At 50.9% G+C, this 42,801-nt stretch carries 46 protein-coding genes, 1 tRNA gene, 1 pseudogene and 1 other annotated feature; of the genes and pseudogenes, 37 read left to right on the top strand and 11 right to left on the bottom strand.

Annotation, left to right across the window (positions count from 1 at the left end; genetic code table 11):
* Positions 1–234, top strand: a 234-nt coding sequence (locus M891_RS0116010) for a group II intron maturase-specific domain-containing protein (protein ID WP_028539529.1), incomplete at its 5' end; no start/stop codon positions are given.
* Positions 235–362: 128 nt separating this feature from the next.
* Here M891_RS0116010 and M891_RS0116005 read toward each other — a convergent pair.
* Positions 363–716, bottom strand: coding sequence for a helix-turn-helix domain-containing protein (locus tag M891_RS0116005; protein ID WP_009226752.1), 354 nt, complete (start codon positions 714–716; stop codon positions 363–365).
* Between the two features lie 164 nt (positions 717–880).
* Here M891_RS0116005 and M891_RS0116000 point away from each other — a divergent pair, with 164 nt between their 5' ends.
* The 12 genes from M891_RS0116000 (at position 881) to M891_RS0115945 (ending at position 15,198) form a co-directional block, all read left to right on the top strand.
* Complete coding sequence (locus M891_RS0116000; protein ID WP_028539528.1) at positions 881–1,771, top strand: glycosyltransferase family 2 protein; 891 nt, start codon at positions 881–883, stop codon at positions 1,769–1,771.
* A gap of 99 nt (positions 1,772–1,870) precedes the next feature.
* Positions 1,871–2,740, top strand: coding sequence for an SDR family oxidoreductase (locus M891_RS0115995; RefSeq protein ID WP_016312835.1), 870 nt, complete (start codon positions 1,871–1,873; stop codon positions 2,738–2,740).
* Positions 2,741–3,043: 303 nt separating this feature from the next.
* Positions 3,044–4,597: a fumarate hydratase gene (locus M891_RS0115990; protein ID WP_028539527.1), complete on the top strand. Its 1,554-nt coding sequence runs from the start codon at positions 3,044–3,046 to the stop codon at positions 4,595–4,597.
* A gap of 2 nt (positions 4,598–4,599) precedes the next feature.
* Entirely contained in the window at positions 4,600–6,396 is a 1,797-nt protein-coding gene (gene pnpS / locus M891_RS0115985) for a two-component system histidine kinase PnpS (RefSeq protein ID WP_016312833.1), read from the top strand.
* Positions 6,397–6,542: 146 nt separating this feature from the next.
* Positions 6,543–7,268: a response regulator transcription factor gene (locus M891_RS0115980; RefSeq protein ID WP_016312832.1), complete on the top strand. Its 726-nt coding sequence runs from the start codon at positions 6,543–6,545 to the stop codon at positions 7,266–7,268.
* Between the two features lie 118 nt (positions 7,269–7,386).
* Positions 7,387–8,613, top strand: coding sequence for a methyl-accepting chemotaxis protein (locus M891_RS0115975; protein ID WP_028539526.1), 1,227 nt, complete (start codon positions 7,387–7,389; stop codon positions 8,611–8,613).
* 241 nt (positions 8,614–8,854) lie between these two features.
* Positions 8,855–9,610, top strand: a complete 756-nt coding sequence (pstB, locus tag M891_RS0115970; RefSeq protein WP_028539525.1) for a phosphate ABC transporter ATP-binding protein PstB — start codon at positions 8,855–8,857, stop codon at positions 9,608–9,610.
* A gap of 18 nt (positions 9,611–9,628) precedes the next feature.
* Positions 9,629–10,288, top strand: a complete 660-nt coding sequence (gene phoU, locus M891_RS0115965; RefSeq protein ID WP_028539524.1) for a phosphate signaling complex protein PhoU — start codon at positions 9,629–9,631, stop codon at positions 10,286–10,288.
* 156 nt (positions 10,289–10,444) lie between these two features.
* Positions 10,445–13,105: a DNA polymerase I gene (gene polA, locus M891_RS0115960; protein ID WP_028539523.1), complete on the top strand. Its 2,661-nt coding sequence runs from the start codon at positions 10,445–10,447 to the stop codon at positions 13,103–13,105.
* A 43-nt stretch (positions 13,106–13,148) separates the two neighbouring features.
* Complete coding sequence (gene mutM / locus M891_RS0115955) at positions 13,149–14,012, top strand: DNA-formamidopyrimidine glycosylase (protein WP_028539522.1); 864 nt, start codon at positions 13,149–13,151, stop codon at positions 14,010–14,012.
* A 29-nt stretch (positions 14,013–14,041) separates the two neighbouring features.
* Positions 14,042–14,638 (top strand): dephospho-CoA kinase, encoded by a 597-nt coding sequence (gene coaE, locus M891_RS0115950; protein ID WP_028539521.1) that lies wholly within the window; start codon positions 14,042–14,044, stop codon positions 14,636–14,638.
* On the top strand, positions 14,635–15,198 hold the full coding sequence (locus M891_RS0115945; protein WP_028539520.1) for a lytic transglycosylase domain-containing protein: 564 nt from the start codon (positions 14,635–14,637) through the stop codon (positions 15,196–15,198). The genes coaE and M891_RS0115945 overlap by 4 nt, the downstream gene beginning before the upstream one ends.
* 72 nt (positions 15,199–15,270) lie before the next feature.
* Here M891_RS0115945 and M891_RS0115940 read toward each other — a convergent pair whose 3' ends face one another.
* Positions 15,271–15,492, bottom strand: coding sequence for an alpha/beta-type small acid-soluble spore protein (locus M891_RS0115940; protein ID WP_016312824.1), 222 nt, complete (start codon positions 15,490–15,492; stop codon positions 15,271–15,273).
* A 137-nt stretch (positions 15,493–15,629) separates the two neighbouring features.
* On the opposite strand from M891_RS0115940, the gene nrdR reads away from it, so the two are divergent.
* The 6 genes from nrdR to M891_RS0115910 all read left to right on the top strand — a co-directional run bounded on the left by nrdR (position 15,630) and on the right by M891_RS0115910 (position 20,674).
* Positions 15,630–16,100, top strand: coding sequence for a transcriptional regulator NrdR (gene nrdR, locus M891_RS0115935; RefSeq protein ID WP_016312823.1), 471 nt, complete (start codon positions 15,630–15,632; stop codon positions 16,098–16,100).
* Positions 16,101–16,282: 182 nt separating this feature from the next.
* On the top strand, positions 16,283–17,236 hold the full coding sequence (locus M891_RS0115930; RefSeq protein ID WP_028539519.1) for a phosphate ABC transporter substrate-binding protein: 954 nt from the start codon (positions 16,283–16,285) through the stop codon (positions 17,234–17,236).
* Positions 17,237–17,323: 87 nt separating this feature from the next.
* Entirely contained in the window at positions 17,324–18,226 is a 903-nt protein-coding gene (gene pstC / locus M891_RS0115925) for a phosphate ABC transporter permease subunit PstC (RefSeq protein ID WP_028539518.1), read from the top strand.
* A complete protein-coding gene (gene pstA, locus M891_RS0115920) occupies positions 18,223–19,110 on the top strand; it encodes a phosphate ABC transporter permease PstA (protein ID WP_028539517.1) in 888 nt (295 codons plus the stop codon). Before pstC ends, pstA begins: the two co-directional genes overlap by 4 nt.
* 14 nt (positions 19,111–19,124) lie before the next feature.
* Positions 19,125–19,883: a phosphate ABC transporter ATP-binding protein PstB gene (pstB, locus tag M891_RS0115915; RefSeq protein WP_028539516.1), complete on the top strand. Its 759-nt coding sequence runs from the start codon at positions 19,125–19,127 to the stop codon at positions 19,881–19,883.
* 167 nt (positions 19,884–20,050) lie between these two features.
* Positions 20,051–20,674, top strand: coding sequence for a DedA family protein (locus tag M891_RS0115910; RefSeq protein ID WP_028539515.1), 624 nt, complete (start codon positions 20,051–20,053; stop codon positions 20,672–20,674).
* 40 nt (positions 20,675–20,714) lie between these two features.
* Here M891_RS0115910 and M891_RS24055 read toward each other — a convergent pair whose 3' ends face one another.
* Complete coding sequence (locus M891_RS24055) at positions 20,715–20,987, bottom strand: hypothetical protein (protein ID WP_232228357.1); 273 nt, start codon at positions 20,985–20,987, stop codon at positions 20,715–20,717.
* A 203-nt stretch (positions 20,988–21,190) separates the two neighbouring features.
* Here M891_RS24055 and M891_RS25580 point away from each other — a divergent pair, with 203 nt between their 5' ends.
* On the top strand, positions 21,191–21,310 hold the full coding sequence (locus M891_RS25580) for a hypothetical protein (RefSeq protein ID WP_016312816.1): 120 nt from the start codon (positions 21,191–21,193) through the stop codon (positions 21,308–21,310).
* A gap of 56 nt (positions 21,311–21,366) precedes the next feature.
* On the opposite strand, the gene M891_RS0115895 is transcribed toward M891_RS25580, so the two are convergent.
* The 4 genes from M891_RS0115895 to M891_RS0115880 form a co-directional block, all read right to left on the bottom strand.
* Positions 21,367–22,200: a carbohydrate ABC transporter permease gene (locus tag M891_RS0115895; protein WP_028539514.1), complete on the bottom strand. Its 834-nt coding sequence runs from the start codon at positions 22,198–22,200 to the stop codon at positions 21,367–21,369.
* Between the two features lie 23 nt (positions 22,201–22,223).
* A complete protein-coding gene (locus tag M891_RS0115890; protein WP_028539513.1) occupies positions 22,224–23,111 on the bottom strand; it encodes a carbohydrate ABC transporter permease in 888 nt (295 codons plus the stop codon).
* A 49-nt stretch (positions 23,112–23,160) separates the two neighbouring features.
* Positions 23,161–24,531, bottom strand: coding sequence for an ABC transporter substrate-binding protein (locus tag M891_RS0115885; RefSeq protein ID WP_028539512.1), 1,371 nt, complete (start codon positions 24,529–24,531; stop codon positions 23,161–23,163).
* Positions 24,532–24,805: 274 nt separating this feature from the next.
* Positions 24,806–26,677, bottom strand: a complete 1,872-nt coding sequence (locus tag M891_RS0115880) for an arginine--tRNA ligase (RefSeq protein ID WP_028539511.1) — start codon at positions 26,675–26,677, stop codon at positions 24,806–24,808.
* Positions 26,678–26,720: 43 nt separating this feature from the next.
* Positions 26,721–26,943 (bottom strand) — a binding site (T-box leader).
* A 144-nt stretch (positions 26,944–27,087) separates the two neighbouring features.
* Here M891_RS0115880 and M891_RS0115875 point away from each other — a divergent pair.
* The 8 genes and pseudogenes from M891_RS0115875 (at position 27,088) to M891_RS26020 (ending at position 34,309) form a co-directional block, all read left to right on the top strand.
* Positions 27,088–28,515, top strand: a complete 1,428-nt coding sequence (locus M891_RS0115875; RefSeq protein ID WP_028539510.1) for a spore germination protein — start codon at positions 27,088–27,090, stop codon at positions 28,513–28,515.
* 20 nt (positions 28,516–28,535) lie between these two features.
* Positions 28,536–29,750, top strand: coding sequence for a Ger(x)C family spore germination protein (locus M891_RS24050; RefSeq protein WP_051417045.1), 1,215 nt, complete (start codon positions 28,536–28,538; stop codon positions 29,748–29,750).
* A 247-nt stretch (positions 29,751–29,997) separates the two neighbouring features.
* Entirely contained in the window at positions 29,998–30,279 is a 282-nt protein-coding gene (locus tag M891_RS26035) for a GerAB/ArcD/ProY family transporter (RefSeq protein ID WP_051417043.1), read from the top strand.
* A gap of 50 nt (positions 30,280–30,329) precedes the next feature.
* A complete protein-coding gene (locus tag M891_RS24045; RefSeq protein WP_051417042.1) occupies positions 30,330–31,079 on the top strand; it encodes a GerAB/ArcD/ProY family transporter in 750 nt (249 codons plus the stop codon).
* 207 nt (positions 31,080–31,286) lie between these two features.
* Positions 31,287–31,940 (top strand): transcriptional regulator, encoded by a 654-nt coding sequence (locus M891_RS0115855; protein WP_028539508.1) that lies wholly within the window; start codon positions 31,287–31,289, stop codon positions 31,938–31,940.
* Positions 31,941–33,397: 1,457 nt separating this feature from the next.
* Positions 33,398–33,643: a VOC family protein gene (locus M891_RS26030; RefSeq protein ID WP_269635650.1), complete on the top strand. Its 246-nt coding sequence runs from the start codon at positions 33,398–33,400 to the stop codon at positions 33,641–33,643.
* A 19-nt stretch (positions 33,644–33,662) separates the two neighbouring features.
* Positions 33,663–33,725, top strand: a pseudogene (locus tag M891_RS26180) (hypothetical protein); the annotation flags it as partial.
* A 170-nt stretch (positions 33,726–33,895) separates the two neighbouring features.
* Positions 33,896–34,309 (top strand): VOC family protein, encoded by a 414-nt coding sequence (locus M891_RS26020; protein WP_406879068.1) that lies wholly within the window; start codon positions 33,896–33,898, stop codon positions 34,307–34,309.
* A gap of 104 nt (positions 34,310–34,413) precedes the next feature.
* Here M891_RS26020 and M891_RS0115840 read toward each other — a convergent pair.
* Together M891_RS0115840 and M891_RS0115835 are read right to left on the bottom strand one after the other, a co-directional pair.
* A tRNA-Ala gene (locus M891_RS0115840) sits at positions 34,414–34,489 on the bottom strand.
* A 131-nt stretch (positions 34,490–34,620) separates the two neighbouring features.
* Entirely contained in the window at positions 34,621–34,929 is a 309-nt protein-coding gene (locus M891_RS0115835; protein WP_028539507.1) for a hypothetical protein, read from the bottom strand.
* Between the two features lie 165 nt (positions 34,930–35,094).
* Between M891_RS0115835 and M891_RS0115830 the strand changes: the two genes are divergently transcribed.
* The 4 genes from M891_RS0115830 to racE all read left to right on the top strand — a co-directional run bounded on the left by M891_RS0115830 (position 35,095) and on the right by racE (position 37,382).
* Positions 35,095–35,382 (top strand): Dabb family protein, encoded by a 288-nt coding sequence (locus M891_RS0115830; protein WP_016312801.1) that lies wholly within the window; start codon positions 35,095–35,097, stop codon positions 35,380–35,382.
* A 24-nt stretch (positions 35,383–35,406) separates the two neighbouring features.
* The gene (locus M891_RS0115825; protein WP_028539506.1) at positions 35,407–35,826 is read left to right on the top strand and encodes a DUF86 domain-containing protein; all 420 of its coding nucleotides are present in this window, start codon (positions 35,407–35,409) and stop codon (positions 35,824–35,826) included.
* A gap of 118 nt (positions 35,827–35,944) precedes the next feature.
* Positions 35,945–36,385 (top strand): YtxH domain-containing protein, encoded by a 441-nt coding sequence (locus M891_RS0115820; protein WP_028539505.1) that lies wholly within the window; start codon positions 35,945–35,947, stop codon positions 36,383–36,385.
* A gap of 178 nt (positions 36,386–36,563) precedes the next feature.
* Complete coding sequence (gene racE / locus M891_RS0115815; RefSeq protein ID WP_198032040.1) at positions 36,564–37,382, top strand: glutamate racemase; 819 nt, start codon at positions 36,564–36,566, stop codon at positions 37,380–37,382.
* 94 nt (positions 37,383–37,476) lie between these two features.
* Here the strand turns inward: racE and M891_RS0115810 are convergent, their stop codons facing one another.
* Positions 37,477–38,373 (bottom strand): diacylglycerol/lipid kinase family protein, encoded by an 897-nt coding sequence (locus M891_RS0115810; protein WP_028539503.1) that lies wholly within the window; start codon positions 38,371–38,373, stop codon positions 37,477–37,479.
* Positions 38,374–38,492: 119 nt separating this feature from the next.
* On the opposite strand from M891_RS0115810, the gene M891_RS0115805 reads away from it, so the two are divergent.
* The 5 genes from M891_RS0115805 to M891_RS0115785 all read left to right on the top strand — a co-directional run bounded on the left by M891_RS0115805 (position 38,493) and on the right by M891_RS0115785 (position 41,258).
* The gene (locus tag M891_RS0115805; protein ID WP_016312796.1) at positions 38,493–39,116 is read left to right on the top strand and encodes a TraX family protein; all 624 of its coding nucleotides are present in this window, start codon (positions 38,493–38,495) and stop codon (positions 39,114–39,116) included.
* Between the two features lie 130 nt (positions 39,117–39,246).
* Positions 39,247–39,492 carry a hypothetical protein gene (locus M891_RS0115800; RefSeq protein WP_028539502.1) on the top strand — a complete coding sequence of 82 codons (246 nt, stop codon included), beginning with the start codon at positions 39,247–39,249 and terminating at the stop codon, positions 39,490–39,492.
* A 75-nt stretch (positions 39,493–39,567) separates the two neighbouring features.
* Positions 39,568–39,870 (top strand): hypothetical protein, encoded by a 303-nt coding sequence (locus tag M891_RS0115795; protein ID WP_016312794.1) that lies wholly within the window; start codon positions 39,568–39,570, stop codon positions 39,868–39,870.
* A 36-nt stretch (positions 39,871–39,906) separates the two neighbouring features.
* On the top strand, positions 39,907–40,137 hold the full coding sequence (locus M891_RS0115790) for a DUF1450 domain-containing protein (protein ID WP_009222730.1): 231 nt from the start codon (positions 39,907–39,909) through the stop codon (positions 40,135–40,137).
* A gap of 155 nt (positions 40,138–40,292) precedes the next feature.
* Positions 40,293–41,258 (top strand): acetylxylan esterase, encoded by a 966-nt coding sequence (locus M891_RS0115785; RefSeq protein WP_028539501.1) that lies wholly within the window; start codon positions 40,293–40,295, stop codon positions 41,256–41,258.
* Positions 41,259–41,352: 94 nt separating this feature from the next.
* On the opposite strand, the gene M891_RS0115780 is transcribed toward M891_RS0115785, so the two are convergent.
* A complete protein-coding gene (locus M891_RS0115780) occupies positions 41,353–42,252 on the bottom strand; it encodes an AraC family transcriptional regulator (protein ID WP_028539500.1) in 900 nt (299 codons plus the stop codon).
* Between the last annotated feature and the right edge of the window lie 549 nt (positions 42,253–42,801).

The raw sequence follows: 42,801 nt of genomic DNA, 5'->3' as shown, positions 1-42,801 counted from the left end.
ATGCGACGCCTGAGTTTCGAAGAGCACGTGGAGTACCTGAATCCAAAGATTCAAGGCTGGCGCAATTACTACTACACAGCTTACAGCCAGAGGAAGATGGCGAAGTTGGATTGGTATATCCGGCAGCGGTTTGCGAAGTGGTATGCTAAGAAACACAAACGCAGACGATGGTTGAGTTCGCTGCGCGAAGTGAAGTCTTTGTCTATTCAATATGGACTTAAAACGCTCTTGTAATCTGCATGCTCATGATGACGAACATCGGAAAGCCGTATGAGGGAAAACCTCACGTACGGTTTGATGAGGAGGGGCTGGGCCTCGCCCAGCCTTTCACTCTAGCTGTTTAAACAGCGTTGGCGCTAAGTTCAGGAAGGACTTTGATTCGCCTTTTTCAACTCGTCCAAATGGGTGAACATTAATTTTAAAATATCGAGCGCCAGTTGCTTCTCTTTCGTAGAACGGTTCATGACGATCTGTTGGATCTGATCCAAGAAATGATCGTCACTAATCTCAATCGAATCGTGGAGCAAATAATCAACGGTAACACCCAATTGATTCGCCAATTTCACCAGCGTTTCCAGGGATAGACTACGTTCTCCCCGTTCGATTTGCCCTATGTATGCGTCCGAAACTTCAATGCGTTCGGCGAGTTTTTCCTGGGTCAAGTGCATTTTATGCCGTTCTTGACGCAGCCTTTTCCCCAATGCCTCGTAATCCATATTACCCCTCCTGTATTTACCTTAAGTTAGAACCTGTTGGAAAGATAATAAACTACAGGTTTTGTTTGTATTTACTGAAAGTACGAATTGGGTTATTATGGAATTACAGGATTTACTAAATTATATCCTATTATTTATTCTTACTAAATATAAGGAGATCATGTATGTCTTCCTCATCAACATCAGTATCAATTATTATCGCAGTCAAAAATAATGGAATCGATTTGTACACGACGATGGAATCTTTGAAAGTGTCGCAGACGACCTTGCCGTATGAAGTGATCATCGTTGATGAAGGTTCGATTGACGGGTGCTGTGATTTCTTGATGAACTATCGGTTTGATCAGCCGTTTCAACGGATCAAGGGGGAGCCCGGAACATCGGCGCGTAATCTCGGTGCAGCGCATGCTAGGGGGGATTATCTGATCTTCAGCGGCTCTCATTTATATTATGATGACGGATGGATGGAGCGGCTGTTGGAGCCGCTTATGCAGGGACAAGCCGATGCCGTATCCCCGGCTTTTGAGAAGAGTGAACGTTCCACCGTCCCGGCCAGCAAGGAGGTCGGAGGGATGATTGGCTTGTTGCGCCGCTACCCGATCCAGCGTGCAGATCAGAACCTGGACATCCCGTGGTTGTCTTGGGAATGCTTTGCCGTCGGGCGTAGTACGTTTCGCGAGATGGAGGGGCTGGTGGACGGCTTTTTCGGCAAGGATGTGGAGACGGCGGAATTTTCCTTGAGGCTCTGGTTGCAGGGGAGAACCTGCCAGATTGTCCCGGATGTGACGTTAATGCAAGTCTTCCGTCAGAATTTCCCCTATGACAATAGCCGGGAAATGTGGGGTGTGGATCTACTGACCCTTGCGAACTTACATTTTGGGGATGAACTGACTTCGGTTTGTAGGGAACAGGTGAATCAGGCGTTTGGCGAAGAGTTGTTGGAAGCAGCACAGCTCAGCCCACTGGCATTAGCTCGGAAGGAGAAATTTGCTTCCCTGCGGAAGCACGATGCAGCATGGTTGTTTGAACGATTCGGGGTCCATTGGAAATCATAGACGGATAAGCTGGGGATGTCAGGCTATCCTAAGAGGTGAGTGAGTGGACAGGTACGTTCGTACCGAGGTTCACCAATTACCGTAAAGGAGGATGCAGCAATGGCAGGTAATGGACAAGCGAAGCAAACCTTGCCGCCTCAGCATCAAAACCATCAGCCAGGTATCGAATCCGAGATGCACCCGCGTCCAGAATATGAAGGGAACTACAAGGCAGCAGGCAAGCTAAAGGGCAAAGTGGCGTTGATCACCGGAGGTGACAGCGGTATTGGCCGGGCGGTGGCGGTAGCTTACGCTAAAGAGGGTGCCGATGTGGCCATCGTTTACTTAAATGAACACGAGGATGCGAACGTGACTCGACAGGAAGTCGAACAAGAAGGACGCAAATGCCTGTTGATCGCCGGTGATATCGGCGACGAAGCATTTGCCGAGAAGGCGGTACAACAGACGGTACAGGAGCTCGGAAACTTGGACATCCTGGTGAACAATGCGGCTGAGCAGCATCCGCAGCCAGACATTACAGCCATTTCGGCGGCACAACTGGAGAAGACATTCCGGACGAACATCTTTTCCATGTTTTATTTGACGAAGGCAGCGATGCCGCATTTACGCAAGGGCAGCTCAATTATTAATACGGCATCGGTAACGGCTTATAAAGGCAACCCGCAGCTGATTGACTACTCCGCCACGAAAGGGGCAATTGTCAGCTTCACGCGGGCGTTATCGATGAACGTTGTTGGAAGCAAAGGCATCCGGGTGAATGCTGTTGCCCCGGGACCGATCTGGACGCCCCTCATCCCGTCTACCTTCGATGCGAAGCAAGTATCCGAATTTGGTGGAACAACGCCAATGCAACGGCCTGGTCAACCGGAGGAGTTGGCTCCGGCTTACGTCTTCTTGGCTTCGGATGATTCTTCGTATATGAGCGGCCAGGTGCTGCATATCAACGGCGGTGAGATTGTCAACGGCTAGCCTTCAGGCTAAGATTCTGAGATTGGATCAATTCATGTAATCGAACCCTCAGGAAATTCGGCACAGGACCGAACAGCTTGAGGGTTCTATCCGTTTTTTTCGCAGAATCAGCCCTTTATAGAAATTGTTCAGTGATAAATCTCACTGAATTCGGAGCTGATTTTGGACAGAAATCGTCAACCGAATCGAGTTCTTATGTTATTATGAATCTAAAGAATGCGATAGGTTAACGACATCATGGGATGAATCATATTTTGCGCCAAAGGTACTAACAAGATGGCAGGGAGAGGGGATTCTTGGATCATGCACCAGTTTGAAGAAAGCGTATACGAATTGATTGTGGAAGCTTCAACGAAATTGCCGGGCGACGTTCGTCGTGCAGTGAATCGGGGCCGTGCCTTAGAAAACCGGGCGACACGGGCCGGGTTGGCCATGTCAACCATTGCGCAGAACATTCGGATGGCAGAGGAGCAAGTTTCACCGATCTGCCAAGATACCGGGATGCTCACGTTTATGATTCACACGCCGGTAGGGGCGAATCAAATTGAAATGAAGAAGGCGATTCACGCTGCGGTGAAGCGTGCCACGGAAGAAGGTAAGCTGCGTTCCAATTCGGTGGATTCACTCACCGGAGCGAACAGTGGAGACAATTTGGGTCCGGGGACGCCGGTCATTCATTTCGAGCAATGGGAACAGGATTCGATTGACATCCGGCTGATTTTAAAAGGCGGCGGGTGCGAAAATAAAAATATCCAGTACAGCCTTCCAACCGAGTTAGAGGGACTGGGCCGAGCCGGACGTGACCTTGACGGTATTCGTAAATGCATCCTGCATGCCGTGTACCAAGCGCAGGGGCAAGGATGCAGCGCAGGATTCCTTGGCGTGGGCATCGGCGGCGATCGGACGACAGGATACGAGCTCGCTAAACAGCAATTGTTCCGCCCGCTGGATGACGTGAATCCTAATCCGGATTTGGACCGACTTGAAAAATATATTATGGAAACCGCCAACCAGTTGGGGATTGGAACGATGGGCTTTGGCGGAGAGGTTACCCTGCTGGGCTGCAAAGTCGGGGCGATAAATCGGCTTCCGGCAAGCTTCTTTGTCTCCGTTGCTTATAACTGCTGGGCGTTCCGCCGTCAGGGCGTGGAGATTGATCCAGCAACCGGCGCAATTCGGGAATGGCTTTATGAACGTGGCAGCGAGGTGCCGGTTGAGGACGAATTTGAGTCGGTTACAACTGAAGCCGCTGCGGAAGGGACACCTGCGCCAGCCAGCCGAGAAGTAGTGCTGCAAACCCCGGTGACGGAAGAGCAAATCCGTAGCCTGCGGGTGGGAGATGTAGTCATCATCAATGGGGAAATGCACACTGGTCGGGATGCGCTGCACAAATACTTAATGGATCATGACGCTCCGCTGGATTTGAACGGTGCGGTCATTTATCACTGTGGACCAGTTATGCTAAAAGACGAGGAAGGATGGCACGTGAAGGCGGCTGGACCAACGACCAGTATTCGCGAAGAACCGTATCAAGGGGATATCATGAAGAAGTTTGGCATTCGCGCCGTAATCGGTAAGGGCGGCATGGGGCCGAAGACGCTGGCTGCCTTGAAAGAGCATGGCGGCGTGTATTTGAACGCGATTGGCGGGGCAGCACAGTACTATGCGGAATGTATCAAGAAGGTCAACGGCGTTGATTTCTTGGAATTTGGTGTTCCGGAAGCGATGTGGCACCTGGAGGTCGAAGGTTTTGCAGCGATCGTGACGATGGATTCGCACGGGGACAGCTTGCATGAAGGTGTGGAGAAGGATTCGTTGGCGAAGCTCGCCGCATTTAAGGATCCGGTGTTTAAATAACCATGAAAACCTTTCGCTCGCGCCTAACCCTCATCCTGATGATTTTGCTGGGCATTTCCATGTTGGCCGCCGGACTAACGATGGCCCAGATGTTTAAGAATATGCACATTCGTGCGCTAGAAGAAAATATGGCCCGGGAAATTAATTTGCTGGAAGCTACTGTGGATTTCGTTCCCGCCCAAGGGAATCCCGAGGCTGAGGCTTACTACGAACGTCAAGCGAAGAAATTCGAAGAGCTGACCGGTTCCCGGGTCACGTTCATCACCCTGGACGGGAACGTTATTGGTGATTCGGAATCCGACCCGGAGCATATGGATAACCATGCCCATCGTCAGGAGATTGAATCTGCAGCAGGCGGGAACGTCGGGAGTGCAATTCGGTACAGCGATACGATTGGCCAAAATATGCTGTATGTCGCTCAACGCGTGACCGCCGGCGGATTTGACGGTTATATTCGGCTTTCGATGAGTTTGGCTGAGGTGGAGGAAGGGCTTGCCCAAGCTTGGATGTGGCTTTTTGGCGCGTTGCTTGTTTTATTCCTCATCGCGGGGCTGGTGAGCTATCGAGTGGCTTCGGGATTAACAAGGCCGCTGGTGCAAATTACTCGCGTAGCTCACCGGATTTCCCGTTTTGATTACGACGCTAGAGTGAAATTGGCTCGGAAGGACGAAATCGGTCAGCTGGGCATGGCGATTAACGGAATGGCGGACAGCCTTCAGCAGCAGCTTAAGCTGATCCGAGATAACGAGGATTTGATGCAAAGCGTCCTCGCCAATATGACCGGCGGTATTCTTATGGTCGATGCCACTGAGCATGTCGCCTTGATTAACCGGAAAGCAGAACGCATCCTCCATACGAAGGGCGAGATGGTATTGGGCAAACCGTATCAGGAGCTTAAGCGAAATTACGAATTCGTGAAATTTATGGAGGAAGGCATCGCCCGGAAGGAAGCGGTACAGGAAGAACGTAATGTCTATGATCCCGAAGAGAAAATTTTGCATTTCGACGGGGTGCCGATGTTTGAGGATAATGGCAACTATCGCGGCATGTTGTTCCTGGTGCAGGATGTTACCGAAATTCGTAAGCTGGAACGGATGCGCAGCGAATTCGTAGCCAACGTGTCCCACGAATTGAAGACACCCATTGCCGCGGTCAAGGGCTTTGCCGAGACGCTGCTTGCCGGCGGGGTGAAGGACGAGGAAACCACCCGTTCTTTTCTGCAGATCATCTATGACGAAGGCGACCGGCTGAACCGGCTGATTGGCGACCTGCTGGAACTGTCCAAAATCGAATCGAAGCGAGTACCGCTGGAGTACGCGCCAGTGCAGTTGAGCGAGCTGTTTGACAGCTTGTATGAGGTGCTTCTCCCGGCTGCGGAGAAGAAGTCGATCTCGATGTCGCATGACGTGCCCGAGCATTTGTTTATCGAAGCGGACGAAGACCGGCTGCGGCAAATCTTCATGAATTTGCTGTCCAATGCGATCAGCTATTCCCTGGAAGGCGGGAAAGTTCGAGTATCCGCTAGCATCATAGGCGAAGGCGGGGACGAGGAGAAGGTGCGTATTCTCGTCAGCGATACGGGGATTGGCATTCCGAAGAAGGATTTGCCGCGAATTTTTGAACGGTTCTACCGGGTGGACAAAGCTAGATCTCGCAGCTCCGGTGGGACAGGACTTGGTTTGTCCATCGTCAAGCACCTTGTCGATCTGCACCGCGGCAGCATCCGCGTGGAGAGCAAGGTAGGCGAAGGGACAACGTTTATTCTGGAACTGCCATTGATGCATTCTCTGGATGATTAAGAACGATCCGGGGACCATAAAATAAAATGTAAACCGTTTTTTGTTGAACTTTACACTACGTTAACATTGCCGTGATATGCTGGGCTTGTCATTAAAGTGATATTGGTTCAGACATGAACTTGTACCGCTAACAAATGGAGGGTACTATGACTCAACGTCTATTGGTTATCGAAGATGAACCGACGTTATCCCGGCTTTTGTCTTACAACCTGACGAACGAAGGCTATGAAGTTATCGTAGAGGATCACGGGCAAACCGGTTACGAAACCGCACTTCGGCAGGATTTTGATCTGATCTTGCTTGATTTGATGTTGCCGGGCATGAACGGTTTCGAGATCATGACGAAGCTTCGCAGCGAGGGCGTGAAGACGCCAGTGATTATTCTGACCGCCAAAAATGCGGAGGAAGAGGTCGTCCAAGGCTTGAAATCCGGTGCTGATGATTATATCACGAAGCCCTTTGGCGTTGCGGAGCTGCTGGCTCGCGTTGCTGCTGTTCTCCGCCGTTCCACCGGCCAGGAAGAACGCGAGCAGCCAGCCAAGCAGGATACTTCCCATATCGTGCTGGGCCCCTTGGCGATCTACCCCGAGAAATACGAGGTGACGCTGAACGGGGAACCTATCACGCTGAGACCTAAGGAATTTGAGGTGCTGTTGTACTTGGCCCGCAAGCCCGGTGTGGTCATGACTCGAGACGATCTGATGAACGCCGTGTGGGGATTTGATTATATTGGAGGACAGCGGACGGTGGATGTGCACGTCAGCTCACTGCGCAAGAAGCTGGAGCTGGATCCGCAGTCTGTGCATATCGATTCCATTCGCGGTGTCGGCTATAAGCTGGTTGTCAATAAGAAGCAAGCGTCCATCATGTAACTTTGAGGGTGGACGTTCTTTTTTTTACATAGACCTAACATCCTAGGTGCAAAGACTTAATATTCTCCCTCTATGATTAGATTGAACGCAGTGTTTACATATGGGGGAGTGAAGCAGGTTGGTTAAACAGGCCATAGCAGTGCTGGAAAGCTCGACAGATAAAGAGACAAAGAGCGGGACAGCAAGCGGCGAAGCAGGCGAGATTCACCGTGCGGCATCGGTGAGGTATGAGGAATGCTCGAATGGAGGGCAGGCAGGAGCAGGCAGTAAAGTGATCACAACGGTGGAAGCCCGTTCTTTCTGTCGCAAAGTACCGGTTATTGGCCCGGAGGTTCCCTGTCGTCAGGTGATGGGGCAGTTTCAACGTCAGCCTGATCTTCCGTGTATCGTGGTTTGTGATGATGATCACATACCTCTGGGGCTGTTGATGAGGGATCGGTTTTTTCGCCATATGGCGGGTCGGTTTGCTGCTGATCTCTTTTATGAAGTCGCAATATTTCAGTTTGTCGAGCAGCAGCCTTTGATTTGCGAGGTGGACACAACAGCAGGTGAACTGCTGGATTTGGCGTTGGGAAGGGAGGGAGCCTCCTTCTATGATGGGCTCATCCTGACCGATCAAGGCAAATATTACGGGATTCTGACGATTCAGGATTTGATGCAGATGTCTCGGGAGCTGCAACGGGAGGCAGAGGAAGCAAGGCAAGCGGCGGTGCGTGACAGCCGGGACCGGATCGTAGAGATCGAATACTCGATGGGAGATGTGGCGGAATCGGCAAAACGAAGCTGGCAGGAATTAGAACAGATGAACGCATTATCGTTGGAGGGGCGGCAAGAGCTTGAAGCTGTCAAGGCGTCGTTTACCCGGGTGCTTGAGATGGCTCGTTTCCAAGAGAAGCAAATGGCCAAGCTGCTGGAGCAGATGCAGCAGATCTCATCAGTGGCGGATCATATCCGCCGCCTTGCGGACCAAAGCGGCATGCTTGCGATGAACGCCTCCATTGAAGCGGCACATGCCGGCGAGCACGGCCGCGGTTTTGCAGTCGTCGCCTCCGAGGTTCGTAAGCTAGCCTTGCAGACCAAGCGCTTCTCAGAGGAAATTAGCGAGACATTGGGGGCTGTAAATCACTTCATTCAGCAAACGGCTGCCACCGCCACTTCAACTGTGGAGGAGATGGCGGAGAGTCATGAGCGGGTTGTGAACGCGGACGGGACGTTCCAATCGCTGGTGGAGTCGGCTCGGGTGGCAGAGCAGCGCAGCCAGGAGATGTTTCGCTCATCCGAAATGGCGGCCGAGCGAACGCGAATTGTGCTCATGGAGCTGCAGCATTTAACATCACTTTCGTAAATTTTTACACTCCGTTTACAATGTAGCCCATGTCATTTTACATAAGTGCGATAGAATTCAATTGATTGACACAAGATAAATCGAGAATATGTGTACAGGAACTAAATCGATCAAGAACTAGCACGGGCTCGCGATTGGCGGGTACCGTGCTTCAAGTTTGCTTGGCATTCCCCGGTCTGTAACGGCTTCTTCGAGACGTGGACCGGTGACATAGACGTATTTTTGGTGAAGGAGAGCTGCAATGAAACCGATCATCCGGATTCAAAAACTAAACCTATACTATGACCGATTCCATGCGTTAAAGGACGTTTCCCTGGATATTCCGGAAAAAGCCATCACCGCATTCATCGGCCCCTCCGGCTGCGGAAAATCGACGCTTCTCCGCACATTGAACCGGATGAATGATATGATTCCGGGCACGCGGATTGAAGGGGTTGTCCGAATTTCCGATACGGACATCTACAGTGATGATGTCGAGGTAGAGGCTTTACGCAAACAGGTAGGGATGGTGTTTCAGCAGCCCAATCCTTTTCCGAAATCGATTTATGACAATGTAGCTTACGGTCCAAGGTTACACGGCATCAAGAATAAAGCGGAGCTGGATGAAATCGTGGAACGCAGCCTTCGCCAGGCTGTACTGTGGGACGAGGTGAAGGATTTTCTGAAACGGTCGGCACTGAGTTTGTCTGGCGGGCAACAGCAGCGGCTTTGCATCGCTCGGGCGATCGCCGTGCAGCCGGATATTTTGCTTATGGATGAAGCCACTTCAGCGCTGGACCCGATCTCTACCCTCAAAATTGAGGAGCTGGTGCAGCAATTAAAAGATAACTATACGATTGTGATGGTCACTCATAACATGCACCAGGCGGCTCGCATCTCGGGGAAGACGGTCTTCTTCCTGAACGGAGAAATTGTGGAAGCGGATGATACGCAGAAGCTCTTCTCCACGCCGCAGGATCCACGCACTGAAGATTACATTTCCGGTCGTTTCGGATAACAAGGAGGCTGCAGCAAGATGATTCAAAGAAAGGAATTTGATCAGAATCTGGAGGATTTACGGCAGCTGCTGAGAAAGATGGGCGAGCATGTAGAAGCGGCGCTGACGGAGGCAATCCATGCCCTGCAGGCGCTGGACTCGGCCAAAGCGAAAACGATCATTGAACGCGATGTCGAGCTGAACAAAATGGAGGAGCAAGTGATGGACATCGGCTCGCGCCTGATCGTGACGCAGCAACCGGTGGCCAAGGACCTGCGGCGGATTATTGTAGCGTTTAAAATTTCCAGCGATTTGGAGCGGATGGGCGACTTGGCCATCGATGTCGCGAAGGTCACCCTGCGGCTGGAAGGCCAGAAATTAATCAAGCCGCTCATCGATATCCCGAAGATGTCCGAGCTGGTTGTTCTAATGGTACGAGAATCGCTGCAATCGTATTTGGATGAGAATACCGATCTGGCTTATAAGATGGCCAAGGATGATGACGAAGTGGATCACCTGTACAGCCAGATGATTCAAGAGTTGTACGGATATATGATCAATAACCCGGAATCCCTCCAGCAGGCGATGCTGCTGACGTTGGTAGGCCGATACATCGAGCGAATCGCCGACCATGCAACCAATATCGGGGAAAGTGCCGTTTACCTGGTGACCGGGCATCGTCCGGACCTGAATCAATAACTTTCAAGAGGAGTTTTACGTGCGTCCAACCGGTCGCAGCTTGCGAAATTACGCAGGCTGCGGCCGGTTTTTCTTTTCCAAGACCGGCTTTGGTGTTATCGAGATGGCCCCTGTGTTATCATAGGATAAGGTAGAATACTGTGGACGAGGTGTCGTATGGAAAAATTGATTCTTATAGATGGGAACAGCATCATTTACCGGGCATTTTTTGCGATGCCGCCGCTTACGAACTCCAACGGATTGCATACGAATGCCGTTTACGGTTTCACCAATATGCTGTTGCGTCTGATCCAGGAGGAACGCCCTACCCATATGTTGGTTGCCTTTGATGCGGGCAAGGTGACGTTCCGACATGAAGGGTATCAGGAGTATAAGGGTGGACGCGAGAAAACGCCGCCGGAGCTGTCCGAGCAATTTCCGCTGATGCGCGAGCTGCTGGAGAGCTTTGGCATCGCCTGGTTTGAACTGTCCGGTTACGAAGCGGACGACATTATCGGCACCTTGAGCAAACGAGCGGAAGAGGCTGGTCACGAAGTGCTGGTTGTGACCGGGGATAAGGATATGCTGCAAGTCGTCAGCGATCGGGTGAAAGTGGCGTTAACGCGCAAAGGTGTCAGTGAAGTTGAGCCTTACGGCCCGCAGCAAATCGAAGAGAAATATGGACTGAAGCCGCTGCAAATCATCGATTTGAAGGGGCTGATGGGAGATACGTCCGATAATATTCCGGGAGTACCGGGAATCGGCGAGAAGACGGCTTTGAAATTGCTGCATCAATACGGTTCCGTTGAGGAAGTGCTGGCCCATACCGACGAATTGAAGGGCAAGATGAAGGAAAATCTGGTGAATCACGCCGACGATGCCCGCATGAGCAAGCAGCTGGCAACCATTTTCCGCGAGGTTCCGATTGAACGATCCTGGGAGGAAATGAAGTTTGACGGCATTCCGGAGGAATCCGCGGTGCCGATGCTGCGCAAGCTGGAGTTTAAGTCGCTGCTGGAGCGGATGAACTTTGCCGGCGGCGAGCATGCAAGCGGTGAAGGAGCTCGCGCGGAGCAGGTGGACATCCAGGTGACCACGGTGGACTTGGATAACCTTCAGGAGCTTACGGCCGATTTGCCAAACATCGAGGGAATCATCGTGGACTCCCACGGGGAGAACCCGCATCAGGCCGAAATGATGGGGATGGTGCTGTCTACGGCCAGCCGTCATTATTACTTGCCTTTTGACGTGTTGCAAGCGGAGGAGGCGGCAGATGTACGTGCTTGGCTGGCGGACGATCAGGTGCCCAAGCGCGGGTATGATCTGCACCGGGCTGACTTGGTGCTGTTCTGGCATGGCGTAGCGTTTGCTGGAGCTGAGCACGACGTTCAGCTGGCGGCTTATTTGCTTGATCCGACGGAGAGTGATCAGACGATCAGCGGGCTGGCTGTGAAATACCAGCTGCCGCAGGTACCTGGAGACGACGAGGTGTATGGCAAAGGCGCGAAGTTCAAAGTGCCGGAGCAGGCAGTGTTAAGTCGTCATCTGGCCCGCAAGGCGGATGCATTGCTGCGGATCCTGCCTTTGCAACGTGAGGACTTGGCGAAATACGAGATGGAGAAATTATTTTATGAACTGGAAATGCCGCTGTCTCGGATTTTGGCCGATATGGAGAAGCAAGGGGTTGCCGTTAACAAGGAAGCCTTGAAAGAACTGGGTGTAGAATTTGAAGCCCAAATCAATAAATTGGTTGCGCGCATTTATGAAATCGCCGGCCAGGAGTTTAATATCAATTCCACGAAGCAATTAGGGGAAATTCTGTTCGATAAGCTGGGCCTGCCGGTCATCAAGAAGACGAAAACCGGCTACTCCACAGATGCGGAAGTGCTGGAGAAGCTGGCGCCTTATCATGAGATCGTGCAGTTTATTTTGGAATACCGCCAGTTGGCCAAGCTGCAATCGACCTATGTCGAGGGGCTGCTGAAGGAAATTTCACCGAAGACCGGCAAGGTGCATACGTATTTCCGGCAGACGATTGCCGCTACCGGCCGCTTGAGCAGCCAATATCCAAACCTGCAGAACATCCCGATTCGGTTGGAGGAAGGCCGCAAAATCCGTAAGGTATTTGTACCGTCTGAGGAAGGATGGTTTATTCTGTCCGCGGACTACTCGCAAATCGAGCTTCGGGTGTTAGCGCATATTTCCGGGGATCCGGGGCTGCAGGAAGCGTTCCTGCACGATATGGACATCCACACGAAGACGGCTATGGACGTGTTTGGCGTAGGCCCGGATCAGGTGGACGCCAATATGCGGCGTTCGGCGAAGGCGGTTAACTTTGGCATCGTCTATGGGATCAGCGACTACGGCCTGTCCCAGAACCTGAACATTACGCGGAAGGAAGCAGCTCGCTTTATTGAGCAATATTTTAATGCCTTCCAAGGGGTTCGACGTTACATGGATGAGATCGTGAAGACTGCGAAGCGTGATGGATATGTGAAAACGCTGCTTGAGCGTCGCCGTTATCTGCCGGAAATTAACGCCTCGAACTTCAATTTGCGTTCCTTCGCGGAACGGACGGCGATGAATACGCCAATTCAGGGGACAGCGGCGGATATCATCAAGTTGGCGATGGTACGCATGGACGAGGAACTGCATAAGCACGGATTAAAGAGCCGCATGCTCTTGCAGGTGCATGACGAATTGGTGTTCGAGGTGCCGCCGGAAGAGCTGGAACTTATGAGCAAGCTGGTTCCGGAAACGATGGGGAAAGCGTTAGAGCTCTCCGTACCATTAAAAGCGGAAGTATCGAGCGGATTAAATTGGTACGAAGCGAAGTAAGCTCCGCCACCCCCGACAACAACTTAGATTGAGGTGAGAGGATATGCCGGAATTGCCGGAGGTGGAAACGGTCCGACGGACCTTAACCCAATTGATCGTGGGCAAGACGATCCAAAGCGTGCAGGTGTTTCTGCCGCGCATCATCCAACGGCCGGATGATATCCGTCGGTTTGAAGCCGAGCTTGCCGGCCATACCATCTTAGAAATTGGACGCCGCGGCAAATTTTTGCGGATCATCATGGACGGCCTGGTGCTCGTCTCCCATTTGCGGATGGAAGGGCGTTACGGGGTGTATCAGACCGGTGAAGAGGTGGAGAAGCATACCCATGTCATCTTCCGGTTCACGGACGGGACGGAGCTCCGCTACAAGGATGTACGCCAGTTTGGGACGATGCATCTGTTCGCTCCTGGGGAGGAGTTTACGAACAAGCCGCTGGTGAAGCTGGGATTGGAGCCGCTGGAGGAGTCGTTTACCCTTCAAGCCTTCCAAGACAAAATCTCCCGGAGAACGACGAAAATTAAGCCGGCGTTGTTGAACCAGGAATACATCGTTGGTTTGGGGAATATATATGTAGATGAAGCATTGTTTCGGGCGGGCATCCATCCGGAATATCCGGCGGACAAGCTGAACCAGACACAGTTGGAGCGGCTCCATACCGCCATCATTGAGACGTTAACCGAAGCGGTAGAAGCAGGGGGTTCCTCCATCAAATCATATGTGAACGGACAAGGGGAAATGGGGATGTTCCAACATTCCTTGCGGATGTATGGTCGCCAAGGAGAGCCTTGTCTGAACTGCGGAGGGCCGGTGGTGAAGACTGTCGTAGGAGGGCGGGGCACTCATTTTTGCCCGAACTGTCAGCCGCCATATCGGACAAGCACGCGCGCACGCACCAAGCAACGTTAAATGAGAGAGATTTGTGAGGTGGATAGGGGATGAACATCGGACTGACTGGAGGCATCGCAACCGGGAAGAGTACGGTTTCCCGATTGTTGGCCGAGCGCGGAGCTGCCATCATCGATGCGGATGTGATCGCCAGAGAGATTATGGAACCGGAACACCCGGTATTGGCCGCCGTCAGCGAACGTTTTGGCCCGGGCGTGTTGAACGCCGATGGGACGCTAAATCGCAAGAAGCTTGGCGAGATCGTCTTCTCGAACCCGGAGGAGCGCAAGGCGCTGGAGGCCTTAACGCACCCGGCGATTCGTGCTGAAATGAAGCAGCGCATGGAAGAACTGGAAGCAGCGGATCCTCACAGATTGGTGGTAGCGGATATTCCGCTGCTTTATGAATCGGGGCTTGATCCGCTCTATGAACGGATTATGGTTGTTTATGTCCCTCGCGAGGTACAGTTAACCCGGTTGATGTTGAGGGACGGGCTGTCGAAGGAGGCAGCCGAGCAGCGGATCAACGCCCAAATGGATATCGAAATCAAGAAAGAGAGGGCGGATATTTTGATTGATAACAGCGGTGGACTTGAGGAAACGAAGCGACAGATAGATGACTTTTGGCGGGATCAGGGACTACGATGAGGTGGCTTCGCAAAAAAAGAGTCTTGCTTCTGTTGTTTATCGGTTTCATCATCCTTATCTTTTTTAATTCGGCATGGCTTTCGTTGTTTTATCCGATTCACTATAAAGAAGAAATTCGGCGGCATGCCAAGAACAACGGCCTGGATCCGTTTATTGTTGCGGCGATCATTAAGGTGGAGACGAACTACAAATCAGGAGTGGAGTCCCGGAAAGGCGCGCTCGGGATTATGCAGATCATGCCGGATACGGCGGAGTGGGTAATTTCCAAAGCGAAGTTGCCCGAAACGACGCTGGATGATATCCGTAACGAGACGGAAACGAATATCCAGATCGGCACCTGGTATCTGAGATCGCTGTCCCAGCAATTCGACGGCAACAACATCGCCATGATCGCTGCGTATAATGCCGGACCAACCAATGTGAAAAATTGGCTGAAGAGCGGGCGATGGGACGGACGATTGGAGACGGTGCAAAATATCCCGTTTGGTGAGACCCGACATTATGTCCAGCGGGTAACCCACTACTATAAACAATATCTGAAGATTTATGATGATTTCTAAGGGGGCCTAAGGTGATAACAAAAGAAAGCATTGACCGGCCTACGCCAGCCAATGCTCTCTTCAGTTGATCGGTTATTTGAATTGACCTGCCAGCTGTTGTTCAGCCAGAGTCACCAAACGTTTCGTGATGTAACCACCGATCGAACCGTTTTCGTAAGAAGTCAGGTTACCAGCATATCCGTCTTGTGGGAAAGAGATGCCAAGCTCCTGAGCGATTTCATATTTCATTTGATCCAAAGCTCCGGATGCTTGTCTAACCACCAGGTTGTTCGAAGAGTTATTATTTTGGGCCATGATTTGTTCACCTCCTTGTGGTTGGTAACAGTATTATGTGCCGGACTATGAATTTCAATCACATGATTTTGCAGTAATTTATTGCCATCCGGTGTGACAAGCCGTGATGACGTTATTTTAAGGGGAGGTGTTCTAGCTTGAAATGTCCTTATTGCGACTATTTAGGCACCAAAGTGCTGGATTCGAGACCAGCGAACGAGAACCGTTCGATCCGCCGCCGGCGGGAATGCGAGAAATGCAATCGACGGTTTACAACGTTTGAAATGGTGGAAGAAGTGCCGTTGATCGTGATCAAAAAGGATGGAAGCCGCGAGGAGTTCAGCCGAGAGAAAATGCTGCGCGGTTTGATTCGAGCTTGTGAGAAACGTCCGGTTTCCGTTGAACAGCTGGAATCTATCGTATCCGAAGTCGAACGGTCCCTGCGCCACTCGGCGAACGCTGAGGTTGAGAGCCGGCAAATCGGGGAATTGGTGATGGAGCAGCTCTACCCGGTGGACGAAGTTGCTTATGTGCGGTTTGCCTCGGTGTATCGACAATTTAAAGATATCAACATGTTTATGAAAGAACTCAAAGGACTGCTGTCCAAAAATACAGGGGTCAACGAATAGCTTCATTTCTCAAAAACACTCTTCGCCGATCGGCGCGAGTGTTTTTTTATTTTTTGCAAAGAATAAACCTAAAGGCTCAGGATTCCCTCGCATTTTACACAAAGTTTACAAAACGAGAACACTGGATTGATCTTCGCTTTCTATAATCAAACTGTAAATCAATTAAGGGGGAAACCTAAACAATGAAAAAGAGTATGTTATTGGTTTTGACTTTGATGCTGAGCTTCGCGCTGGCAGCTTGCGGTCAAAACAACGCGGCACCAAACACGGCCGGTACCAACGGAAGCACTACGGATGAAGCATCCGCGAGCAACGGGGGTAATGCAGCGACATCGGAACTCTCCGGGTCGATCTTGGCGGTAGGTTCCTCGGCTTTACAACCTTTAGTAGATCAAGCTTCGAAAAAATTCATGGATCAAAATCCGAATGTTTCTATACAAGTTCAAGGCGGTGGCAGCGGCACAGGGTTGACGCAAGTTTCCGGAGGCCAGGCAGATATCGGGAACTCCGACGTCTTCGCAGAAGAGAAATTAGATGCGGCTCAAGCCAGCGAACTGGTTGACCATCAAGTTGCCGTTGTAGCGATGGCAGCTGTCGTGAACCCAGACATCACGGTCGACAATTTGACGAAAGACCAACTGGTTCAAATTTTCACGGGTAAAATCACCAACTGGAAAGATCTTGGCGGTCCAGACCAAGCGATTCAAATCGTAAACCGTCCGTCGAGCTCCGGTACTCGGGCAACGTTTGAGAAATATGCGCTAGGTACAAAAACAGAGGACCTGCAAGGTTCGATCCAAGAAGATTCCTCCGGTACGGTTAAGAAGCTGGTGAGCGAAACGCCAGGGGCGATCGGTTATCTGGCCTTGTCCTACCTTGACGATACGGTTAAAGCTGTGAAGTACGAAGGCGTAGACGCAACGGAAGAAAACGTAGCGAACGGAACTTATCCGGTATGGGCTTACGAGCACATGTATACGAAAGGCGAGCCAAATGAAGTCGTTAAAGCCTTCTTGGATTACATGGTATCCCCGGACGTTCAAGGCGACAACGGCGACGTTGTAGAGCTTGGTTATATTCCAACCAGCAAAATGCAAGTCGTACGCGACGTGGACGGCAATATCACGAAGAAATAATCAGCAGAATTCGATAACAAAATATCAGTACGGCAAGAGGCGGATTGTTCTGCCTCTTTCTGTGCTGTTCTTAAAGGGAGAGGTTTCATGGCTCAGTCCGGCGGAAGAAAAAAAATACAACCGCATATCGTCGAGGAATGGACCGGCAAAATTTACGCTTCATTTTGTATCGTATTGCTGGTGGTTACGATCTTCTCGATGGTTTATTACGTAGCAACCAAGGGGTTAAGCACTTTTGTTCAAGACGGAATCTCACTAGGTGAAATTTTCGGCAGCACGAACTGGAAGCCGGATGGGGAGCCGCCGATGTTTGGCGCCCTGCCGTTTATCTTGGGCTCGTTCAGCACATCGATTCTGGCGGCGCTGATCGCGGCACCGCTTGGCATTAGCGCGGCCTTGTTTATGGTTGAAATAATGCCGAAGTTTGGCAAGAAATATTTACAGCCGGTGATCGAGCTGCTGGCCGGGATTCCTTCGGTGGTGTATGGTTTTGTTGGGCTGAGTATTATCGTTCCTTTTTACCGGGATATTTTTCCGGGACAAGGTCTGGGGATCTTGGCGGGAGCAACCGTATTGTCGATCATGATCTTGCCGACGATCACGTCGATCGCCACCGATGCCCTGTCTGCCCTGCCTCCTGGCCTGAAGGAAGGTTCCTACGCCCTTGGCGCTACGCGCTGGCAAACCTTGTCGCGGACCGTATTGCCGACGACGATGCCGTCCTTGTTGACCGGGGTGGTCCTTGGCATGGCTCGGGCTTTCGGGGAAGCCTTGGCGGTGCAGATGGTGATCGGGAATGCGCCGCATATTCCGCGTTCGCTCTTTGAATCCACCTCGACTCTGACCAGTGTCATTACGCTGAGCATGGGGAATACGGTTATGGGCACAACGCAGAATAATGTCCTCTGGACACTGGCACTAATCTTGATGCTAATGACGTTTGTCTTCGTCTTTATCGTTCGTTGGCTGGAAGGGAGAGCAAAACGATGAGCGCCAAAACCGTCGACAAAATCGCAACGGTTGCCATTATCGCTTTAGCAGGCTTAATTGTCTTGATTATGGCGGGGTTGCTTGGCTTTATTTTAGTCCGGGGGTTGGGTCATATCAGCTTTGATTTTCTCACGTCACCTCCTGAAACGATTAAGGCAGGCGGCGGGATTGGCCCGCAATTGTTTAATTCCCTGTTCCTCTTGGTCTTGACCATGATCATCACGATTCCGCTTGGGATCGGTGCGGGAATCTATATGAGCGAATACGCCAAGCCGGGAAAAATCACCGATTTTATCCGTTTGATTGTTGAGGTCTTATCCTCTTTTCCATCGATTGTGGTAGGTCTGTTTGGTCTGCTCGTTCTTGTGAACCTGTTTGGCTTTGGTTTCTCTTTGTTCTCAGGGGCGCTGGCTTTGACGATCTTTAACCTGCCGTTGATGGTGAGGATTACTGAACAAGGGTTGGCCAGCGTGCCGCAGGCCCAAAAGGAAGCCAGCTTGGCGCTGGGCTTGTCCAAATGGAAAACAATCCAGTCGGTGATGCTTCCGATCGCCCTGCCGGTGATTCTGACCGGGACGATCTTGGCGGCGGGCCGCGTGTTCGGCGAAGCCGCTGCCCTGTTGTTTACGGCTGGGATGAGCAGTCCGCGGCTCGATTTTAGCAACTGGAATCCGTTAAGTCCGACGTCCCCGCTGAATCCGTTCCGTCCGGCGGAGACGCTGGCTGTTCATATCTGGAAGATCAATTCTGAGGGCTTGGCGCCGGATGCGCCTGAAATCGCCGCCGGTGCTTCGGCTGTCCTGATCTTGACCGTGCTGGTGTTTAACTTGCTGGCTCGCTGGCTCGGACGCGTGATGCTCAAGAAATTTACGGCGACGAAATAGGAGGGCGAAGCCAAGTGTCTAACATTGAACTATCCACGAAAAACTTAAGCGTCTATTACGGAGAGAAACAAGCCGTTAAAAATATATCGCTCGATTTCGCCTCCCGGCAGGTGACCGCCTTGATCGGCCCTTCAGGCTGCGGCAAGTCCACATTCCTGCGCAGCCTGAACCGGATGAACGATTTGATCCGCGGGGCGAAGATTACGGGGGAAATCTGGATCGGGGACGACAATATCAATGATCCGAAGACCGATGTCGTGCTGCTGCGTCAAAAGATCGGCATGGTATGGCAGCGTCCTAACCCGTTCCATAAATCCATCTATGAAAATATCGCCTTTGGACCGCGTTACCACGGGATTCGCGACAAGAAGAAGCTGGATCAGATCGTGGAGGAATCGCTCACCAAAGCGGCGCTTTGGGACGAGACGAAGGATCGGCTGCACAGCTCCGCCTTGGCCTTATCCGGCGGCCAGCAGCAAAGGCTGTGCATCGCCCGATCGATTGCGGTTAATCCAAGCATCATCCTGATGGATGAACCGGCGTCGGCGCTGGACCCGGTGTCCAGCGCCAAAATTGAAGAGCTGATCGCCGAGCTGAAGCAGGAATTCTGCATCATTATTGTCACGCACAATATGCAACAGGCGGCTCGGGTGTCGGAAAAAACGGCGTTCTTCCTCATGGGGGAACTGGTCGAGTACGGCGATACGACCAAAATCTTTACCAATCCATCCGAGAAACGGACAGACGATTATATCAGCGGCCGCTTCGGATAAAAATTCTTCTCTCCATCTCCCGCTAAATCAGGACTGGTCTCGGGGCGGGGAATCGCCCCGTCTGCGGACTCTTTTAGATTGGAAAATCTCCGTATATACTGATAACATAAAGAGTGGACTCAATTGGCGTGGGCAGCGCCTGGTATTGGTTAAAGGAGATTTGGATGATGAACGTTTTGGATTGGATTGAAAGGATGTTTGAGCATTACGGCTATTTTGTTCTGCTGCTCGGACTTCCCATTGATTTTATTGCGCTGCCGCTGCCTCCAGGTCAAACGACGCTGACCTATACAGGATATTTGGCCTATAAAGGCGTGCTGGATTTCTTGCCGGCTATCCTCGCCGGATATGCTGGGGCGGTGATCGGGGTGACGATTACCTATTTCGTCGGACATCGGGTCGGCGCGCCGTTGATCGAACGTTATGGCAAGTGGATTATGGTCAAGCCTTCCCATTTAGAGAAGACGAGGCGGGTTTATGAGAAGTACGGCAATCGAATGCTGTTAATCAGTTTCTTTGTGCCGGGTGTAAGGCAGTTTTTTGGTTATTTTGTAGGCATTATGCGCATTCCTTTTCGAACCTTTGCCCTGTATGCTTACACAGGAGCCGCACTTTGGGTCACGGTTTTTGTAAGCATCGGCTTGGTGTTTGGTGAACAGTGGCAAGTTGCCATCGACCTGGTCGAGAAATATTTAAAGTTTTTCTTTATTGGGCTGGGGGCGTTACTATTGGTACTCGTATATTTGAAATGGCGGAGATGGAGGCTAAAAGTGGCCAAGTTGTCACGTTAACCTTTTAAAGGCGCTGGAGAGCTCACTCCGGCGCCTTTATTTATTTCCGTTTTTTCTTTTTATTTTTGCTTTTGATTCTATTATTATCCTTATTTTCAGGGTTGCTTCGGTGCAATATGAAATCGTCAAGCAGTGTCTCCTCAAAGCCACTGCCATTCTGCGATTTTTCCTCTTTCAGTTTCATCAGGGAGAGCAAATCGAAAATATCTCCAAGCACGGTGAACCCGGCGCCGATAATGGCCAAGTCGTCCGAGGAAAGGTCATTTTCTTGGATTCTTTGGTATTGTCTCCTCTTTTTTCCTCCCAAGAGCACCACCTGCTTTTAAATCGACTTATTTCATCTTATGCAAATGGCGGTTGGCTTGATTAGGCGTGAACTGGGCTACAGCCGCCACCTCCTCTCCAGCAAAAGTACTGGGGGAACGGATACCCATTTTCGCCCCTCTCCGCGAATGTCCCGATCGTTCACAGGCGAACCGTAATATGATGTTCTATATTTAAAAAGGAGGGAAAACAATGTCGGGATATGAAAATGGCGTAGGTGGCGTAGGTTATGGTGGTTTCTGGACTTCCACAGGGACGATTCTGGTTCTCTTCATCCTGTTGGTTATTGTATCCAGAGCGCTTATCGTATAATTGAATGTGTACCCCATGCAAAGGCCCTGCTTCAGCAGGGCCTTTGTTCTTTATAGCTACCCTTTCGTTCCTCCTTGCAACCCAAACCCCTTGGACATAAACCGCTGGGACAAGATGTACAGTACGATGGACGGGATCGCATACATAATGGAGAAGGCTGCAAGATTGCCATACTCAATCATTCCGTACTGACCAAAGTATTGGTATAACTTCAGGGAAGCGGGGAAGTTCTCCGGATTTTGCAGCAAAATGTATGGAACAAAGAAATTCCCCCAGCTGCCTGAGAAGGTGAAGATGGCGACCGTGCAAATCCCCGGCACCATCAGCGGTGCTACAACTCTGCGAATCCCCGTAAATACCGAGGCCCCGTCGACCCATGCCGCTTCCTCCAGATCCAGAGGGACGGAATCCATAAAGTTCTTAAGCATCCAAATGCCGTAGGGCATCGATGAGGCTACGTAGAACAGGATCACGCCAAAGATTTGGTCATACAGCTTCAAACTGAGAAACAGCTGGTAGACCGGGACCATCACCGCTGTGATCGGCAAGGAAGTCATAAACAGGATGGTCAACATAAACGGCTTCTTGTATTTCATTTGATATCGGGACAACGGATAGGCGGCCAACAGTGCCAAGAGGACGACGAGCAGCGCCTGCCCCAGCGACATGATCAAGCCGATCAGGAATGCACGTTGGTTCTCGCGGCTGGTGATCACGTTGATATAATTATCCGCCGTGATTCGCTGGGGCATTTTTAGCGTCTGCATGGCATTGGGATCGACCGAAGCAACTACCACCCAGAGCAAGGGTAAGACGAAGCAGATGCCGATGATCGTGAGGATCGTATAGGGCAAGATCCGGTAGATGATTTTCCGTTGTTTTGCGTTCATAAGAGGTTCTCCTTGCACTTGGACTATTTCAACGAGCGGGTATAGAACAAGCTAAGCACGATTCCGATGAGCAGTAGCAGCAAGGAGATCGCGGTTCCGTACCCTAGTTGATAGTTCACGAAGGCTTGGTTGTACATGAAGATGGGCAGTGTGGTCGTAGACGTTCCCGGGCCTCCGCCGGTCATGGCATATATCAAACCAAACACGCCCAATGTCTGTAACGTGATCAGCATCATGTTGGTCATAAACGAATCTTTAATATAAGGGATGATAATCCGAATCAGTACCTGCCATTTTGAAGCGCCATCGACCACTGCCGCTTCTTCTACCTCGCTGGGCACGTCGTCAAGAGCCGCTTGAAAGACGAGCATCGAGAAGGCGGTACCGTGCCAAATGTTCGCGAGGATGATCGTCAGCATTGGAACAGTATACAGCCAGGTGACTGCCGGAAGCCCCAATGAAGTGATGATCGAGTTCAGCGTCCCTTCGTCGCCGAAGAAGCTGTATAAGCATAGCGCACATACGATTTCCGGGGTGACCCAGCCGGCGAGGACGATCGTGCCAATCACCCGCCGGAACGTCCGGTTCTTGCGCTTCATCAGGAGGGCGATGAATAAGCCGAGCAGCTGCTGGCCAATCACCGCCGAGCCAAACAGGAAGACCAATGTGTTCCAAATACTAACCTTGACCGTCGGGTCCTTGAACATGTGAATATAGTTGTCGAACCCAACGAATTTTAACTCTCTTGCCGATTCCCCCGTTAATGCCAGATTCGTAAAGGAATAGAAGAACGTAAGGAAGACCGGGGTGATGAAAAACACCAGCATTATCACAATCGAAGGGAGCAAGAAGTAAAGCCACGTGTACGAGTTGCGATTTCTGGAATATCCTTCAGCCGTCATGCTGCTCATGGTTCGTTCTCCTTCCGGAAGGCAGTGCTTTGCCGCTTATTCGAATTCGTCATTTTCGGATGACAGCGTCCTCGCCTACGATGCGGGTGACGTCTTGGGCGTATTTTTGGGCGGCCTCTGCAGGGGAGGTGCCTGTGGCGACGGATTCCACCATCGTCTGAATTTGCGTCGATACTTCCGGGTATTTCTCTTGAGCAGGCCGGAATTCGGCGTTCTGCAGATATTCCGTAGCGATTTCGTTAAACGGCATCTGCGTGTATTCCGGATCTTTGGCGACGTCAGCTCGCACCGTAATATTGCCTGAGGAGGTGACGAGCTTCTTGCTGTTTTCTTTGTTTAACGCGTATTTGATAAACTCCCAGGCTTCGTCTTTATGCTTGGCGTTGCTTGGAATGGACAATGCCCAACCGCCAGCGAGCGTGATGGAACCTGGTGCCTGACCTTGACTTGTTGGCATCGGAGCAAAGCCTAGCACGTCCTTGTATTCCGGCCATGGAGAAGCGCCGGTTTCCAGATAGTTGCCGGTAATCCACGAGCCGTCGAGGGAGATGGCCAGCTTGCCTTGAGGCAAGTATTCTCGGGAAGCGGTGTTGCCGGCCTGCCCGTTCAGCACCTTGGAGAGCGGCGGGCCGAGCTTCTCTTTGTTTACGGTTTCAATGAACCCTAAAGCATCCAAGATCCCTTGACTTTCGATAATCCATTTTCCGCTTGCATCGTCATACAGTCGTTCGCCGGTGCCGTAAAGGAGCATTTCGTACGTCTGCATGGAGGTGGCTTCCCCGGTCGCCTTGCCCATGTTCATCCAAATCGGGACGATGTCCGGTGCTTTTTCCTTAATGGTGCGAGCTGCATCCAGCACTTCCTCCCAGTTCTTCGGTGTCCACTCTTCCGGAAGGCCGACCTGCTTAAAGATCTCTTTGTTATACCAAAGACCGCGGGAATCCGTGTTGTACGGTACGCCGTACACTTTGCCGTCGCTGGCGGTAACGCCTTTCTTCATCGCCTCGATAAACGAGCCGTTTGACCAATCCTCCCAGTCCTTCAGCCGCTCATCCAGCGGTTCCAAATAACCGGCGCTGGCGTCGGAATTGAGAATAAACGTATCCTCGGTCACGATATCTGGAGCGGTATCTTTGGATTTCAAAGCTAAGGCAACTTTCGCAAAATAGTCCCCCTCCGAGGCTTGAATCGGGGATGGCTTAATTTCAACATCCTTGTTCGGGTAATCTGCAGCGATCTCGGTGAGCCAGCGGTATAACGTGCCTTTTTCTCCGGCTCCGTCATCGCGATACGTCACCGTAATCGTTGTTTTGCCGGAGCTGCTAGTCTTGTCGCCCGACCCGGAACAACCGGCTAATAGCGCCCCGCCTAAAGCCGTACACAACAATACGGAAGCGATGGCCCAACCTCTTTTTTTCATCAATGCCATGTTTGATCCCTCCTTGGTTTGTAAATCTCATCGTGTTAAGCGCTTAACTCGATGGTTTAACTTATGAATCAATTCTGTGTACATCCCTTCCAGTAAAACATACTTGCCGAAGATTCAATTTATTCAAAAAAACGTCACGAATAATATTGATATCAAAAAACATTGATTAACTGCATCGCGACTGAGGGGGACATCCACGCAAAAGGCGCGGCTGGTTGGTTCCAGTCGCGCCTTTCACTTGGTGTTACTCTTGCCTTGCCCTTGTTTACATGCGATCCGGAGCTGGCAATCCGATGACCTCCAGCACCTCTGCGATGGTCTCCTTAAATTTTGCCGTAAGCCATAGGCGGTAGGTCTGCCGCTCGGGCTCGGCTTTTAGGATCGGACAGGCGGTATAAAAATGATTAAACAAGGTAGCGAGCTCATAAGCGTAATGACAGATCGGTGTTGGGGATAGTTCCTCACACGCAGTGCCCAGCGTATCCGGCCATGCCGCGATTTGTCTCAGCAGGACGTGTTCCGCACGATCCTGAGGGGCGATGTCCTCCGGAAGCTGAAGCGATTCCGCCCGAGGAATCCCGTCGGCTTGAGCTTTGGCCAAGATGCTGGCCGCCCGGGCATGCGCGTACATCAGATAGACGCCGGTATTGCCGGTCGTCTCTGTGGCCTGCTGAATGTCGAATACCACTTCGGTTGGTAAAGCGAACCGGAGCAGGTAATACCGGATCGCCGCTGCGGCAATCCGACGGCTGGACAACCCTTCTGAATCAGAACGCTTGGCATCGATCTGCGTTTCCATCCGATCCAGCAATTCGGACACTTTGATACCGATTCCTTGTCTGCCGGACATGGCGTACGAAGCTTTGCCGTCTGAGGTGTCGAGGCCCAGCTCCCGGGCTGCGGCCGGGCTTAGCGAGACGACGCCGTAACCAACGTGACGCAGCTTCTCCGCCTGGGTTGTGAAGCCTAACGCCTCCAGCGCTTGCTTCACCATCGCCTGTGGATACGCTTGCCTGTGGTCGATTACGTTCACGACGAGATCTGCTTTGCCGTAATCAGCAGTGACACCGTCTGCACGGGTTGTCCAGAGCCCGTCCGCAAACGGCTTGTACTTGAAATCATTTCCGAGTACCCCGAACTTCCACAGATGATAGGCGATATCTTTGGCCGTATAGGTCAAAATTCCGTTGGACCGAACGAGCACCTTATCAGCCTGATGCTCTGCTTCAGGCTCCACATCTTCGGCTGCAGGTTGCTTCAGGACCCAACACCCCTCGAGTTTACCAGACGTCTCCTTCTGGAAGAGTGCGGTTTGCTGGAGCAATCGGAAGGCCGTGTCCCAGAACCCTTCCCGGACAATGTTGCTCTCCCAAACTAACAAATCGTAATCAATCCCAAACGCCTTCATTTCTTCCAAATGCTCCCGCACGATGCGCTCTGCTGTAAGTAAGCCAACCCAAGCCAGATTCCCGTCCCCAGCCTCCAGCGCTTGCAGCACCTTCGTTCTCTGCTCTAACAGCGAAGGTTGATCCTCGTATTCCTTGTTCACGTTGGAATAGATGTCCCAACAGAAATCCCCGAATCTCACATGAGCAGCCTGATGATCTACATGAAGCAGCCCAACGACGGTGTCAGCCAACTGATTCCCTAGATCGTCGATGTAATTATGCACTTCGACTTGGTAACCAGCTCGCTTAAGCAGCCTTGCCAGCGAGTCGCCGATGCAGGCATTCCTCAAATGACCAATATGAGCGGACTTGTTCGGATTGATGGAGGTATGTTCGATCACGACTTTTTCACGAACAGCCTGCGGAAGTGAAAAATCTTTGCGAGCCCATTCATTCCAATCCAGATGGAAGTTCAGGAAGCCCGGCGGCGCCGTTTCGATCTGGTGGAACAGCCCTTCCATGCGGCCCGTTTGCTCCAGTTCATTCTTAAGCAGCGCGGCAATCTGCAGCGGCGGTTGGCGCAAGGTTTTGGCCAGCTGCATCGCGATGTTGGTCGAATAATCCCCGTGTTCGGCACGGGCGGGGCGTTCAATTACAATGTCTGGCAGCTTCTCGACGCTGTGTCCAAGCCTTGAAAGGACTTGCTGTACGGTCGTTTTCAGATGCTTTTTCATCGATCTACTGATCATTCCATCCACTCCTCCTGGGCAAAAAAATAAGCCTTCATCTCATCAAAGAGACGAAGGCATTACGCGCTCGCGGTACCACTCTTGTTGTTAAACTCTACGTTTAACCACTCTGCAGGATAACGGTCTTGGGCCGTGGTTGCTTACTTTACTTTGCGTTCAGCAACCATTCTCATGGGTCCGCTTCACTGTCAGCCCTGTACCGGTTTCCACCCTCCCGGCTCGCTTGGACTAGAACGGACAGTTACTCTCCCAATCGTCGAATGTGGGATATTTTGTATTATTATATCCGGTTCGCTTGGAATGTCAATTCGCCTTTTCCTAAAAACAATCCTTGAGTAGCCTTTTCGAGTAGAATTACTAAATTTTGGTCATACTCTTACTACTTCCATCAGAACAAAGGGGCTCGTAACATGCAACAACCGGACGAGTTTGTCGATAAACTGCAGCAAAACCTGGAAATCCTTAGTGAACTTTTTGGGAACAGTTCGGACGTCGTGTTCCGTCAGTTGTTACCGGTGGACCAAACCCAAGTCACAATTGTTTATATTGAAGGACTTATTGATAGTCAAATCTTACAGCAGGATGTCATCCGCCCGATTCTAGAGATGACCTCAGACGGGGAGATGACGCCAACCCAGCTCAAAGACAAGGTCGTAAACGTAGGCGGCATCAGCTTCGTGTCGAACCATGAGGATGCGAGTAATGGAATGTTGTCAGGCGGAGCACTGATTCTGATCGACGGATATAAGGATGGTTTGCTTGTCTCCATTCCCGGATTAGAGGAACGCGCAATTACCGAATCGGATACCCATCCGATTATTCGGGGACCGAAGGACGCATTTACGGAGGTGATCCGCACGAATATCTCCCTGGTTCGTCATCGGGTGAAGGATACACGGGTTCGCGTCCAGACGATTCAGGCTGGCAATAAAACTAAAACAGAGCTCGCACTTATGTACATGGATGGATTAGCAGATCAACAGATCGTAAGTAAACAGAAAGACAAACTCAGCAACCTCCAAGTGGACCGCGTGCTGGAGGGCGAATATATTGAGGAAGTGATGAATCAGGATAACAAGCTTACGATTTTTCCGATGCTGTACAACACGGATCGTCCAGATACGATTGCGGCGGGGGTCATGGAGGGACGAATTGCTATCTTTATTGACGGAACGCCATTCGTGCTCCTTGCGCCGTCCTTATTCGTCGACTTCCTGCAATCTGCCGAGGATAACTATCAATCGTATCTTTATGGGAGCGTCACCCGACTGCTTCGTTATTTCTGTATGCTGATATGCTTGTTAGCCCCTGCACTGTATATCGCCTTAACCACCTATCATCAGGATTTAATTCCAACGGTGTTGTTATTGAGCTTAATGGCGCAACGCGAAGGGGTGCCTTTTCCGGCTTTTCTCGAGGCGTTAATCATGGAAGTCGTGTTTGAAATCCTGCGGGAAGCCGGTCTTCGGATGCCGAGAACGATCGGTCAAGCCGTATCCATCGTGGGGTCGATCGTTATTGGACAAGCCGCGGTCGAAGCGGGAATCGTTTCAACCGTCATGGTGGTTGTCGTAGCGATTACGGCCATAGCCAGTTTTGCGATTCCGTCATATTCCATGTCGATCCCGATTCGGATGCTGCGTTTTGGGTTCATGATGATCGCCTCAACCCTCGGGATCTATGGGTTGACTATCGCATTTATCATGCTTGTCGTTCATTTAAGCGGGCTCCACTCCTTCGGTGTCCCGTACTTATCGCCCGTCGCTCCCTATAAACCGCGGAAGCAATCGGATGCCATCCTCCGTTTCCCTTACCAACCTGGAGCTAAAGGACCGTAGAACTCAAGGAGATGATCCCTGTGTACCGACAGGAGAAGCGTTTTTTTCTTGCTTCCATATCCCTCGCATTAATTCTGCTGCTGACAGGTTGTTGGAATCGCAATGAATTAAATGAACTATCGATTGTGCTCGCTATGGGAATCGACAAGAAGGATGACCTTTATGAGGTCAGCCTTCAGGTTGTGAATCCCAATCAAATGTCGCGGAAGCAATCGTCCGAACGTACGCCGACGTTCGTACTTTCGATGCGTTCTGATTCCATTAGTGAAGCCATTCGCAAAATGGTGGGCATGTCGTCGCGGAGATTGTATATGTCCCATATGCAAATTTTATTTGTGGATGAAGCCACGGCCCGGGAAGGTATGCATGAACCGTTGGATTGGCTGTTACGTAACAATGAGATTCGGCCCGTCTTCGATCTAATTATCGTTCGGGACCATTCGGCGAAGGAAGCATTAACCTTCGTGACGTCCACGGAACTTTTTCCCGCCCTGGATATGCATAAGGCATTAAAGCTGTCCTACAAAAGCTGGGCTCCGAACATATACAGCCAAGCCAAGGAATTTCTGGAGAGTTTAAACAAGGACGGGGTCGAGCCAGTCATCACCGGATTAAAGCTGGGGGAACAGGCCGATAAAGCTCAGAAGATGGATAACGTGAAGCAGTCTCCGCAGCATGCGAACTATTTTTTCAGCGGTGTGGGTGTCTTCCAGGAGGATCGCCTGGTTGGTTGGATGAACCCGTCCGAAAGCCGGGCTTATAACTATTTGACGAATCATGTGGACAACAGTCTTTTCAAAGTAGAGTGTCCGAATGCGAAAGAGCATTTTACGTTGGACGTCATCCGGCCCAAAACGAAGTATGATCCTAAGATCGTGAATGATCATCCGGTCCTCGATGCTACCGTGTACATTGAAGCCAACATTAATGAACTGAGATGTAAGAAGGTCGATCTCAATAAAGAGGAAGACCTGTTGAAGCTGCAGAAAATTGCTGCAGACCAGTATGTAGAGGCGATTAATCGAGGGATTCGGAAAGCTCAATCGTTGGGTACGGATATCTTTGGGTTCGGCGAAGCCTTTCATCGGGCATATCCGGCAAAATGGCATGTATGGAAGAACGACTGGGACAAGCGCTTCGAAGAGCTGGATGTGAACTTGCGTGTGACTCTGCAAATCAAGCGAAATGGGAAGATCGTCAGTCCCTACGGAATGCCACAGAATAAACAGGAGTGAGGAAGAACGTGCTATACGCTTTATTGTTTGTATCATTGGCGATATCGGCCTTGGAATACCAGAGGATGTTTCATAAAAAAGAGTTCAGGGATCTCGCTGTGCATGCTTGTTTCCTAAGCGTAGGCATTGTTCTCCTCGTACTTCAATTGCTTCATATTCAAGTACCGTCACCGCTATTGGCAATTCAAACTTTTTTTGAACCGGCTAGCATGTTGATCGCTAAATTGCTATCTTGAGGAGTATCGGAATGAACAAACGGAGTATATCGGTAAGGCAATTCGCATTATGGATTACAATGTATCAAATCGGCAGCGCCTATCTCCTCATCCCATCGAGTCTTGCCGCCGTTGCCAGACATGATGCCTGGATTTGTACCGTAGTGGCCATTGCCATTCATTTTCTGCTCATCCCGCTCTTGTCAGCAATTGCCGGGCAAATGCGCGGAATGTCCTTTGTTCAGCACCTTCGTCGTTTAATTGGCAACCCCACTGGAAGGGTGTTGTCGATCCTGTTCATTTTGCTGGCTTAATCCTTATCTTAACGTTGCGAAATTTAAGCGACTTTATCACCATATCGATTATGCCTTTAACGCCTCCTTATGTCGTATTGATGCTCATGCTAGTCGTGGTTGTTTATTCGGTCTGGTCAGGGGTGCCGACGATTGGCCGCAGTGCGGAACTGTTATTCTTCTTGCTGCCAGTGATTTTCCTGCTAGTTGGCCTCTCGCTGCTGTATGGGACCCATTGGACGAATCTTGCTCCGATTTTGGAGTATGGCTGGAAACCGGTGTTGCGGGGGTCTTTCTCGTTATTAGCCTTTCCTTACTTAGAAACGATTGGATTTCTATTTCTTGTTCCGGAGCTTCCGAAATCCAAAAATTGGAGTAAGGCGGTCTGGATTGGATCAGCCATTAGCGGGACCATGTATTTGCTGATGATGGTACTAACAATCGCGACGCTCAGTGAAGGGGTAATGGCCAATCTTACGTTTGCCAGTTATTTTGTGGCCCGAACGATCGAGATCGGTGATTTTTTTCAACGGTTTGAGGTTGTGATTACGGTGTTTTGGTACATCTCGATTTTCTTTCGGCTGGTGATGTTGTTGCATATCTCCGTACAGGGGCTCGGCGAAGCCTTTGGATTGAAAAATAAGAATACGCTGTTTCTCCCGCTGGTGTTGCTTGGCATCGTGGCCTCCGGCATCATCTGGCCCAATTTCGCCTATTTGATCGACTTTATGAAGGTTTGGCCGTTGTACGCCATGATCTTCGGAATCGCATTTCCAGTCTGCTTGTGGATCATGGGGAAAGTGAAGAAGCTGAAGACATGAAGTGAAGGTGCGTTTCAATCACCAATCCATCGGCCTGTGGGGTAATCAGGGAACGTTGCTCGAAACGATGTCTTGTGATACATTATTTTCCATAGTGGATATTTCGATATTTCGGTATGAAGCACATGCCGCTTCGATCTGGCTTGCTCTTGGAGCAGGGGGGATCGGGGCGGTTTTTTTATGGACTTTTGAAAGGGAGTGGCAAGGATGAGTGAGTTTGATGCGGTTTACTTGGAGTGGTTGGAACGCCAGATCAACGAGGAGACAAACTTAAGAAGAAAGGAGTTTCTCAAAAAGGGATTAAGCCGAGGGACAACGGACTTTCTGCGGTACATTTGGTATCCCGCCATCGGAAACCTTAACGATCTCTATCCGGAGTATGAGGTTCGCGACTTTAACAATGGCTTCCGCTATCTCGATTTAGCCTACATGCCGGGCAATGCCAAGGGGTGCATCGAGATTCAGGATTATCGAAGCCATGCTCGGGATATCGAGGCCGGGCGGTTTAAAGATCTTTGTATGAAGCAAGCGTTGTTGGCGCTAGACGATTGGCTGTTCTTGCCGATTGCCTATCTATCGATTCGGGAAGACCCGGGGGTTTGCAAGCAGCTGGTCTTATCCTTTGTGGGCAAGTTCCTGTCCAATGCCGTACCCTCCAACCTCCATTGGGCCGAAGCGGAAGCCTTGAGGTTTGCCAGACGACTGATGCGCCCCTTTACCCCGGGAGAGCTCGCGGACCATCTCAGGCTATCCAAGCAGCATACCCGCGCGATTCTACGTGCGATGCACAGCCGAAAGTTACTAGAGGTCGCAGGCGGTAGACAACGGTATCGAACGTTCCGGCTTCCCAGCGCGCGGTAAGGGCAGAGGGGCGCAGGTGGTGGCAGATGTAATGGACTCGGTGAGTTCGTTGATGGTGACAGGATGTAACCGGACTCGGGTAGATCGCGGGGGTGGCTGGATGTAATGGGTTCGGGTGGTTCCTTCGGGGTGGTAGGATGTGACTGGGCTCGGGTAGATCGCAGGAGTGGCTGGATGTAACTGAACTCGGGTAGTTTGCTGAGGATGGGAAGTTGCTGTTGGTGTGTATGCGGTTGTTCTTAGGAACGCAAATTGTTGGTGAGAACGCTATATTGGCGTAAACACTATTTCGGTGCCAACACTACTGGTGTATTGCTGATGCGAATACACTTACTATGCGAATACACTTACTGATGCGAATACACTTACTGATGCGAATACACTTGCTGGTGCATACGCTCTTACTTCTATTAGCTCTAACGCTTATGAGCAACGCTATTTGGGCAAATTTGCTCTCGAGAAAATTCTAACGATGATGAGACACTCTATTGCTGTGAAAATTGCGAAAAATGGGGGCGAAACCGGAGAATAAGCTCTGTGGTAAGCGTTAGAATCGCAACATGGCTTTTTTGGAGCAAATAAGATCTGTGACAAGCGTTAGCGGTTGAAGGGTGAGGCAGATAGTCAGGCGAGCAGGTCTAGTGGTTGTAAGGAGCAGGAGATGAATTGGCGAGTAACTCTAACGCTTATGAGCAACGCTATTTGGGCAAATTTGCTCTCCAAAAAATTCTAACGATGATGAGACACTCTATTGCTGTGAAAATTGCGAAAAATGGGGGCAAAACCGGGGAATAAGCACTGTGGTAAGCGTTAGAATCGCAACATGGCTTTTTTAGAGCAAATAAGCGCTGTGGCAAGCGTTAGCGGTTGAAGGGTAGGGCAGATAATCAGGCGAGCAGGTCTAGTGGTTGTAAGGAGCAGGAGATGAACTGGCGAGTAACTCTAACGCTTATGAGCAACGCTATTTGGGCAAATTTGCTCTCGAGAAAATTCTAACGATGATGAGACACTCTATTACTGTGAAAATTGCGAAAAATGGGGCAAAACCGGGGAAAAAGCGCTGTGGTAAGCGTTAGAATCGCAACATGGCTTTTTTAGAGCAAATAAGATCTGTGGCAAGCGTTAGCGGTATTTCGGGGGCTAATGGGGAGTTAATCAGCGGATAATCGCGAGTGAAGTAGCGGTAAATCGAGAGTTAGATAGCGCTTCATCGGAGTTAATCACTAATCACTGGTTAGTTGAGCTTACTTAACGGTATCGGAGTTCATTGGAGTTCATGGAGAGCATAATTAACGCTTCATTGGAACTCATCGAGGGTTACCCGTGAGCGTGCAACGGACCTACAGAGAGTGAATCACAGGCGTGGGGAATGCGCCCACAGGCCAACGTGAATCAAACATGGGTCACCAAATGTGGTAGTATGAAGAATAACCTGATTCATGTAAAGGAGGAAAAAAGTGAGTTCATCGATCAGCTTGCATCTATGGTTCGATAAAGAGGCGAAGGAGGCTGCAGAGTTCTATTGCTCCGTATTTCCAGAGTCCCGAATCACTGGGGTTACGACGCTAAACGATACTCCTTCGGGGGATTCCGAAATGGTTTCGTTTACCCATTTGGGGGTTTCCGTTTGTGGCGATTTCGGCGGGTCCGTACTTCAAGTTGAATCCTTCGATTTCGTGCATCGTCAATTTCGACCCCTCTAGAGACACCAACGCCAGAGAAATGTTGAATGAAGTGTGGAACAAGCTGTCTGACGGCGGGACTCCACTTATGCCGCTAGGCCGGTACCCCTTCAGCGAGTGGTATGGTTGGATTCAGGACAAGTACGGGTTTACATGGCAGTTGATGTTAACCAATCCGGAAGGGGAACCGCGTCCAGCAATTGTTCCGTCCTTGATGTTCACCGGCGATAACTGCGGCAAGGCGGAAGAAGCGCGTGAGTTCTACCTTTCCGTATTCCGGAACGCGAAACCGGGCACGATCGTCAAGTCAAGTATGGTCCCGGACAAGAGCCGGACCGGGAGGGGACGGTCATGTTCACCGATTTTATGCTGGAAGATACCTGGTTTACAGCGATGGACAGTGCGCATGCTCATGGGTTCGGCTTCACCGAAGCGATTTCCTTTATGGTGAACTGCGACACACAGGAGGAAATCGATTATTATTGGGAAAGTCTCTCTGCCGTGCCTGAGGCCGAACAATGCGGTTGGCTGAAAGATCGTTATAGCCTCTCTTGGCAGATCACCCCGTCCGCCTTGGATAAGATGCTGACCCAGGGAACCTTAGAACAACGCCAACGAGTGACGCAGGCATTCCTAAAGATGAAGAAGTTTAACCTAGAGGAGTTGCAACGGGCTTTTGAGGGATAATAAAAAACGCCCCGGGAATCCCAGATGATAGATCAGGATCCGCGGGGCGTTTTGCGCCACAAAACTAAAAAAACAGCCCCGATGGACTGCTACATTCATAGATATGGTGGAGCCTAGGGGGATCGAACCCCTGACCTCATCGCTGCCAGCGATGCGCTCTCCCAGCTGAGCTAAGGCCCCGTGAGCGACTTCTTTATTGTATAAAAACGGAGTCAAGCTGTCAATATCCCTTCAGCGAAAAAATGTAGTCCCACCTCCCATCCGGCTATCTCGGTTACCGAATGGGAGGATCCCTGCCAATTTGACGCGGTTTACAATTTGATGGTCGTGATTTTAGCGGCTGGGACGATCACCTGCCGTCCTGATTCATCGACCATCTCCAGAGCATCAGGATGCACAGCGATCAATGTGCCATGGATGACGGAGCCCGTCGTCTCAATGATGATGCTGAGACCGATCGAGGCTTCAATTTGCTGCCGGGTCGCGGAATCCGGGAAGGAGGCGGCATCAAGTGCATGCTCCAGATGCTCCACTCGGCTGGCTAGCAGCTCAAGTTCTGCTTGCAGCAGGCGAATTCGCCTTCGCAACGGTTCGTTTAGCAGAAAGCGCAGGAGGGTCATTGCGATTCACCTCTTTTCCCTCTAAATCTCGTCTCTAGTAAATGAGACAATATATCATATGAAACTAGATTAATAGAGTTTCGGGAAGGCCTTACTTTCCGGCAGATACCCTTTATGTTATGCTGAAATGAGATACGGAATCGTTAAGAAGGAGAAGGGTGAACTATGATCAAGCATATCGTATTGTTTAAATTGAAGGATGCATCTCCGGAAAATGTGGCACGTACGGTTGAGATACTGCGCGGCATGCAGGGTAAAGTAGAGCAGCTCAGAAGCCTTGAGGTGGGCACCGACGTGATCCGTTCCCCTCGTTCCTATGACATTGCGCTCATTGCTACCTTTGATTCGCTTGCGGATTTGGAAGGATATCAAGTTCATCCGGAGCACAAGAAAGTAATCGAGCATATGAGCGAAGTACGCGAGAGTCAGGTCGCAGTCGATTTCGAATTTTAGACTGGACCAAAGGAGGGAATCCCCTTGTATTATGTAAACCGGGAACAAATCGAACGCAGGCTGGACATGCTGCCAGAATTGCTGCAGGCCCTTCGTGAAGCGGCGGAGGCCAACTCCTCCCTGCTGGGGCGTTATGCAGAGGAACGAGCATTGCATCTGGCGCTGGAAATCGTAACGGACGTCGGCAGCTATTTAATCGACGGGTTTATTATGCGTGACGCCAGCAGCTATGAGGACATTGTAGACATCCTCTTGGATGAAACGGTCATCGATGCGAAACTGCACGCTACGCTCATCGAACTGGTTCGACTGCGGAAACCGTTAGTTCAGGAATATTTTGCTTGGGATCGCCAGGAGGTCGAAGGGCTAAGGGGGCGGTTGCCCGAGGCTTTGCAGGATTTTTCGGCCAATGTGCTGAAGTACCTGGAACAGGAAGGCGTCTAATCTCAGACAGACAAGCCCAATTTTTTTCCTTACAAGTGTGACCGGACAGACCCTTGCTGCTTATAATACATTATCGATATGGGCATTCGCGGAGAAAGCCAAAAAGGAGAGATGAGTCGTGAGCAAAGGAAACAAAGGTTGGATATGGGGGGCCGCCATCGGCACGGTTGCCGGTGCGGTAACGGCGTTGTTATTTGCCCCCAAAGCCGGGAAAGAGCTGCGTAAGGATATTGCCAACGGGGCTCGTCAAGTCGGAGAGAAGACGCAAGAGGTTGCCGAAAAAGTATCGGAGCAAAGTACCGTTCTTGTCGGCAAGGTGAAGGAAGCCGCTGAAGTGTTGATCAGTGAAATCCAAAGCCGTCGTTCCGACAAGATCACCGATGAAGAAGAGGTCATTGCTCAAGTCTCCGAATTTGCAGATGAAGAAGAGGAGACGGTGACCGAAGAAGAGACAGTGGCCCTTGGCGTCGTAACGGAAGAAGAAACGACGGAAGCCGTTGAAGCGACTACTGCAGCTGTGGAAGCAGCGGCAACTTCCGACAAAGAGGAAGGCCAATAATTCGAACGGCTGTCCACAGTGATCGCCCGAAAAAGACCCGCTCCCGGGTCTTTTTCCCGTTTTCTCCGCCCTTGCGGGTTTTCTTGCACTACAAATTGAGTTAAGATTTAGGTACCCTCTGTGGTGCGAAGTCATAAAGTAATGAGAAGGATTTTACACTAAACATAAAGGAAGCGGTATGTTCGTGCAGCAAGCCATCGCCATATTAGACTCGGGAGTGGGAGGCCTCACCGTCTGCAAGGAAGTGATGAGGCAGCTTCCCAGAGAGAAAATCATTTACTTCGGCGATACGGCCCGGGCTCCTTATGGCCCAAGGTCGCCCGAGGAAGTCCGCTTGTTTACCGAGCAAATCGTCGATTATTTAATCCAGTTCCATCCGAAAATGATTGTGATTGCCTGCAACACCGCCACAGCGGCTGCACTCGATTTCATCAAGGCCAAGGTGGATATCCCTGTCATTGGCGTCATTCATCCGGGTGCCCGCGCAGCAATCAGCGCGACGAAGACCGGAAAGATTGGCGTCATCGGGACGGTAGGCACGATTCGTAGCGGGGCCTATACGGTAGCGCTACGTGAGTTAAATCCGCAAATCGAAATCGTTAGCGAAGCTTGTCCTGAATTTGTTCCGTTAGTAGAGCATGGGTTGTATGAAACGAAGGAAGCGCTGCATGTGGTGGAGCGATCTCTTCGGGAGATGAAGAAGCAGCCGATGGACTGCTTAATTCTAGGCTGTACTCATTATCCGTTCTTGAAAGACCCCATTCAACGTGTCATGGGGCCAGATGTGAAGTTAATTAGTTCTGCGGATGAAACTGCCCGCGAAATCAGCACGATTCTACATCAACGGGGATGTTTGGCTCGCGGTAACGGTACTCCCGTGCATCAGTTCTTCTGCAGCGGGGAAGCCGATATGTTCCGCAAGATCGCCAGACAGTGGTTGGGTGAGCAAGTCGAGCTGAGTCCCATCGTTTGGCAGGTATCCAGTCCTGTGGTGTAACAATCAAAAAAACCTTTGGGGGAGCTTAACAACCCGCCCAAAGGTTTTTTTGAACTACGTCATAGAAACTGTCGCGCAGCACATGTGTCTTTCGTTACGGACGAATGATTCGAATAGAGCCGGGTTCCAAGGTAGCGCGAAGCGGCGTAGTAGCCACGTGCTCTCCGTCACCTAATGCAAGACGCGGCAGAGAGCTGGAGATCGTAATGTTTTGGCCTTTCAGCATCGTGACGAAGGAAAGTTTCGTATGACCTCCAAACAAGACGGTAGGGAACAGCAGGAGCAACTTCAGCTTGGAGCAATCATGCACAACGCACAGGTCGAGCATCCCGTCGTCCGGCTTGGCATCTGGGCAGATGGTCATGCCTCCCCCATAGCTGGAAACATTATTAATCGCCGTCAGCCAGGCGGACTCGAATTGGTATGTTGTTCCGTCACAGTCGAGCGTTAACGGTCCGGGACGATAGGTAAGAAGGGTATGAAAAATACCGATGATATAAGCTAACCTGCCTAGTCCCAACGCATTGCATATTTTTTTGTAGCGGCTGTCATTGACATTGCTGGCAACTTGAGCGTCAAAGCCGACCGCCAGTGCAGTCAGCGTGCGATCTCCATCGATGGAGATAAGATCAGCTGCCGTTGACCGGCCGCTCAGCAATACCTTCAGCGCGCCGCCAACCCGGCGCGGGATGCCGAATCCGCGGGCAGTGTCATTGCCTGATCCGGCGGAGAAGACCGCCAGCGGCACGCCGGACTGGTGCATCGCAGGCAGCAGGCTATGGATGGTGCCGTCGCCTCCGATCACGCCCACCGCGCGCCAAGACACTTCCCCGGTTAGCTTGCCCTGAAGGAATGTATGCGCTTGCTCGGCGCTGGTGGTGTAGACGTGCTCGTAAGGAATACCAAGCCGTTGCAGCTTTTTGCTGATTTTATTCCAAATCCGGCGACCTTCGCCGTTACCCGCATTTGGATTGACGATAAACAAGTACATGATGACTCCCCTATCTATGATGGCAACGCCAATTTGGCTTATTTTCAGTCTACTGAAGATTAGAAAAAATGAAAATCAAAATTTTTAAACCCCGTTGATCAACGAAAGGAGTGTAGGCCGTGCAATTGATCGCCATGATCACCATGCTGATCGACCATGTTGGGCTGCTGTTTTTTCCCGGAGATGTTCTCTGGCGGATAATCGGACGAATTGCTTTCCCGATCTATGCCTACGCACTGGTCCAGGGTTATCAGCACACCTCCAATTACCGGAAGTACGCATCACGGTTGCTACTGATCGCTGTGCTATCACAAATTCCTTACCAGTTGGCTTTCGATACGAACGGTTTAAACGTCGTGGCGACCTTATTCGTATCTTTACTGGTGCTACGCATGCTGGATTCGTCGAAGCCTGGGCCGCTGTCCGCGATCATTATCGCTGTTGTCTGCGTGATTATGGAGGTGCTTCCGTTTGATTATGGTGCTTACGGTCTGCTGCTGGTGTTGATCTTCAAATTTGCCAGCCAAGGAAAAGCGGTAGTGATGCACTTGCTCCTGAACATGGTCTATCTGTTCGCTTACGGCTGGGTGATTCAACTGGCCAGCATCCTGCCGACGCTGGTCATTGCCTACGGGCCGGAGCTGTGGCGAAAGCTGGAAGCCTGGCGCCTTCCCCGCTGGGTGTGGAGAGCTTTTTATCCTGCGCATTTAGTGGTGCTGGCGATCTTGGTGTACTTTTTGTAGAGAGAGTGGAACAAAGATGATGATGGAAAATCCGGGGAGGGTCCCGGATTTTTTGCTTGAGCCATGAACCGTGGTACAATAGGGTATCCTAAGTAGCAGCTGTACTTACAACGTAACGGGAGGGATAGAGATGAAATGGAAAAACTGGTGGTCGCTTCGTCGGTGGTCCCATATTTTTCGCCGAACTCTCCCGCTGCTCACTTCGGGCAACATCCCGCTCACGGATAAGCTGCTGTTGGTTGTACCGGCGCTTGCATATTGGGTTCTGCCGGATGTGCTGCCGTTGATTCCGATCGACGACATGGCGGTAACGATGATGCTTATGGATTGGTTTGTGACCCGAGCGGAGCGGAAATATCCGGATGCTTCACCTTGAGCCTTGCTTGTTGCGCTCTGTTTCTTTACAATAGGAATGTTAAGGGAAGCCATTTTGTGCGATAGGAGAGATCATATGAGAGTCAAAATTACCCGCAATGCGGCGAAAGTGATACAGAAAGAACTGGCCAAGGAAGAAAATCAAGGGCTGACGCTGAAGGTATTCATTACCCATTCTCACGGCGACCATGCTCACTATGGCCTGGATTTGGTCAAGCCTAGCGAGAACGACCAAATCGTCAAAACTGACAAGGACATCGATGTCATTGTGGGTGGCGATGATCCGTTCCTGGATGGCGTGAAGATCGATTATTTGTATTTCCCAGAGGAAGGCTTCGTGATTACCAACCCTTCCAAAGGCAATCATGGGGATCACTAATTTAAGTTTTAGCTAACGATAAAGAAGGGACTTGGCATGGCTAACGATATTCGGATTTGCGATAAATGCAATCATATCCGCATGAAGACGTTTGTACCGAAGCTGCAAAAGCTCGCGCCGGACGCCGAGATCAAAATTGGCTGCAAATCGTATTGCGGTCCGTGCGGCAAAAGAGCGTTCGTATATATCAACGGCAGATACGTCAGCGCACCGACGGAGGACGAGGTGCTGGCGAAGGCTGCGCCTTTTGTGAAGAAACCGAAGTGAGAGAATTAGAAATGAGAAGCCGTCGGAGCTGGAGCTCCGGCGGTTTTTTTTAGGGGATCAGCTGTTTTGAAAGCTTCCTTCGGACAACCGTTTCTGGTAGGGTATTCTTAAGAAAAACGGCCAATCGATTAAACACCAAACAAAGGAGTTAGATCATGGGAGCGATTCAGGAACGGATGAAGGATGTCGCAAACTATCGGGCAGCTCGTACGGCAAGAGAGGACTTTGATGCGTTTTGGAGTCAGACGTTAGAGCGGTTTGCAGCCAAGCCGCTGAATGATCGCCGGGAACCTGCAGCGACGTTGATGAAGGGAACCCTAGCGGAGCGTGTGCAGTTTGAGGGATACGATGATACGCCGCTGTATGGCTGGTTTTTGGTCCCGAAGGGCGGGGACGAGCAAAATCGGAAAGTTCCGTGTGTAGTAATTTATCAAGGATATCAATGTCATCGAGGCCTTCCGGAAAATTATGCCGTTTGGCTGCAGATGGGGTATGCCGTTTTTGCGGTGGATACGCGCGGTCAGACAGGGGAAACGGGGAATCACTTAACCTCTGCTCGAGGGATCTTCAAAGGGTGGATGACCCAAGGTGTGCTGGAGCCGGAGCACTTCTACGGCTTGGCGATGACGATCGACGCCTGGAAGGCGCTGCAATGGGTGAGTGCCCAACCTGAAATCGACGCAGAGCGAATTGGGGTGTACGGAACAAGCCAAGGCGGCGGCTTGGCGCTGCAGATGGCGGCGTTAAGCAAGGTACCACGGGCGGCAGTTGCTAACGTCCCGAATCTGTGTCATTTGGAGTTCGCGTTGATGAATTCAACCGGCTCCGTCTCGGAAATCGCTGAATTTGTCGCCCGTAACCCGGGATCGTTGGAGCAAGTCCTAACGACATTGAGTTATTTTGACAATCTGAACTTGGCCGAAAAAATCAACATCCCGGTGTTATACTCCGCAGGTTTTAAAGATCTGATCTGCTGGCCGGAAACGATCGCAGCAGCTTATAACCGAAACCCTGCGCCGGGGAAGGAGCTGCTGCTCTACCCGTTTATGGGCCATGAAGAAGGCCCTGACGAGCATCGGTTGAAGGCCTACGGTTTCCTGGGGGAGCATTTGCAGCCATAGCATGTGGAGAGATGAAGGGGACCCCTCGTCCGACATTGAGCTTGCCGGGAATCGAGTCGCCAAGTGTGCAGCAAATCCAGACGGGCCCATCCGCCTAGCTCGAATTCGAATGCGAGCGCATGAACTGGCGAGGGGACATGCCTTCAACCTGCTTAAACGCTTTACTGAAGGAGTATATGTTGCTGTAGCCGACTTTCTCAGCGATGGTGGATAAGGACAAGCGGTGAAAGATCATCAGTTCTTTGGCTTTCTCCATCCGGTAGCGGATTTGAAACTGATGAGGGGTCAGGTCGAACGTTTGCTTGAAAATACGGGAGAAATGGAACACGCTGAGGCAAGCGATCTTCGATAACGTCTTCAGCGGGACCGTTTCGTTGTAATGCTCCATGATGTAGGTGACCGCCAGCTCCATGGCACGTTGATGCATGACCAGATGCGCGTTGTTGTTCGCCCTCAGCCCTTTTTGCAGCAAATAAAGGATGCGGAGCACCAGCGCTTTCTGGATCAACGGGTAGTCGGCATCACGCCGCTCGTAGGCATGAATGATTTGCATCAGCGTCTTGTGTACCTCGGCATGGTTGCCGATCCGCAGGACGTTGGGAAACCCGAAAGCCTGCCCCAGTATGTCAGGCCGAAGCCAAGCCAGCTCTGCCTCCGTGCATTCGCTGCGATTTTTGAAATTGATTGGCACCTGCTCAAAATCCTCATAATACAGCACATCAAAATGAATGTGCGGCATCCAACATTCTCCCCGCGAGTCTATGAACTCATGTTCCACCCCCGGTTTGAACAGTAAAATATCTCCGGGCACCGCAACAAACGTATCGTTCTCCACACGAATGGTGAGTTCCCCTTTTTCCATATACAACAGTTCATAGTCAAAAATGATGCGAGGCGCCAGCTTCATCGTGTCCACCCGGTGGTTCCAGGCTCTTCGAACGTTGGGTGACAGGCGATGTATCAGGTTCGAGGGAGTCAAAGTCGGATTGTCCATCGGTACCTCCTGTGTAGACAATAGCAAGAATGGATAACAAATCACAAATCCCAACATGGAAACCGGGAGATAGGATCATGTAAAATTTGATATGAAATCGCTTACATCATAACATGATCTGATTCGAACCGAAAGGGGCTGCAGATGGTGGAAGCGAAGGAACAGCCTGAGGCCGGATAAGGCTAGGGATTGAGTCACGAAGCGTACGTAGAGATATGTTCCATCAATAATGAAGGAGAGGGATGACGATGAACCCATTTAGCTAAGATGAACGTAAACAAAAGACAGCCCTCCAAATTGCTACATCTCGTAGGTTAAAATGGATAGTGTAGTATAAACCAAACCATTTCAGAGCTACATAGCAAAGGAGAGCTGATACTATGCAGTCTACCACAAAATTCGTCGGTTTAGATGTATCCAAAGAAAAAATTTCGGTTGCGATTGCAGATGTGAGCGGGGAAGCTCCACGCTATTACGGAACCATTCCCCACACACCGGCAGCGTTACGCAAGCTTATCAAAGAGCTGGGAGCGGCCGAAACGCTATCGT

The sequence above is a fragment of the Paenibacillus sp. J14 genome, from assembly GCF_000518465.1.
Classification (GTDB): domain Bacteria; phylum Bacillota; class Bacilli; order Paenibacillales; family Paenibacillaceae; genus Fontibacillus; species Fontibacillus barengoltzii.
The sequence above is the reverse complement of the archived record's forward strand: the minus strand, read 5'-3'. Positions and strand labels throughout refer to the sequence as shown.

Bases quoted from the DNA above. Each gene is read 5' to 3' on its own strand.
- M891_RS0115810 (WP_028539503.1), bottom strand. From the start codon at position 38,373: ATGTACTTGTTTATCGTCAATCCAAATGCGGGTAACGGCGAAGGTCGC.
- M891_RS0115835 (WP_028539507.1), bottom strand. From the start codon at position 34,929: ATGACCCTCCTGCGCTTTCTGCTAAACGAACCGTTGCGAAGGCGAATT.
- M891_RS0115890 (WP_028539513.1), bottom strand. From the start codon at position 23,111: ATGAGCAGCATGACGGCTGAAGGATATTCCAGAAATCGCAACTCGTAC.
- pnpS (WP_016312833.1), top strand. From the start codon at position 4,600: ATGAAAACCTTTCGCTCGCGCCTAACCCTCATCCTGATGATTTTGCTG.
- M891_RS0116005 (WP_009226752.1), bottom strand. From the start codon at position 716: ATGGATTACGAGGCATTGGGGAAAAGGCTGCGTCAAGAACGGCATAAA.
- M891_RS0115780 (WP_028539500.1), bottom strand. From the start codon at position 42,252: ATGGACAATCCGACTTTGACTCCCTCGAACCTGATACATCGCCTGTCA.
- M891_RS0115885 (WP_028539512.1), bottom strand. From the start codon at position 24,531: ATGAAAAAAAGAGGTTGGGCCATCGCTTCCGTATTGTTGTGTACGGCT.
- M891_RS0115895 (WP_028539514.1), bottom strand. From the start codon at position 22,200: ATGAACGCAAAACAACGGAAAATCATCTACCGGATCTTGCCCTATACG.
- M891_RS0115855 (WP_028539508.1), top strand. From the start codon at position 31,287: ATGAGTGAGTTTGATGCGGTTTACTTGGAGTGGTTGGAACGCCAGATC.
- pstB (WP_028539525.1), top strand. From the start codon at position 8,855: ATGAAACCGATCATCCGGATTCAAAAACTAAACCTATACTATGACCGA.
- M891_RS25580 (WP_016312816.1), top strand. From the start codon at position 21,191: ATGTCGGGATATGAAAATGGCGTAGGTGGCGTAGGTTATGGTGGTTTC.
- M891_RS0115875 (WP_028539510.1), top strand. From the start codon at position 27,088: ATGCAACAACCGGACGAGTTTGTCGATAAACTGCAGCAAAACCTGGAA.
- M891_RS0115990 (WP_028539527.1), top strand. From the start codon at position 3,044: ATGCACCAGTTTGAAGAAAGCGTATACGAATTGATTGTGGAAGCTTCA.
- M891_RS0115930 (WP_028539519.1), top strand. From the start codon at position 16,283: ATGAAAAAGAGTATGTTATTGGTTTTGACTTTGATGCTGAGCTTCGCG.
- M891_RS0115980 (WP_016312832.1), top strand. From the start codon at position 6,543: ATGACTCAACGTCTATTGGTTATCGAAGATGAACCGACGTTATCCCGG.
- M891_RS0115880 (WP_028539511.1), bottom strand. From the start codon at position 26,677: ATGATCAGTAGATCGATGAAAAAGCATCTGAAAACGACCGTACAGCAA.
- M891_RS0115795 (WP_016312794.1), top strand. From the start codon at position 39,568: ATGAGAGTCAAAATTACCCGCAATGCGGCGAAAGTGATACAGAAAGAA.
- M891_RS0115830 (WP_016312801.1), top strand. From the start codon at position 35,095: ATGATCAAGCATATCGTATTGTTTAAATTGAAGGATGCATCTCCGGAA.
- racE (WP_198032040.1), top strand. From the start codon at position 36,564: ATGTTCGTGCAGCAAGCCATCGCCATATTAGACTCGGGAGTGGGAGGC.
- M891_RS0115910 (WP_028539515.1), top strand. From the start codon at position 20,051: ATGAACGTTTTGGATTGGATTGAAAGGATGTTTGAGCATTACGGCTAT.
- M891_RS0115945 (WP_028539520.1), top strand. From the start codon at position 14,635: ATGAGGTGGCTTCGCAAAAAAAGAGTCTTGCTTCTGTTGTTTATCGGT.
- pstC (WP_028539518.1), top strand. From the start codon at position 17,324: ATGGCTCAGTCCGGCGGAAGAAAAAAAATACAACCGCATATCGTCGAG.
- M891_RS0115940 (WP_016312824.1), bottom strand. From the start codon at position 15,492: ATGGCCCAAAATAATAACTCTTCGAACAACCTGGTGGTTAGACAAGCA.
- M891_RS0115785 (WP_028539501.1), top strand. From the start codon at position 40,293: ATGGGAGCGATTCAGGAACGGATGAAGGATGTCGCAAACTATCGGGCA.
- phoU (WP_028539524.1), top strand. From the start codon at position 9,629: ATGATTCAAAGAAAGGAATTTGATCAGAATCTGGAGGATTTACGGCAG.
- pstA (WP_028539517.1), top strand. From the start codon at position 18,223: ATGAGCGCCAAAACCGTCGACAAAATCGCAACGGTTGCCATTATCGCT.
- polA (WP_028539523.1), top strand. From the start codon at position 10,445: ATGGAAAAATTGATTCTTATAGATGGGAACAGCATCATTTACCGGGCA.
- M891_RS26035 (WP_051417043.1), top strand. From the start codon at position 29,998: ATGAACAAACGGAGTATATCGGTAAGGCAATTCGCATTATGGATTACA.
- coaE (WP_028539521.1), top strand. From the start codon at position 14,042: ATGAACATCGGACTGACTGGAGGCATCGCAACCGGGAAGAGTACGGTT.
- M891_RS24045 (WP_051417042.1), top strand. From the start codon at position 30,330: ATGCCTTTAACGCCTCCTTATGTCGTATTGATGCTCATGCTAGTCGTG.
- mutM (WP_028539522.1), top strand. From the start codon at position 13,149: ATGCCGGAATTGCCGGAGGTGGAAACGGTCCGACGGACCTTAACCCAA.
- M891_RS0115800 (WP_028539502.1), top strand. From the start codon at position 39,247: ATGAAATGGAAAAACTGGTGGTCGCTTCGTCGGTGGTCCCATATTTTT.
- M891_RS0115790 (WP_009222730.1), top strand. From the start codon at position 39,907: ATGGCTAACGATATTCGGATTTGCGATAAATGCAATCATATCCGCATG.
- M891_RS0116000 (WP_028539528.1), top strand. From the start codon at position 881: ATGTCTTCCTCATCAACATCAGTATCAATTATTATCGCAGTCAAAAAT.
- M891_RS0115995 (WP_016312835.1), top strand. From the start codon at position 1,871: ATGGCAGGTAATGGACAAGCGAAGCAAACCTTGCCGCCTCAGCATCAA.